Source organism: Streptomyces regalis, from assembly GCF_001509475.1.
In the GTDB taxonomy this organism is placed as follows: domain Bacteria; phylum Actinomycetota; class Actinomycetes; order Streptomycetales; family Streptomycetaceae; genus Streptomyces; species Streptomyces regalis.
On sequence record NZ_LLZG01000220.1, the window covers coordinates 1 to 56,626 of the forward strand.

Below are 56,626 nucleotides of genomic sequence, written 5' to 3' on the forward strand. Positions count from 1 at the left end.
GCCCGAAGGCGAGCCGCTCCCCCGCAGCCCCCCGCAGCCGACACCGCCGCCCGTCATCCACCGGCTCAGGCACCCCCAACCACCCCGGCAACCGAGCCGCGACAAACTCCGCAGGCGCATCGAACGTCACCGAGAACTCGTACGTCTCCTGCCGCCGCCACATCGACTGCCGCAGATACTCCGCCGCACTCCCCGTCGGCAACTCCCGCGGAGCGAACCGCGCCCCCGTCGCGAACGGCTCGCTCACCCGGTCCACCCGGAACGTCCGCCAGTCGTCCCGATCGAGGTCGTAGGCGACGAGGTACCAGCGCCGCCCCGTGGACACCAGCCGATACGGCTCGGTCAAGCGACGCGACTGCGTGCCGTCCCCGGCCCGGTACGCGAACCGCAACCGCTCCCGCCCCGCCACAGTCGACGCCATCACGGTCAGCGTCTCGGGCGCGATACTCGCCCCGTCCCCACTGATCAGCGGCGTGGTCGCGGCCTGAAGCGTCGTCACCCGGTGCCGCAACCGCGCCGGCAGCACCTGCTCCAGCTTTGCCAGCGCCCGCACGGACGCCTCCTCCACCCCCTCGACCGCATGCCCGGCCCCGGCCCGCAGCCCGACCGCGATGGCGACGGCCTCCTCGTCGTCCAGGACGAGCGGCGGCATCGCCTTGCCCGCCACGAGCCGATAACCACCGTCGGCCCCCTTGGTCGCCTGCACGGGATACCCCAGTTCCCGCAGCCGGTCGATGTCCCGCCGCACCGTACGCCGGGACACCCCGAGCCGGTCGGCGAGCTCACCGCCGGGCCATTCGCGGGGCGTCTGCAGAAGGGACAGGAGCGTCAGAAGCCGTGCCGGAGTGTCCGTCGTCATGAATCCGAGGATGCCGCAGAACTAGGACGCGATCTGACCTAATGCGGGCATAGCTTCACACCATGACCTCAAGGACCTCAGCCGGGACAGAGACAGAGCCCGGGCTCCACCCCGCGATCCGCCACAACGCACCGCCCACGCAGCCCGCCGCAGGCGACCGCCGCCGCTGGTTCGCCCTCGCGATCGTGATGACCGCGGCCTTCATGGACCTCGTCGACGTCACGATCGTCAATATCGCGATCCCGTCGATCCAGCGGGAGGCCGGCGCGACGTTCAGCCAGATCCAGTGGATCACCGCCGGTTACGCCCTCGCGTTCGCCGCAGGCCTGATCACCGGCGGCCGTCTCGGCGACATCCACGGCCGCAAGCGGCTGTTCCTCATCGGCATCGGCGGCTTCACCCTCGCCTCGGCCCTGTGCGGCTTCGCCGCGAACCCGGAGATGCTGGTCGCCTCCCGCATCCTGCAGGGCGCGATGGCGTCGCTGATGGTCCCGCAGGTCCTGTCGATCGTGCACGCCACCTTCCCGGCGCACGAACGCGGCAAGGTCTTCGGCCTGTTCGGCGCGGTCGTCGGCCTCGGTGCGGTCATGGGCCCGCTCCTCGGCGCACTGCTGACGGAGTGGAACCTCTTCGGCCTCGAATGGCGCCCGATCTTCCTCATCAACCTCCCGGTCGGCATCGCGGGCCTGATCCTCGGCAGCCGCTTCATCACCGAGTCCAAGGCGCCGAAGGCATTGAAGCTCGACCTCGTCGGCGTCGCCCTGGTCACCCTCGGCCTGCTGATGCTGCTCTACCCGCTGACCCGGGGCCGCGAGCTCGGCTGGCCGCTGTGGGGGTACGTGTCGATGGCGGGCGCGTTCGTCGTGCTCGCGGCGCTGGTGGCGTACGAGAGGCGGAAGGCGGCCCGCGACGGCTCCCCGCTGATCGAACTCTCCCTGTTCAAGGTGAAGAGCTTCGCGGCCGGCATCGCCGTACAGACCGTCTTCGGCGTCGCGCTCGGCATCTTCTTCCTGGTCTGGACGCTGTACATGCAGTTCGGCCTCGGCTGGACCCCGCTGAAGGCCGGCCTGACCGGCATCCCGTTCTCGATCGCTGTCTCGACGGCGGCCGGTATGTCCGTCCAGAAGCTGGTCCCGCGCTTCGGCCGCAAGGTGCTCCAGGCGGGCGCGCTGGTGATGGCGATCGGCGTGCTGCTCTACATCTGGGAGTCCAGCCGCTACGGCCTGTCCATCGCCCCCTGGCAGATGGCCCTGCCCCTGGTCGTCATGGGCGTCGGCATGGGCCTGATCGTGGCGCCCCTGACGGACGCGATCCTCTCCGACGTGCCGCGCGAGCACGCGGGCTCGGCGTCCGGTCTGATCAACACCGTTCAGCAGATGGGCAACGCGCTCGGCCTCGGCCTGGTCTCGGTGGTCTTCTTCGGCGTCGTCGACGACCGGCTGACCGCGGCCACGGAGCGCACGGCGGCCGGCATGGCCTTCGCGGACGGCTTCCAGAACGCGCTCGGGTGGGTGGCCGCGGTGATGGCCGTCATCTTCCTCCTGATGTTCGCCCTGCCGAAGCGCCCGGCACAGCACGTCGAGGTAGCGGCCGAGGAGCCGTCGCCGGCGAGCGAGAAGGAGCCCGCGCTGGTGGGCTGAGCGGGGCCAGAGCGGGGGAGGGGCCCGGCACTTCGGTGCCGGGCCCCTCGTCGTTTCCGTATCGCCCCGGCTCGGATCCGTGTCGCCCCAGCTCGGAAGCCCGTTCATGCCCGATTGGGCCCGAACCTGTTTACTTTCCGGAAATCCGGGCGTAGCCTCCCGTCGAAACCACAAGTTCGGGCACAGTTCGGAGGCGAACGGACATGTACGCACCGGAGCGGCAGCAGGAGATCCTCCGGCTCGCCCGTGACGGCGGCCGAGTGGACGTCCTGTCGCTGGCCGAGGAGTTCCAGGTGACGGCGGAGACGATCCGCCGGGATCTGAAGGCCCTCGACCGCGCCGGGCTCCTGCGCCGGGTGCACGGCGGTGCGATCCCGGCCGGGCGTCTGGACTTCGAGCCGGACCTCGCCGAGCGCGAGTCGACGGCGGCCGACGAGAAGGACCGCGTCGCCAAGGCGGCCCTCGCCGAGCTGCCCACCGAGGGCACGGTGATCCTCGACGCCGGTACGACGGTGGCCCGCCTCGCGGCCGCGCTGCCGCTGGAGGCGTCCCTCACCGTCGTCACGCACAGCCTGCCCATCGCGGCCCGCCTCGCGGACCACCCAGGCATCCAGCTCCACCTGGTCGGGGGACGCGTACGGCACCGTACGCGCGCGGCCGTGGACGCCTGGGCGCTGCGGGCGTACGGCGAGATCCGGGCGGACGTGCTGTTCGTCGCGGCCAACGGCTTCTCCGCCGAGCACGGTCTGACCACCCCCGACCTCGCCGAGGCCGCGGTCAAGCGTGCCGCCGTCGCCGCCGCCCGCCGCGTCGTCCTCCTCGCCGACTCCTCCAAGCACGGCCAGGAGCACTTCGCCCGGTTCGGTGACCTGAGCGACGTGGACCTGCTGATCACCGACAGCGGGCTGAGCCCCGAAGACGCCACCGCGATCGAGCGCGGCGGCACGGAAGTAGTGCGCGCATGATCCTCACCGTCACCCCGAACCCGTCTCTGGACCGCACCTACGAGGTCCCGTCCCTCGACCGTGGCGAGGTCATACGCGCCACCGGCGAGCGCATGGACCCGGGCGGCAAGGGCGTGAACGTCTCGCGCGCCGTCGCGGCCGCCGGGCAGCGCACGGTCGCGGTACTGCCCCTGGGTGGTGCGCCCGGCGCGCTTGTCGCCGACCTGCTCGACGCGCAGGGCATCGAGGTGGCGCCGGTCCCGGTCGCCGGGGCCACCCGCTCGAACATCGCGCTCGCGGAGTCGGACGGGGTACTGACGAAGATCAACGCGCCCGGTCCCGAGCTGTCCGCGGCCGAGCAGGAGCTGCTCCTGGAGACGGTCCGCGAGCAGTCCCGCGACGCCGACTGGATCGCCTGCTGCGGAAGCCTGCCCCGAGGGCTCGCGCCGTCCTGGTACGCCGATGTGGTCGCCCGGGCGCACGCGGGCGGCGCGCGGATCGCGCTGGACACCTCCGGGCGCGCCCTCCTCGAAGCGCTGCGCGCGCGGCCCGACGTGGTGAAGCCGAACGCCGAGGAGCTCGCGGAGGCCGTCGGGCGCCCCCTGTCGACCGTGGGTGACGCGGTGAAGGCGGCCGAGGAGTTGCGCGAGATGGGCGCGCGCGCCGTGCTCGCGAGCCTGGGCGCCGACGGGCAGCTGCTGGTGGACGACGCGGGCGCCTGGTTCGCCAGTGCGCGCGTGGACGTCGTACGCAGCAATGTCGGCGCCGGTGACTCCTCCCTCGCCGGGTTCCTGATCGCCGGCGGCAGCGGCCCGGCGGCCCTCGCCTCGGCGGTCGCCCATGGCGCGGCGGCCGTGCAGCTCCCCGGCAGCGTGATGCCGGCTCCGGGTGACCTGGACATGGCGGCGGTGACGGTCACGGCCGAGGTGCCGCTGGATCGCGTACTGAAGGAGCCGGTGTCATGACGAATGTCGTGTTTGTCACAGTTCTTGCCGATCCGGTCCGCAACCGGCGAAGCTCGGCGTTACTCACGCCCGCCGACGGCCGGCAGAGCCTCCTGAGCCGCTCTGCCGCCCGGGGGAGGCGGGTTTTCCCCGATCCCGCCTCCCTCACCTCCGCCACCCCCCACCGCAGTCACACCACCCCCCACGGCACCCCCGTCCCCTTCACCGCCCACCAGACTCCCCGGGCGATACGCGAGCGAAGGAGCCCGCGATGAGCGACATGATCACCGCGGACCTGGTCGATCTCGACCTGTCCGCCGACACCAAGGAAGCGGCGGCGCGTGCCCTCGCCGAGCGCATGGTGGCCCTGGGCCGGGTGACCGACCTCGACGGCTTCCTCGCCGACGTGGCCGCGCGCGAAGCACAGATGCCCACCGGCCTCGACGGCGGCATCGGCATCCCGCACTGCCGCAGCGAACACGTCACCGAGCCGACGCTCGCCTTCGGGCGCAGCGCCGCCGGTATCGACTTCGGCGCGGCGGACGGTCCTGCCGACCTGATCTTCCTGATCGCCGCCCCCGCCGGTGCGGACGACGCCCACCTGACGATCCTGTCGTCGCTGGCCCGCCAGCTGATGAACGCCGAGTTCACGGACGCGCTGCGGTCGGCGGGCGACGCGGTGTCGGCGGCGGCGCTGATCCGCGGCGAGGAGCCCCCGGCGGCCGATGCCGCCGCTTCGGAAGAGCCCGCAGACTCCGTGGCGTCGTCGGTGGCGGCCTCCGCCGACGCCGCCACGGGCACCACCTCCGACGCCCCCGCCCAGGCGTCCGGCGAGCGTCCCTTCCGTATCGTCGCCGTCACCTCCTGCCCGACCGGCATCGCCCACACGTACATGGCGGCCGAGTCCCTGGAGAACGCGGGCCGTGAGGCGGGCGTCGAGCTCGTCGTCGAGACGCAGGGCTCGGCCGGCTTCAGCCGCCTCGACCCGGCCGTCATCGCGGCGGCGGACGGCGTGATCTTCGCCCACGACGTGTCCGTACGGGAGAAGGACCGCTTCGCCGGCAAGCCCACCGTCGACGTCGGCGTGAAGGCGGGCATCAACCGCCCGGCCGAACTCATCGCCGAGGTGCGTGAGAAGGCGGCCCGCGGTGAGGTCACCGCGGCCGCCAGGCCCGGCGGTGGCACCCCCGTCGAGCGCGCCGGCGAGCCCGGCGAGGGCTACGGCACGAAGCTGCGCAAGTGGCTGATGTCCGGCGTGAGTTACATGGTCCCGTTCGTCGCGGCGGGCGGTCTGCTGATCGCGCTCGGGTTCGCGATCGGCGGCTGGGAGATCAACAAGGCCAAGCCGGTCACCGAGCACTTCGACTGGCTGCAGGTCGACAGCTGGGCGGCGCTGCTGTTCCAGATCGGCGTCGTCGCCTTCGGCTTCCTGATCCCCGTCCTCGCCGGCTACATCGCGTACGGCATGGCGGACCGGCCCGGTCTCGTGCCCGGCTTCGTCGGCGGCATGATCGCCGCCAACATCAACGCGGGCTTCCTCGGCGGTCTGGCCGCCGGTCTGATCGCCGGTGCGGTCGTCCTCGGCATCCAGCGCATCAAGATTCCGCCGGTGTTGCGCGGCATCATGCCGGTGGTCGTGATCCCGCTGTTCTCCTCGATCGCCGTCGGCTTCCTGATGCTCGTCGTCATCGGCAAGCCCATCGCCGAGGCGCAGAAGGGCATGACCGACTGGCTCAGCGGCCTCTCCGGTACCAACGCGGTCCTGCTCGGCATCCTGCTCGGCCTGATGATGTGCTTCGACCTGGGCGGACCGGTCAACAAGGTCGCGTACGCCTTCGCCACCGGCGGTATCGCCGTGCAGGCCCCCAGCGACTCCGCAATGAAGATCATGGCCGCCGTCATGGCCGCGGGTATGGTCCCGCCGCTGGGCATGGCCCTGGCCACCGTGGTCCGCAAGAAGCTGTTCACCACGGCCGAGCGCGAGAACGGCAAGGCGGCCTGGGTGCTGGGCGCCTCCTTCATCTCCGAGGGCGCGATCCCGTTCGCCGCGGCCGACCCGCTGCGCGTGATCCCCGCCTCCATGGCGGGCGGCGCGGTCACCGGCGCGCTGACCATGGCCTTCGGCTCGACCCTGCGCGCCCCGCACGGCGGCATCTGGGTCACCTTCCTGATCGGCAAGCCGTTCCTCTACCTGCTGGCCATCGCGGTCGGTACGGCGGTCACGGCCGGCCTGGTCATCCTCCTGAAGGGCATGCGCAAGACGGCCCCGGAGGGCACCTCGGCCGCCGGTTCCCCGGTGGCCGCTACCGCGGAGGCGAAGCAGCCGGTGGCGGCGTAAGCCCTCCGCCGGGCAAGCCACCCGCTTGTCCCTTTGGGGCGCTGTGAGTTGTTCACGGCACCTGCGAGATACGTCACGGTCCGGGCCCATAGGCCCGGACCGTGGTGTCTACTGGGGCGCATGCCTGAGCACGTCTCGTTCCTCCAGCTGCTGGGGCCGGTCGTCCTCGCCCTGGCGGCCGTGCTCTGGGTGATGGGCCTGGCCCGCGTCCTGCGCCGGGCCCGCCTCGAATCGTCGCCGCGGCGCACGGGCCCGGCTCTCTCCGCGCTCCCGCACCAGCGGCAGACCGCCCCCGAGCTGGAGGCGGTGGAACTGACCCCGGCGGAACGGGACGCGTTCGCGGGCCTCGTACGACAGCTCGGCGACGGCCGCTGAAAAAGAGGGGCGTTACGAAACCTGCGCCGCCCGTCGCTCCATCGCATCGCGTGCCGCGTCCTCGCTGACGTACACCTCGCACATGTGCCGCCCGTCCGGCGTCGCCGTGTGCTCGACCTCCCAGAGGGAGACCTCCTTGCCGTCGTGCAGCAGGAAGGCGTGCTCGTAGAGCGAGAAGCACAAGCCGGCGCGCCCCATGCGGCTCGGGCGTCCGAACGCCTGCGTGATCTGGTGCGCGAACGCCGTGGTCAGCAGCGCGGCCGTCTCCGCGTCCGGCCGGTCGGCGTTCTCCGCCCGGCGCAGCAGCCGGCGCGCGTGGTCGGCCGAGTCGTCCGGCACATACGCGTGCCGAGGCGCGGGTATCGGCGACAGCTGCACCGTCACCGGCAGCTCGAAGTCCGGCGCGTCCGGCGGCAGTGGCAGCCGCGCGGTCGCGGCGCGCAGCTCCTCCTCGTCGACATACACCTCGTGCTGGGGCGCCCGGTCGCGCGCCGTGTTGTGGACGAGCTCCCACAGGGTGAGCGCCGAGCCGTCGGCGAGCAGCCAGGTATGTCGGTACGTCTCGCGATGCAGCCCCGCGCTGTGGTGCGCGGAGTGCAGTGAGCTGTCATGAGCCAGCGCACAGTCGAGCCGCCGTATCGTCTCGTCGGGCAGCTCGAAGGAGTTCAGGGCGCGGCCGAGGAGTCGCGCGAGGTGCTCCTCCGGAGACTCCGGCGACTCGGGTGGTTCGTACGCTGCCGTCTCGTACGGAACGCTCAAGGTTTCTCCCGGCGTTGCTGCATGTCACCTTGTGGGTGCATACCGTAGCCCCTCGGGCGGACATCATGTCCGGGAACCGAGAAAACGTACGTCCGGTAAAACGCGCGGGCCGCGCGAGAAGTTCCCGCACGGCCCGACGAACCGTCAAGAATCCCTGTTGGGACGGTACTTCAGTGAGTTCCGTGGGTCACGCGGCGCTGCCCGCGACCCACTCGCTCCACGTCATGTTCCAGCCGTTGAGTCCGTTGTCCGGCGTCACGTTCTTGTCGGGGGAGTTCTTGACGATCACCACGTCGCCGAGGATCGAGTTGTCGTAGAACCACTTGGCAGGGGTGTCTCCCTGTCCGCCCTGGACGTCCCGCAGGCCGACGCAGCCGTGGCTGGTGCCCTGGCTGCCGAAGGGCGGGTTGCCCTTGTTGTACCAGTAGTTGCCGTGCAGGAAGGTTCCCGACTGCGTCAGCCGCATCGCGTTCGGCACGTCCTTGATGTCGTACGCGTCGGCGAGATTGACCGTGCGGCTGTCCATGCGCAGCTTCTTGTACTTCTCGGAGATCACCATCTGCCCGTTGTAGGTGGAGAACTCCGCGCTGCCCGCCGAGATCGGAACGGACTTGAGGGTCTTGCCGTCGCGCACGACCGTCATGGTCTGCGTGTTCACGTCGACGGTGGACACCTGCGAGCGGCCGATGGTGAAGGTGACCGTCTTCTTCTGCACCCCGTGGACGCCGTTCGCGCCCTCGACGCCGTCCAGGTCGATCTTCATCGTGACCTTGGAGCCGGCCTTCCAGTACTCCTCGGGCCGGAAGTCGAGCCGCTGCGCCCCGAACCAGTGCCCGACCACCTTCTGCCCGCTGCTGGAGGTGACCTTGATGTGCGACTGCACGGCCTTCTGGTCGCTGATCGCCTTGTCGAAGTTGAACGACACCGGCATGCCGACACCGACCGTGGTGCCGTCGTCCGGCGTGTACGTCCCGATGAAGCTGTTGGCCGAAGTGACCGTGGTGAAGTCGGAATCGGCGGTGGCGGTGCGCCCGTCGGCGTCCTTCGCGGTGGCCGAGATCTGGTACTTCGTGCCCCGCTCCAGCTGCTCCTTCGGCTGCCAGCTGCCTCCGTCGGCGGACAGGGAACCCGGCACGGCCTGCCCGCTCCCCGCCACCGTCATCTTCACGTCGGTCAGCTTGCCGTCGCTGACCTTCACGCCGGTCGTGTTGATCGACGCGCCTGTCGAGCCGTCCTTCGCCGAGATCAGGATCTTCGCGGCGGACGCTTTGGAGGAGTCACCGCCCTTGCCGTCGTTGTCGGCGTTGGCGCTCCCACCACAGGCGGTGAGGGTCAGGGCGCCGATCATCAGGGCGGCACAGGCCCCCAGTGCGCGCCGCGCTGCTATGTCCGGCGTTGTCACGAGCTGCTCCAGTTCTTACGATCTGCGGGATCCGTTCCGTTCCACGGTGGAAGAGGTCACCGTCACCGGACCGGGTTCCCGCCGTTCGCGGTGAATGCCATCACGTGACACAACCGCGACAATCGACCGCGCGGAGCAGGCGCCACCCCCTCAGTGTTGCCCCTGTCGTCAGCGCTTCCCGTACAACTCCCCGTACGACGGCCACACTCCACCCGGTCCGTCCACCGACTCGGCCGCGCGCACGGCACGCACGATCGCCCGCGTCACCGTGTCCGCGCCCGCCGCGAGAAGCTCGTTCAGCGCGAGCGGGTGCCCGGTGTCGAGCGGGCGGTCCCCGGTGGCCAGCGCGAACACGGTGTCCCCGTCGTTGAGCAGATGCACCGGCCGCACGGCACGCGCAATGCCGTCATGCGCCGTGCCGGCCAGCTTCTGCGCCTGCGCCTTCGACAGGTCCGCGTCCGTGGCGACCACCGCGAGCGTGGTGTTCAGCGGGGGCGGTGCGCTCTTCGCCGCGATCTCCGCGAGGCGCACCCGCGCGGCCTCATGGACCTGCTCCTGCGGATAGTCCACACGCCCCTGGAACAACTCCCCGTACAGCACCCCCGTCTCCGGATCCACCGCCGCCCCCACCGCGTTGGCCACCACCAGCGCCGCCACCGTGATCCCCGAGCCGAGAACGACGCTCGCCGTGCCGACCCCGCCCTTCACCGCCCCGACCGTCGCCCCCGTACCGGCGCCCACGCACCCCTGCCGCACGGGTGACCCCGCCTCGCTCGCCGCGGCCGCCTCGACCGCCGCCCGCCCGGTGGCCGCGTCCGGCCTCGCCCGGAAGTCGCCGCCCCGGCCCAGATCGAAGACGCAGGCCGCGGGCACCACCGGCACGACATGCGCCGGATCCACCCCGACGCGCACCCCGCGCCCCCGCTCCTCCAGCCAGGCCATCACCCCGGACGCCGCGTCGAGCCCGTACGCACTGCCGCCGGTCAGCACGATCGCCTCGACCTTCTGCACGAGGTTGCGCGGATCGAGGGCGTCGGTCTCCTTGGTGCCGGGACCGCCGCCGCGTACGTCCACCGCTGCGACGGCCCCGCCCTCGGGTGCGAGGACGACCGTGGTGCCGGTGAGCCAACCGTCGCCGGTGCGCGTCGCGTGCCCCACGCGCAGCCCGGCGACATCTGTCAGAGCGTCAACTGTCATGGGGCCAGTCTCGTCCAGCCACCGGCGCGGCCCCGCGATGTCCGGCCATGTGGGGCTGTCCGGCCATGTGGGGCTGGTCAGGCGACCGGCGCCCGCGCCGCCGTCCCGGCCGCCCGGGCCGTCCTGCGTGCCGTCAGCGTCTCCCCGGTCGCCACCGCCCCCGCCGACACGAGGCCGGCCGCGAGCACCGCCCAGTCGCCCAGGAACGTGCAGCAGATCACCAGCAGGGCCGTGGTCGGCAGCACCAGCTGTTGGGTGATGCCGAACTTGAAGTGGCGCGAGTGCAGCGCCCAGACGGTGAGCAGATAGAGCGCCGTCGGCAGGGTCACCGCCGCCGACGCGGCCAGCGTCGAGATGTGCGCCTTGCCGACGACCTGCTCGACCGCCACCTCCAGGCCCGCACCGATCGCGGCCGCCGAGGCGAAAACGAGGTAGTGGCCGTAACCCCACAGGAAGGCCTGCTTGTTGGAGCGCAGATGACCGTGGATCGGCACCGCGAAGTAGATCCACCACGCGGCGAAGATGATCAACAGCCCGCCCGCGGCGATCGGCAGCAGGTCGCCCAGCGCGTCGTTCTCGTCGATGCCGGTCTTCACGCCGACCGTGGCCGCGGCGATGGTCTCGCCGAGGACGATGATCGTGAACAGCCCGTACCGCTCGGCGATATGGCGCGGATGCCAGGACGTGGGGTGGGCCTTCTCGGCGTACGGCGGCACACACATCTCGAGGATCGCCATCACCAGGAACACCCAGGGCCTGGCGTCCTCGGGCAGGAGCACCAGTCCCAGCCAGCCGATCTGGCACAGCAGCACGCCGACGGCGTACCGCAGGGCCATCGTCCGCTCCGGGCCCTCGCTCGACCTGGCCGCCCGCAGCCACTGCGTCACGAGGGCGAGGCGCATGATCACATAGCCCAGCAGCCCCGCCAGGAACTCGTGGTCCTCGAACGCCCGGGAGACCCCGGCCGCCAGGACCAGCACACCGGCGATCTGGATCAGGGTGACGACCCGGTAGAGCACGTCGTCGTTGTCGTAGGCCGAGGCGAACCAGGTGAAGTTCATCCAGGCCCACCAGATGGCGAAGAACACCATCGCGTAGTTGAGGATCCCCTCGCCCGGGTGCCCCTCGGCGACGGCGTGCACCAGCTGCATGCCCGCCTGCGCGATGGCCACGACGAAGCACAGGTCGAAGAAGAGTTCCAGCGGGGTGGCGGCCCGGTGCGCCTCACCACGGCCACGGGCCGCCAGTCTGCGCAGCGGTCGGCGGGTTCCCGGTGTGCCGGGGGAGTCCGGCGCGGGAGTCGAACTGGACGTCATGAGGTCAAGCACAGCAGATGGGGCGGGGAATTTCTTGCGAAGGGATCAACGGCGCGCAAGCGCCGGGTCCGTCGTCGGGACGGCTGTCGCCGTGGAGGTCCGCCGTGCGGGCCGTACCCTGGACGCATGAGTACCGCCCCCGCCCCCGAGCCGCGCGAGCCGAAGCCCGCGCTGATCTTCGACGACCCGCTGGACCAGCAGTCCTCGGACGACACGGACCGCGGGTGGGGCGAGCGGCCGGGCACCGACGGCGACAGCGCGGCCGACCTGAAGCGCTTCCTCGACGAGAAGCCGCCCCACCACCTCTGAGCCGTTACCGCTCGTCGTGCCCCGAACCGCGCTGCGCCACCAGGGCGTCGCGGATCTCCTTGAGCACCTCCAGCTCGGTCACCTCGATGACCTCGTGGGCGCCCTCCTTCCCCTTCCTGCGGGCCTCCACCCGGGCCAGGTACTTCGCCATCGGCAGGACCATCAGGAAGTAGACGACGGCCGCGGTGATCACAAAGCTGAGGGTCGCGCCGAGGACCGAGCCCCACAGGATCGTGATGCCCTGCTCGCCCTTGCACGACGAGCTCAGGCACGAGCTGTAATGGTCGAGGTTCTTGGTGCCGATCGCGCCGACCAGCGGGTTGATGATCCCCTTCACCACCGCGTTGACGATGTTGGTGAACGCGGCACCGATGACCACCGCGACCGCCAGATCGACGACATTCCCGCGCATGAGGAAGGCCTTGAAACCCTCCCAGATGCTCGGTTCCTTCTTCTCGCTCACTTCGGAGCCTCTCCTCGCGCGCACAGGTTGCGGAACAAACAGCTCCGCAACCTACGTCAGGGCTAGGCCATCCTGTCCAATTGCACCACCGGAACGAGGGGCTTGACAGGGCGTTGAGCACCATGTGCAGGACATGCGCGACCCGGCTCAGCACAGCGTCACCGCCAGCCGTGCCGTAGCGCTCGCCCCCGCCAGGCGCGCGGCGGTGGCACGCGGCACCGCCAGCACGACCAGTGCCCCGCTCTCGGCCGTGGCGGCCATGGGCTCCAGCGGCTCCGGCACCTCCGTCACCCGCGCCCCGCGCGCGACCACCTGGGCGTCGCCGCCCGTCGCGGTGTCCTGCGCGGCGATCACGTCGACCCGGTCGCCGGGCCGCAGCAACCGCACGGTGGCTCCGTCGGCGATCCGCACGGGCGCGGCCACCGCCTCGACAGCACGGTGTTTCCGTACGGGCTCCACCACCGGATGCCCCCGCGTCCGGTCGGCATCGCGGGGGCCCGCCGCCACCAGCGCGGCCGCGGTGACGGCCAGCCCGACCGCCACGGCCCGCCTGCCATGCCGTACGAGCCGGCGCAGCTGATACCGCCCGCCGCGCACCCGTACGGGAGCGAAGTGCGGCACCTCACACGTGGCGGGAGCGTCCGTGCCCAGCGGGCGCGGAGCAACCGAGAAGGAAGGGGAGGAAGAGGAAGACGGAGCAAAGGGCATGGGGGCCACCACCTACGACGACGGATCGGCTTGCCACGCCACGATGAGCCATCACGCCGCCGCCCGCTGAGGCCGGTGGACTACCGACGGGTTGTGGACAACTCCCTCACCCGAACGGGACGTTCCGCCCTCGCCCCCCACGCTCCCGCTACGGCAGCTCGAACCCCGGATCCATCCCGCCCAGCGCGCCCGTGCACAGACAGGCCCGCTCCTCGTTCGCCGGCAGCGCGGCCACCGCGTCGAAGAGCACGCCCCGCAGCCGGTCCACGTTCGCCGCGAACACCTGCAGGACTTCGTCGTGCGAGACGCCCTCGCCGGTCTCGGCACCCGCGTCGAGGTCGGTGACCAGCGTCAACGAGGTGTAGCAGAGCTCGAGTTCACGGGCGAGCGCCGCCTCGGGGTGGCCGGTCATGCCCACCACCGACCAGCCCTGGGCCCGGTGCCACAACGATTCGGCACGGGTCGAGAAGCGCGGCCCCTCTATGACCACCAGCGTGCCGCCGTCCACCGGCTCCCAGTCCTGTCCGCGCGCCGTCTTCAGCGCGACCGTGCGCCCCGTGGGGCAGTAGGGGTCGGCCAGGGAGACGTGCACCACGTTCGGCACGGTGCCGTCGGGCAGCGGCAGCCCGTCGAAGTACGTGCCCACCCGGGACTTCGTACGGTCGACCAGCTGGTCCGGCACGAGCAGGGTGCCCGGCCCGTACTCGGGGCGCAGGCCGCCCACCGCGCACGGGGCGAGGATCTGGCGCACGCCGAGCGAGCGCAGCGCCCAGAGGTTGGCGCGGTAGTTGATCCGGTGCGGCGGCAGATGGTGGCCGCGGCCGTGCCGGGGCAGGAAGGCGACCCGGCGGCCGGCGATCTCGCCGAGGAAGAGGGAGTCGCTGGGCGGCCCGTACGGGGTGTCCACCTGTATCTCGGTCACGTCGTCGAGGAACGAGTAGAAGCCGGAGCCGCCGATCACACCGAGTTCTGCGTTCGCCTTGTTCGCCATGCCCGCACCCTAACCGGACCCGCAGAAGCCGAGGACCCCGCCGCCGGAAGGCGACAGGGTCCCGTAAGAAGTGCGTGTTACGCGGCGGAGCTGCTGGAGGAGGTGCCCGCGCTCGACGACTTCGAGTCCGAGGACGACGAAGAAGTCGTCGAGGAGGACGAAGAGGAAGAGGACGAGTCGGACGAGGAGGACGTCGACGACTTCGAGGACGCCGGCGAGCTGCTCGACGAGGAGCCGCGGCTGTCGTTGCGGTAGAAGCCGGAGCCCTTGAAGACGATGCCGACCGCGGAGAACACCTTCTTGAGGCGGCCCTGGCAGCTGGGGCACTCGGTCAGGGCGTCGTCGGTGAACTTCTGCACCGCCTCGAGGCCCTCGCCGCACTCGGTGCACTGGTACTGGTAGGTCGGCACTGTCTTCCTCCTGGCACTCTCACTCGATGAGTGCTAACGACGGTCAATAGTGACGTATTCCAGCCGCTCAGTCCACTGCTACCGGGACTCGGTGACCGACGCCACGTGCGACGGTACGGCCGCGGGGCCGCGCCGCCAGCCGCGAGCGCAGCGCCACCAGGGTCCCCAGGGCGAGCATCGTCCCGCCCATTGGCACCAGGAACCCGGCGCCGCCCCAGAAGCGGTCCTCCAGCTGTCCGGCGACCGTGACGGCGGCGGCCTGGCCGAGCGCCACCGCGCCGGTGAGCCACGTGAACGCCTCGGTGCGGGCACCGGCCGGAACCAGGTCCTCGACCAGCGTGTACCCGGTGATCAGCGCGGGCGCGATGCACATGCCGACGAGCAGGCCGAGGCCGGCCAGGACGAGCACCGAGTGGGCGGCCCACAGACCGGACGCCGCCAGCGCGAGGGCGGCGTATCCGACGACGAGGCGGCGCTGCGGGGCCACCTTCCACGCGATGGCGCCGCACGCGATGCCGGAGAGCATGTTGCCCGCGGCGAAGGTGCCGTACAGGACGCCGTTCAGGCCGGGCTCGCCGATCGACTCGGTGAAGGCGGCCAGCGAGACCTGCATGCCGCCGAAGACGGAACCGATACCGAGGAAGGTCACGATCAGTACGCGCACGCCGGGGACGCGCAGCGCGGAAGCGTGCTCCACGCGCGCGTGCCCGTCGACGGTGACCGAGGGCTGGGTGCTCCTCTGCGCGGCGAACAGCAGGCCGCCCAGCAGGGTGAGCGCGGCCTCCGTGACCAGACCCGCGGCCGGGTCGACGGCCGTGCACAGGGCGGTGGCCAGCAGCGGGCCGACGACGAAGGTCAGCTCGTCCGTGACCGACTCGAAGGCCGCCGCGGTCGTCATCAGGGGCGAGCCCTGGAGCTTCACGCCCCAGCGGGCCCGCACCATGGGCCCGACCTGCGGCACCGAGGCGCCGGTCGGCACGGCCGCCGCGAACAGTGCCCACAGGGGGGCGTGGTTCAGGGCGAGTGCCGTCAGGGTCAGACCCGACAGCGTGTGCACCAGCACGCCGGGGATCAGTACGGGGCGCTGCCCGTAGCGGTCGGCGAGGCGGCCGCTGTAGGGCGCGAACAGCGCCATGGAGACGCCGGTGACGGCCGCGGCGGCGCCCGCCGCACCGTAGGAGCCGGTGGTGTGCTGCACGAGCAGCACGATGGAGATGGTCAGCATCGCGAACGGCTGGCGTGCCGCGAAGCCGGGGAGCAGGAACGTCCAGGCGCCGCGGGTGCGCAGCAGCTGTCCGTATCCCGGGCGGGAGGAGGTGACCGTGGATGCCACGGCCCGTGCCTTTCTGCCACCTGGTAGCGCGCCTGTGCGGGGGCGCCGAGAGCTGTCCTCTTGCGCGGACTGCGGTAGATGCCGAGGTCCACTCTCAGGGACGTCTCGGCCGCCATACGGTCGCGCCAGCTCTGCGTCAGGCAGAGTTGGTGTGATCTGGGTGACGCCTGCATCGTACAGGGAAAGACGGCCCCTTCCCCTGTGAAACTGGGCACCACCGGGCTGCTGGCCTGCGATTCCCGGCAGTGTGAACGGTGCGAAACGCGCCCTTAATGACTCGCCCCGTTCGTCCCCAGCCATCCGGCCAGCTTGCCCCCGGCTCCCACGGCCCGTAGTCGCTTCTCCGCGGCGTCCCGTACCGGATCCGTGGCGACGACGAGCAGCTCGTCGCCGAGCCGCAGCACCGTCGTCGGCAGCGGAACGAACGATTTTCCGTCGCGGACGACGAGGGTGACGGCGGCCCCGGCGGGCAGCCGCAGCTCGTTGACCTCGACGCCGTGCATCTTCGAGCCCTCGGGGATCGCGACGGACAGCAGGTGTCCGCGCAGCCGCTCCAGCGGCGCCGACTCGATGCCGAGGTCGGCGGCCTCGGGGCCCTGGCCGAGGTGCAGCTTGCGGGCGAGCCAGGGCAGCGTCGGACCCTGCACCAGGGTGTAGACGACGACCAGGATGAAGACGATGTTGAAGATGCGGCGGCTGTCCTCGACGCCGCCCACCATGGGGATCGTCGCCAGGATGATGGGCACGGCGCCGCGCAGCCCGGCCCAGGACATCAGCGCCTGCTCCCGCCAGGGGACCCGGAACGGCGTCAGACACGCGATGACGCTCAGCGGGCGGGCCACCATCGTCAGCACCAGCCCGATGACCAGCGCGGGCAGGATGTCGTCGCCCAGCTCGTGCGGGGTGACCAGCAGACCGAGCAGGACGAACATGCCGATCTGGGCGATCCAGCCGAGCCCGTCGGCGAACCCGCGCGTGGCCGGCCAGTGCGGCAGCCGCGCGTTGCCCATCACCATCGCGGCCAGGTACACCGCCAGGAAGCCGCTGCCGTGCGCCGAGGCGCCCGCCGCGTACGCGGTGACGGCGATGGCCATGACGGCGATCGGATAGAGACCGGAGGCGGGGAGCGCCACGTGCCTGAGGCCCCAGGCGCCGAGCCAGCCCACCGCGATGCCGATGGCCGCGCCGATGGCCAGCTCCAGTGCTATCTCGCCCAGCAGCACGTACCAGTGCTCGATCGGGCCGTGCTCGGAGAAGGCGACCACCAGGATGACCACGGGGGCGTCGTTGAAGCCGGACTCGGCCTCCAAGGTGCCCGTCACGCGCGAGGGCAGGGGGATCTTCCGCAGGACGGAGAAGACCGCGGCGGCGTCGGTCGAGGAGACGATCGCCCCGATGATGAGCGACTGCCGCCACTCCAGCCCGACCAGGTAGTGCGCGGCCGCCGCCGTGCCCCCGACGCTCACCGAGACCCCGACCAGTGCCAGCGCGGAGGCGGCCGGAAGGGCCGGCCTGATCTCCTTCCACTTCGTGCCGAGACCACCTTCGGCCAGGATCACGACCAGCGCCGCGTACCCGATGACCTGGGTCAGCTCGGCATCGTCGAAGCGGATGCCACCGATTCCGTCCTGGCCCATGAGCACGCCGATGCCCAGGTACACGAGCAGGCTGGGGAGCCCGCTGCGCGAGGAGATCCGGACCGCTGCGACGGCAACGAGCAGGACGAGCGAGCAGACGAGCAGGAGCTGGTTGAGGTCGTGGACAGTCAGCGGCCGTTCCCTTTCCCTGGCCCGCGCACACGCGCGCGTGGGCTCACGTACATAGGACACGAAGTGGTGGTTCTCCGCACCCAAGTACTTCGTTACCTTACCTAACTCTTGACGATTTCTTGACGTTCGGCGGTGCATGACCGAACGTCCGTCCGTGCTGGTTCCCTACTCCGAGTCAAGTTGGACCGGGCCCTGCGCCTATGGTTGCTCCAGCACCAGAGGACCGCCTGCCGCTCGCGTTAGGACAGCAAGGACAGCGATGCCCCCCAACACCACCGCCTCCACGGGTCAGCAGCCCGGCAAGTCCGGCAGGAAGAAGGGGCGCAGAGCCCGCCTGATCGTTCTCGTGCTGGTGCTGGGCCTCATCGGAGGCGTCACCGGCGGGGCGTACTGGTCCATCAGTACCGTCCGAGCCTCTTTCCCGCAGACCAAGGGCTCACTCACGCTCGCAGGCCTGTCCGGGCCCGTCGACGTGAAGCGCGACTACTACGGCATCCCGCAGATCTACGCCTCCTCCGACGAGGACCTGTTCATGGCACAGGGCTACGTCCAGGCGCAGGACCGGTTCTACGAGATGGACGTGCGCCGTCACATGACGTCCGGGCGCCTGTCGGAGATGTTCGGCAAGAGCCAGGTCGACACCGACGAGTTCCTGCGCACGCTCGGCTGGGACCGGATCGCGCAGCAGGAGTACGACAAGACGCTGTCGGCCTCCACCAAGAAGTACCTCCAGGCCTACGCCAAGGGTGTCAACGCCTACCTGGACGGCAAGGACAACAAGGACATCTCCCTGGAGTACGCGGCCCTCGGGTTCACCAATGACTACAAGCCGGAGAAGTGGACCCCGGTCGACTCGGTCTCCTGGCTGAAGGCGATGGCCTGGGACCTGCGCGGCAACATGCAGGACGAGATCGACCGCGCCCTGATGACCAGCCGCCTCGGCCCCAAGGAGATCGCGGACCTCTACCCGGACTACCCGTACAGCCGGAACAAGACGATCGTCCAGGCCGGCCAGTACGACGAGGCCACCAAGACGTTCCAGCAGAACGGCGGCACGTCCTCCGCGGGCGCGGGTTCGTCCACGGGGTCCACGAGCGGCACGGCGGGCACGGGCGCCGGCTCGGGCACCGCCGGCCTGCAGAGCCAGCTGTCGGGCCTGCAGAACGTCCTGGACGACCTCCCGACGGCCGTCGGCGTGAACGGCAACGGCATCGGCTCCAACTCCTGGGTGGTCCGCGGCAAGCACACGATCACCGGCAAGCCGCTGCTGGCCAACGACCCGCACCTGTCGGCGTCGCTGCCGTCCGTCTGGTACCAGATGGGCCTGCACTGCCGCTTGGTCTCCAGCAAGTGCCAGTACGACGTCAGCGGCTACACCTTCGCGGGCATGCCCGGCGTGGTCATCGGCCACAACCAGAACATCGCCTGGGGCATGACCAACTCCGGCGTCGACGTCACCGACCTCTACCTGGAGAAGCTCTCCGGCGACGGCTACCTGTACGACGACAAGACGGTGCCCTTCATCACGCGCGAGGAGACCATCAAGGTCGCCGGCGGCACGCCCAAGAAGATCGTGGTCCGGGAGACCAAGGACGGGATGCCCCTGCTGTCCGACCGCAGCAGCGAGCTCGTGAAGGTCGGCCGGAAGGCCACCGTCGATACCGCCGCCCCCGACCGCGGCGACGGCTACGGCATCGCGCTGCGCTGGACCGCGCTGAGCCCGGGCACCACCATGGACGCCGTCTTCGCCATGGACAGGGCGGCGGACTGGAGCGACTTCCGCGCCGCGGCCGCCCTGTTCGACGTGCCCTCGCAGAACATGATCTACGCCGACACCAAGGACAACATCGGCTACACGCTGCCCGGAAAGATCCCCACGCGCGCGCAGGGCTACGACGGCTCCGTCCCGGCACCGGGCTGGGACTCCAGGTCCCGCTGGACCGGCTACATCGCCGAGGACGAGCTGCCGTACGAGTACAACCCGTCCCGCGGCTACATCGTCACCGCCAACCAGGCCGTGGTCGACAAGGCCAAGTACCCCTACACGCTCACCACGGACTGGGGTTACGGCGCCCGCAGCCAGCGCATCACCGATCTGATCCAGTCGAAGATCGACGACGGCGGCAAGATCTCCACCGACGACATGCGTCAGATGCAGCTCGACAACAGCAGCGAGATCGCCAAGCTGCTCGTGCCCAAGCTGCTGAAGATCGACATCGAGGACAAGGACGTCCGTCAGGCGCAGGAGCTCCTGGAGGGCTGGGACTATACCCAGGACGCCGACTCGGCGGCGGCCGCCTACTTCAACTCGGTCTGGCGCAACATCCTCAAGCTCGCCTTCGGCAACAAGCTGCCCAAGGAGCTGCGGGTCGAGGGCCAGTGCCTGTGGGTCGATCCCGTGAACACGACCGGCCCCGCGGACGAGACGCAGAAGGTGCGCGAGTGCGGTGAGCGCGAGGCCGACCAGGCGCAGCCGGACGGTGGCGACCGCTGGTTCGAGGCCGTGCGCACTCTCATGGAGGACCCGAAGAGCGACTGGTGGACCACACCCAAGTCGCTCACCCGGCCGGGCGCGGCGCACAACCGTGACGACCTGTTCAAGCGCGCCATGATCGACGCCCGCTGGGAGCTGACCGCCAAGCTCGGCAAGGACATCGACACCTGGAGCTGGGGCCGGCTGCACCGCCTGTTCCTGAAGAACCAGACCCTCGGCACGGAGGGTCCCAGCTTCCTGCAGTACGTCCTCAACCGCGGCCCCTGGAAGCTCAGCGGCGGCGAGGCCACGGTCAACGCCTCGGGCTGGAACGCCGCCGGCGGCTACGGCGTCGTGTGGGTGCCGTCGATGCGGATGGTGGTCAACCTCGGCGACCTCGACAAGTCGAAGTGGATCAACCTCACCGGCGCCTCCGGGCACGCCTACAGCGCCCACTACACCGACCAGACGGACAAGTGGGCCGACGGTGAACTGCTCGACTGGTCCTTCTCGGACGGCGCGGTCGACGAGGGCACCAGCGACACCCTGGTGCTCAAGCCGTGACCCGGTGACGGTCGAACGACCGAAGGGGCCCTCAACGCGCGCGTGGAGGGCCCCTTCGCATGAGGGGCGCGGTTCAGGGCTCCCGGAAGCGGCGCGTGGCCGACGGCGTCACCACCGCGTGCACCGGCCGGTCGTGCGGCTCTGCAGGGACGCGCTCGACGACCTCGGAGTCGTACAGCAGCACCACGAGCGAGGGATGGGCGCCCGCGCCTTCCAGCCGGGCGAGGACGCGGTCGTACGACCCCCCGCCGCGCCCCAGACGCATCCCGCGCGCGTCGACCGCGAGGCCCGGCAGCAGCACGACGTCGGCGTCGGTCACGGCGTCCGGGCCGAGGCGTTCGCCGGTGGGCTCGAAGAGGGCCATCTTTCCGCCGTGTTGGACGCGGGCGAGGGAGTTCTCTCCCGCGTACGCGCCCCAGTCGAGGTCGTTGTCGGGCAGCAGGGCGGGCAGCAGGACACGCACGCCCCGCGCGCGCAGTGCGTCCAGCAGCGCGAGCGTGCCGGGTTCACTCCCCACGGAGACGTACGCCGCCACCGTGCGCGCATGCGCCAGCTCGGGCAGCTCCAGCGCCCGCTCCGCCAGCGCGGCTGCCGATGCCTGCATGTCAACCGCCGTCAACCTGCTCCTCACCGCGAGGAACTCTCGCCGCAACATTCGCTTGTCAGTCTCGGCCGGACGCCCGATGTGACTCACTGGTCGTTCCCGAACCCTTCCTAATGGGCTCATATGAGAGCCAATTAACCGGAGCCTCAGATTCCCTGTTAAGGCACCGGATATGGTGGCGGGCATGACTCAGTCGCACCCTCGGATCAGCAAGGCTGTCATCCCCGCAGCAGGCCTGGGTACCCGCTTCCTGCCGGCCACCAAAGCCACTCCCAAGGAGATGCTGCCGGTCGTCGACAAGCCGGCGATCCAGTACGTGGTCGAAGAGGCCGTCTCCGCCGGTCTCGACGACGTCCTCATGATCACGGGCCGCAACAAGCGCCCCCTGGAGGACCACTTCGACCGCAACTACGAGCTGGAATCGGCCCTGCAGAAGAAGGGCGACGCCGGCCGGCTCGCGAAGGTGCAGGAGTCCAGCGACCTCGCGACCATGCACTACGTCCGCCAGGGCGATCCCAGGGGTCTCGGCCACGCCGTCCTGTGTGCCGCCCCGCACGTCGGCCACGAGCCCTTCGCCGTCCTGCTCGGCGACGACCTGATCGACCCGCGCGACCCCCTGCTCAAGCGGATGGTCGAGGTGCAGGAGCAGCACGGCGGCAGCGTCATCGCGCTCATGGAGGTCGCGCCCGAGCAGATCCACCTCTACGGGTGTGCGGCCGTCGACCCCACTCAGGACAGCGACGTGGTCAAGGTCCACGACCTGGTCGAGAAGCCCGCCGCCGCGGACGCCCCGTCGAACTACGCGATCATCGGCCGCTACGTCCTCGACCCGGCCATCTTCGACATACTGCGCAAGACCGAGCCGGGCCGCGGCGGCGAGATCCAGCTCACCGACGCTCTCCAGCAGCTCTCGCAGGACGAGAAGGTCGGCGGCCCGGTGCACGGCGTCGTCTTCAAGGGGCGCCGCTATGACACCGGTGACCGCGGTGACTATCTGCGTGCCATTGTCAGACTCGCATGCGAACGTGAAGACCTGGGCCCGGACTTCCGGACCTGGCTTCGCAGTTACGTAGCCGAGGAGATGTAGCAATTTGAGCACCGCCGCGACCCGCCCTGCCGGCCAGGACCACCTCTGGTCGGTGGACGAACACCTGGAGGACATCCTCACGACCGTCCGCCCCCTGGAACCCATCGAGCTGCAACTGCTCGACGCCCAGGGCTGTGTCCTGGTCGAGGACGTCACGGTGCCGGTCTCCCTGCCGCCGTTCGACAACAGCTCCATGGACGGGTACGCGGTGCGGGTCGCGGATGTCGTGGGCGCGAGCGAGGAGTTCCCTGCCGTCCTGGAGGTCGTCGGGGACGTCGCGGCGGGCCAGGCCGACCTGCTCCAGGTGGGCCCCGGCCAGGCCGCCCGCATCATGACCGGCGCCCCGCTGCCGCCCGGCGCCGAAACCGTCGTACCGGTGGAGTGGACCGACGGCGGCCTCGGCGAGGGCCCGGTGACCGGGATGCAGGCCCGCAGCCTGGCCCCCGAGGGTGCCCACGGCCAGGTGCACATCTACCGTCCGGCCGAGGCACGCGCGCACGTACGCGCGACGGGCAGCGACGTGAAGTCCGGCGACCGCGCCCTCGAAGCCGGCACGATCCTCGGTCCGCCGCAGATCGCGCTGCTCGCCGCGATCGGCCGCGGCACGGTACGCGTGCGCCCCCGCCCACGCGTGGTCGTCATGTCCACCGGCAGCGAACTCGTCCAGCCCGACGAGGACCTGGGCCAGGGCCAGATCTACGACTCCAACAGCTTCGCCCTCACCGCCGCGGCCCGTGACGCCGGCGCCATCGCCTACCGCGTGGGCGCCGTCGCCGACGACGCCGAGACCCTGCGCTCCACGATCGAGGACCAGCTCGTCCGCGCCGACCTCATGGTCACCACCGGCGGCGTGAGCGTCGGGGCGTACGACGTCGTCAAGGAGGCGCTGTCCCACGTCGGCGACGAGGACGAGGCCGGCAGCGGCATCGACTTCCGCAAGCTCGCCATGCAGCCCGGCAAGCCCCAGGGCTTCGGCTCCATCGGCCCCGACCACACCCCGCTGCTCGCCCTCCCGGGCAACCCGGTGTCGTCGTACGTCTCCTTCGAACTGTTCGTGCGTCCCGCGATCCGCACCCTGATGGGCCTGGAGGACGTCCACCGCCCGCGGACGACCGCGACCCTGGCGGCGGACGAGGCGCTGAGCTCGCCGAAGGGGCGCAGACAGTTCCTGCGCGGGACGTATGCCGAGGGCGCGGTGCGGCCGGTCGGCGGCGCCGGATCCCACCTGATCGCGGCCCTCGCGCACGCGGACGCGCTGATCGTGGTCCCCGAGGACGTGGAGAGCGTCGAGCCCGGCACCGAGGTCGAGGTGGTCCTGCTCGGCTGAGCGGGCCTGCTTGGCGGTACCGTGTCGCGCACAGCAGGCCCGTGCGCCGCACCGCGACGGGCCCGGACCGGGAGCGCCACACGATCATGACTGTGCCTTCCCGGGGGGAGACCCCCGGATCCCCTGCGCAGGACCCATCCACGCAGGACCACCTCACACACATCGACGACGCGGGCGCGGCCCGCATGGTCGATGTCTCCGAGAAGGACGTGACCGCGCGCACCGCTCGCGCCAGCGGACGCGTCCTCGTCGCGCCCCGCGTGGTCGAGCTGCTGCGCGGCGAGGGGGTCCCCAAGGGCGACGCCCTCGCCACCGCGCGCATCGCGGGCATCATGGGCGCCAAACGCACCCCTGACCTGATCCCGCTCTGTCACCCGTTGTCGGTGTCCGGTGTGAAACTGGATCTGTCGGTCGCGGACGACGCCGTGGAGATCGTGGCCACCGTGAAGACGACGGACCGCACGGGCGTCGAGATGGAGGCCCTCACCGCGGTCTCCGTCGCCGCGCTCACCGTGATCGACATGGTGAAGGCGGTCGACAAGGGAGCGGTCATCACGGACGTACGGGTCGAGGAGAAGACGGGCGGCAAGTCGGGCGACTGGAGCCGGGCATGACTCTGGATGTTTCGGTCGGCGGTGCGCTGGTCGCGCCGTATGCCGCCTTGGTCATCACCGCCTCCAACAGGGCCGCCGCCGGGATCTACGAGGACAAGGGCGGCCCGCTGATCGCCGAGGGCCTGAAGGGCTTCGGCTTCGCCGTCGACGGCCCGCAGGTCGTCCCCGACGGCGACCCCGTCGAGGCCGCCCTGTGCGCGGGCGTCGAAGCCGGCTACGACGCCATCGTCACCACCGGCGGCACCGGCATCTCGCCCACCGACCGCACCCCCGAGGCGACCCGCGCGGTGATCGACTACGAGGTACCGGGCATTCCCGAGGCGATCAGGGCGTTCGGACGGGAGAAGGTGCCCACGGCGGCGCTGTCCCGGGGGATCGCCGGAGTCGCCGGGAGCACCCTGATCATCAACCTGCCCGGTTCCAGCGGCGGGGTGAAGGACGGCCTGGCCGTCCTGGAGTCCCTCCTGATCCACGCCGTCGACCAGATCCGCGGCGGCGACCACCCCAGACCCAGCAGCGGGGGTGCGAGCTGAACAGCCCATCCTGGCCCGTCGTGCTGGGGGACGGCGATGTCGTCCTCCGGCCGATAAAGATGCGCGACCAACGGGCCTGGCGCGAGGTCAACCGGCGCAACCGGGACTGGCTGCGCCCCTGGGAGGCGACCATTCCGCCGCCCACGCCCAGCGGGCCGATCGCGCACCGGCCGACCTACCGGCAGATGGTCCGGCATCTGCGGTCCGAGGCGAACTCGGGCCGGATGCTGCCGTTCGTCATCGAGTACCAGGGGCGGCTGGTCGGGCAGTTGACGGTCGCCGGGATCACCTGGGGCTCGATGTGTTCGGGGCACGTCGGTTACTGGGTGGACGAGGCGGTGGCGGGGCGCGGGGTGATGCCGACCGCCGTGGCGCTCGCCGTGGACCACTGTTTCCGCACCGTCGGTCTGCACCGCATCGAGGTCTGCATTCGCCCCGAGAACCGCCCGAGCCGTCGGGTCGTGGAGAAACTCGGATTCCGCGAGGAGGGGCTGCGTCCACGGTATCTCCACATCGACGGAGCCTGGCGGGACCATCTCGTCTTCGCGCTCACGGCGGAAGAGGTGCCGGAAGGGTTGCTGAGCCGCTGGCACCGGGCAGGCTCTCAGCAGGCGCCGCACTCGAAGCCGCAGAACACCCAGGGGAATCCCGCCTAGCCGGGAAGGAGCCCGGGGAATTGAATAAGTGTTCGAAATTGATCGCCGGATGACCGGCTCAGGGCATTAAATTCGCGCCCTCGGTGGGCTGCTGATCGCATCGGTCACAAAAAAAGTTCGAAATATCAGCCAGATCGTGCGACACACCGGCTCAATTGGCAGATGGCCTCACGCAAACCCCTCTACCGTGTGAGGCGTGAGCAGCAGCGGCCTCATCTACGCAGTCATTGTCGGGGCCTGGGCCGCCTACTTGGTGCCGATGTGGCTCCGTAGGCAGGACGAGCTGAACGAGGCCCGTCCGACGGAACGCTTCAGCACAGCCATCCGGTTGCTGTCCGGACGGGCGGGGATGGAGCGCCGGTACGCCAAGGACCTGCGCGCGCGCTCCACCGACGAGGGGGAGCCCAGCGCCGATGTTCCGGGCGACGTCACCGAATCGGTGGACGTCCGGGCCTTCGCCATGCCTCCGACCCGTCCGCAGGCCCAGGCGGCGGTTCCGGCCCAGGCACCGGAGCGCCCGGAGCCGGCGCGTGAATCCCCCCGCGAAGCGGCGGCCAAGTCGGCACCGGAACGCGCGGGCGCACCCGTGCCCGAACCGGGTTCCGGTCCGGCGGACAAGGCACGCAAACGCGTGCCCGCGGCCCGGCGTCCCCCTTCGGACGAGGCGGCCGCGGCACGGGCGCGGCGCTTGAAGGCGCTGGCGCGCCGCAGGCGCACCACCGTCGTCCTCTTCCTCGCGTTCACGCTCGGTGCGATCGTCGCCGCGGTCGGCGGGCTCGCCTTCCTGTGGGCGCCGGGCGTTCCCGCCGTGATGCTCAGCGGGTACATCGCGTATCTGCGCTCCCAGGAGCGCCGTCGCTTCGCCTACCAGATGGACCGGCGCCGCGCGGAGGTCGCCGCGCAGCGGCTGCGCGAGCATGCTCGCCAGTCCCGCCGGCGCGGCACCGCCGACACCGGTGCCGGGATCGACGAGCCCGACGAGGGGGCCGAACCAGGTACGGACACCGGGATGTCCGCGCTCGCCGCGGACCGGCGTGCCCTCGTCGAGCAGACCGATCACGCCGAGTGGGTCGACCAGCAGCGCGAGCGGCAGCGGCGGCCGGGGCACGGGGACAGTTGGGAGCCGGTTCCGGTGCCGTTGCCGACGTATGTGACCGCGCCGGTCGCTCCGCGGGCCACCACCGATGTGGATCTCGGCGCGCCGGACGCGTGGAGCTCGGCACGGTCGAGTTCCGTCGGCCGGGACCGGGACGCGGGGGGCGAGGCAGGCTCCGCCGGCGCGAGGCGGGACGGCGCGGGTCGCGAGGGTGCGGGCCGCGAGGGCGCGCCTCGGGACGGTTCCGCGCGCGGCGCGGAGTCGGACGAGGCGGCTCACGGCGAGGAGAAGGCCGAGGGGGGCGGTCGTAGCGACGCCCGCCGCGCCGCTTCCGCCCGCCGGGCGCGCGAGCGGGGCCGCACGCCGCTGTTCGACCAGTACGAGGACGGCGACCGCCCGCGCGCGGCGAACGAGTAGCCACCGGCCGGGGCAGGGAACGGATTTCCAAGCAGGCCGATCGGGGTGCTAAAGTTTCACTCGTTGCAAGGGCCTGTGGCGCAGTCCGGTAGCGCACCTCGTTCGCATCGAGGGGGCCAGGGGTTCAAATCCCCTCAGGTCCACCGCAACAACTTTCCAAGGGAACTTGGGAGTTGGAAGATCCCGTCCGATCGGTTGATCGGGCGGGATCTTTGTTGTTCCCACGGTTCCCACGGTTGTCGCCAAGAGCGGCGTCTTGAGGGGGAACGTGGAGAAGGTCGACGCAGCGTTACCGGCGGGGCGTACGGCGCCGTTGCGGAGTGGGGCCTTCCGGCGGTTCCTGCTGGCCAATCTCGTCTCCGCCACCGGGTCCGCCATGGCGCCCCTCGCGCTCGCCTACTCCGTGATCGGGGAGGGCGGCGGAGCCGGGGACCTCGGACTGGTGCTGGCCACCAACACTGTGCCGACGGTCGTGTTCCTTGTCGTGGGCGGAGTGCTCGCCGACCGGCTGTCCCGGAGCCGGATGCTCTTCCTCGGCAATCTGCTGGCGGCCGCCGCCCAGGGGGCGCTCGCTGTGATCGTCGCCACGGGGCACGCGTCGACGGGCTCCATCGCGGTCTGCGGGTTCGTCTCCGGCACGGCGATGGCCTTCACCGTGCCCGCCGCTCAGGGCGCCGTGAGCCAGATCGTCCCCGTGGAGCAGTTGCAGCAGGCCAACGCCCTGCTCAGGCTGCCGGGCAACGCGGTCAAGGTGCTCGGACCGGCCGTCGGCGGAGTCGTCGTCGCGGTCAGCGGCCCGGCCTGGGCGCTGGCCTGGGACGCGCTCACCTTCGCCGTCGCCGCCGTACTGCTGCTCGGGCTGCGCCTGGACGCGCCTGTCACCGTCACCAGCGCGCTCGGCGATCTGCGGGAGGGCTGGGCCGGCTTCTGGTCGCGGACCTGGCTGTGGACGTACACGGCGTGCGGGACCGTCCTCGTCGGCGCGTGGCTGGCGGGATTCCAGCTGCTCGGGCCCGTCGTCGCGGCACAGCAGTACGCGGGGGCGCGTGACTGGGGTCTGGTGCAGGGCGCGTTCGCGGCGGGGCTGTTGGCCGGGACGGTGGTGTGTCTGCGCTGGCGGCCGTACCGGTTGCTCACGGTGGCCGTGGTGGGCGGTGTGCCGCTCGCCGCGCCTCTGCTCGTCATGGGCTGGGGACTGCCGTTGCCCTGGGTGCTGTTGGCCGCGTTGCTTGCGGGCGTCGGGCTGGACGTGGCGATCGTCGCGTGGGCGACCGCCTTCCAACAGCACGTGCCGCAGGGAGAGTTGGGGCGCCTGAGCGCGTTCAACAGTGTCGGTGAGCGGCTGGCGATTCCCCTCGGCTACCTTCTGACCGCCCTCGCGGTCGGTACCTGGGACAACCGGACGGTGCTGGTGGCGTGCGCCGCTCTGGTCGTCGCCGCGGCCGTCCTCAACCTCTGTGTGCGGGACGTGTACCGCATCAACCGGCGTGCGGGGGAGGGGGACGGCTGACGCCGGCCGTCCGCGTCACAGCGCCTTGGCGTAACAGAGACTCAGCTCGTGGAAGCGGTAGTAGCCGAACTTCTCGCACGGCTCGTACCCGCTGGAGATGTACAGCGCCACTGCCTCCGGCTGCTTGGCGCCGGTCTCCAGCACCATGCGGGTGCGGCCCGCCGCCCGCGCGTCCTCCTCCAGTGCGGCCAGGATGCGTCTCGCCAGGCCCCGCCCGCGCATCTGCTCGACGACGTACATCCGCTTGAGCTCGGCGTCCCCGTCTTGGTTGCCCTCGCCGTTCTCGTCCTGGGCGCGCCAGCCGCCGGAGGCGACGGGGGTGCCGAGCTCGTCGTAGGCGATCAGGTAGAGGCCGTTCGGCGGCTCGAAGTCCGTCGGGGCGAGGGGGGTGGCGTCGCCGTCGTCGCCGTAGCGGACGCCGTACTCGGCCTGCACCTGGTCGTTGAGCTTGACGGCGTCAGGGTGGTCGAAGGAGACGGGGCGTATATGCATGCTAGATACCGTATATCAATTCAAGATCAAGAGGTTCCAGAATCGGACAACGTCCAGTGTGCCGGTAAGGTGCCGGGGTGCTCACTGTGACCTCTGTGAATGTGAACGGGCTGCGGGCCGCCGCGAAGAAGGGCTTCGTGGAGTGGCTCGCCGGCACCGAAGCCGATGTGCTGTGCCTGCAGGAGGTGCGCGCGGAGCCGCAGCAGCTGCCCGAGCACGTCCGCACGCCCGACGGCTGGCACGTCGTGCACGCGCCCGCCGCCGCCAAGGGCCGCGCCGGTGTCTCCCTCTACACCCGCCGTGAGCCCGACCGCATCCAGGTCGGCTTCGGGTCGAGTGAGTTCGACGGCAGCGGGCGTTACGTCGAGGCCGACCTGCCCGGTGTGACGGTCGCCTCCCTCTACCTCCCCTCCGGCGAGGTCGGCACCGAGCGGCAGGACGAGAAGGTCCGCTTCATGGGCGAGTTCCTCGCCTACCTGAAGGACCTGCGCGAGCGCGCCGCCGCCGACGGCCGCGAGGTCCTCGTCTGCGGTGACTGGAACATCGCCCACCAGCAGGCCGACCTGAAAAACTGGCGCGGCAACACCAAGAACTCCGGCTTCCTGCCGGAGGAGCGGGAGTGGCTCGGCCGGGTGTTCGACCTCACCGCCGGCGGCTACGTCGACGTCGTACGGTCGCTGCATCCGGACACCGAGGGGCCGTACTCGTGGTGGTCGTACCGCGGGCGGGCCTTCGACAACGACACGGGGTGGCGCATCGACTACCACGTGGCGACGCCGGGTCTCGCCGCCAAGGCGCTCAAGGGGTACGTCGAGCGGGCGGCGACGCATGCCGAGCGGTGGTCGGACCACGCGCCGGTGACGGTCGTCTACGGGTGATGGTGACGGTCGTCCACGGGTGATTTCGCGCCTGATTTCTCGCCGTTGACCCTCGAGCGCGTACGGCCCCGGTTGTCGAACGTGTGCGCGCGGAAATGCTCACTCCCAAAGGACGGTGCTTACCGGTCGGAGGGACGACGCATGCGGGGGCAGGAGCGGGGCGGCCACAACGAGATGAGCGGTGTCGTGCACGGCCCCGGCGTGCAGGCGTCGGTGGTGCACGGAGGTGTGCACATCCGGACCGGCGACCCGTCGGCCGCGCCGCGGACTCAGCGGCCGTGGCAACTTCCACGCGCGGTCCCGCTCACCGACCGCACCCAAGAGGTGGAGCGCCTGGAAGAGCTGCGCGCCCGCGCCACGCACCGCGGGCAGCCCGCGCTGGCCACGGTGAGCGGCCTGGGCGGGGTGGGCAAGACCGCGCTGGCCCTGGCCTGGCTGCACCGGCTGCGCCCGGACTTCCCGGGCGGTCAGTTGTACGCCGACCTGGGCGCCCAGTCGCCGACCGGCCCCGCCGACCCGGCCGAGGTCCTCAGCGGCTTCCTGCGCGGGTTCGGCGTGCCGCCGCAGCAGGTGCCGTACGGCATCGCGGAACGGGCCGCGCTGTACCGCTCGCTGACCGCGGAGCGCCCGGTCGTGGTGCTGCTCGACGACGCGGTGACGGCGGCCCAGGTGCGGCCGCTGCTGCCGGGCGGGGCGAACGTCACCCTCGTCACCAGTCGTCGGCGGATGTCGGGACTGGCCCTCGAAGGCGGCCACCAGATGCATCTGGAACCGCTGGCGCCGGAGGCGGCCGTCGAACTGCTGGCGGTCACCCTCGCCGACGACCGGGTGGCCACCGAGCCGGACGACGCCCGCGCTCTCGTCGGGCTGTGCGCGGGGCTGCCGCTGGCGGTGCGGGTGGCCGGGGCCCGGCTCGCGGCCCGGCCGCAGCGGCGGATCACCACCATGGTCCGCGCGCTGGCCGCGGAGCGGGGGAGGCTGGACGCGCTGGCCATCGACGGCGACCACGGGGTGCGCGCGGCACTGGACCTGTCGTACCGGGGGCTGCCCCCGGCCGCGGCCCGGCTCTACCGGCTGCTCGGGGTGCACCCGGCGACAGAGTTCGGGACCACGGCGGCTCGGGCGCTGCTCGCCGGGACGGGGACGGGGCAGCGGCAGGGGGCGGCGGGCGAGCAGCGGGAGCCGTGGGAGGACGCGGCCGTCGACGAACTGCTGGACGTCCTTCACGACGCCAATCTGCTGATCGAGGTCGGCGAGGACCGCTACCGCTTCCACGATCTCGTACGGCTGCACGCCGCGGCCATGGCGGAGGAGGGCGAGCCCCCCGAGCAGCGCGCGGCGGCGTTCCGGCGCCTCGCCGACCACTGTCTGGCGACCGCCACCCGGGCCGAGACGGCCATCGATCCCCAACACCCGTTACGGGAGCGCTCGTTCGGGCCCGGACCGGTGGTCATCGAGGACTTCGGCGAGGGCGTGCAGGCGGCGTTGGACTGGCTGGACCGGGAGCTGCCGACGCTGCTGGCGGTGATACGCCGGGCGAGCGCGGCGGGCGCGCCCGAGGCCGGCTGGCAACTCGCCGACGCGCTGGGGCCGTTCTTCATCCGGCGCAAGCACTACGACCAATGGTGCGCCGCCCATGCCGAGGGGCTCGCCGCCGCGCGGGAGCTGTCGGACACGGCGGCCCAGTGCCGGATGCTCACCTCCGGTGGCCTGGGCGAGCTGGGGCGCGGTGACCATACGCGTGCCCTGGAGATGTTCGAGGAGGCGGCGCGGCTGTTCGCGGCCGACGGGGACGGGCTGGGCCGGGCCCGCACGCTGAACTACCGCGGGCTCGCACAGCAGCGCCTGGGCCGACTGGACGCGGCGGCCGAGCTGTTCGCCCGTGCCGCCGCGGAGCTGCCCGGCTGCGGCGATCACCGGGCCGGTGCGCTCGCCCGGCTCAACGCGGCCGACGTCGAGCTGGCCCGGGGCCGGCTGGAGCAGACGGCGGCGGGCGCCGCCGAGGCCCGCACGACGCTGCTGGCCGTGAACGACACGTACAACGCCGCACGGGCCGCGATCCTGCTCGGCCGGGTCGGCCTGCGCCGGGGACGGCCCGACGAGGCCGAGGCCTGGCTCACCGGCGCGCTGACCTCGCTGCGCGATGTCGCCGCCCACTACGAAGTGGCCCGCGCCCTGGAGTCCCTGGGCGAGGCCGCCGAGCAGCGCGGCCAACGGACACTCGCCCGGGACCGCTACCGGGAGGCGCTGGACCTCTACGTCGCGGTGAACCGCCCGGCCGCCGCGGACGAGCTGCGCGAACGGTTGCGGGGCGCGGGGCGGGACGCCGCCGCCGACTGAGCCGGACGCCTTGGGCCGTGGTGGCGGTGCCCGGCGCGGGGCGCCGTCGTTGAGTGAGTCGGGCGATTTGGGGCGTAGTGGTGGTGCCTGCCTGTGGCGGCGTCGCGCGCTTAGGCGGGCCGGGAGGTTGCTGCCTTTGCCGTGGTGGCGGAGGCGCTGCAGTTCGGTTGGCGTCCGTGGGTACCGAACGGTTGCGGCGCCCGGCGCGGGGCGCCGTCGTTGAGTGAGTCGGGCGCTTTGGGTTGTAGTGGTGGTGCTCGCTCGTGGCGGTGTCGCGCGTGCTCAGGCGGGCCGGGAGGCCGTCGCCTTCGCTGTCGTGGCGGAGGGGCTGCAGTTCGGTCGGTGTTTGTGGTGGTGCGCAAGGTCAGGGGTCCGGCAGGGCGGGGAGATGCACCCGGACCGCCGTGTTCAGGCTGTTGCTCACCACTTGGTGTCATCGCATGCCCGTCGCCGTCTCCAGCATGCGCACCGTCATGTCCTCCCACTCCGCCGGAGCCAGGCTCGCTGACAGCCACGCGTGGGCCAGTGAGGCCCAGGTGGGCCAGGGGCACAGGGACATGTGCCGGGAGTTCAGGATCAGGCGGGCCGGGGCGTGGCCGTACGGGCCGAGGCGTAGCCAGCAGCTCTCGGTCTCCTGATGTACCGCCACCACCGCCGCGCCCGGGTGGGCGGCGGCCAGGTCGTCGGCCGCGGAGGCGCCCGGGCCCGGCGCTACCAGGACGTCGGCGAGCAGCGGCCAGGGGGGTGGGGCGGGGAGTGTGACCCGCAGGTGCCGGTCCACGACCGGGGGACGGCGGCCCGGTCGCGTCGGGGTCAGGCGGACCGTGACGCGGTGCGCGGCGACGGCCGACGGCGGTGGGAAACCGTGCACCGACACGGCTGTCCTCCCCTCGGCGCCGCTGCTCATGAGCCGTCGTACCGGACCGTCACCGGCGGCACCGCCGGTTGCGGTGCGGTACGGGTCGCCGGGGGGCGGAGGTGGAGTTTGCGGTAGAGCAGGGTGCGCATGCGGCGGGCGAAGCGGCCCGGTTCCGAGCTGAGGCGGGACGAGATACGGGCGTACTGACCCGCGCGGTACGTGGCCGAGCTGCGCCGGAGCTGCCTGCGCAGGGGGGTCTTGCGGCGGATGCGGGGGGCCAGGGAGCGCAGCTCGGCCATGGGGGAGCCGGGATCCAGATCGGTGTCCGGGGAGCCGGCGGTCAGGATGCGGGCGCCGGTCATGGTCCCGTACAGCGCCACCGAACCGTGGTCGCCCACGATGTAGTCCGCGGCGACCACCGCGCCGGACCACTCCGCGTGCTGGCTGATCAGGGCGACGCCGGCGCGGCCGAGCCCGGCGAAGGCGCTGCGGATGTGCCACTCGCTGTGAGCGTTCCAGACGTGTGAGTGCAGCATCACCGCGATGCGGAATTCCTCGCGGGGCAGCTCGGCCGCCAGCCGTTCCAGCAGGTCCCACCGCCGGCCCAGGAGGGAGTCGGGGCCCCAGGTGGAGCAGACCAGCACCAGTTCCTGCCCGGAACCCGTGCCCAGCGCCTCCCGGTACAGGGCCCTGGACGGCAGGCTCGCGGCCACGCGGTCGTAGCAGGGGTCCCCGACCACCTCGGCGACGGGCAACGCCTCGGGGCACTCCCGGCCGAGACGGCCGCGGTCCTCCTCGTGCGCCAGCGCGATCGCCGCGGGGACGACCTCCCCGTCCCGGACCAGCCACTGCCGGCCCAGCCCGTACACCTCGCGCGCGGCCGCGTGCCGTCCGCGGGGGCCGTCGGAGGCGGTGGCGCGCTTGGAGACACGCTTGTTGAAAGAGGCGCCGTGCGGGAGCACGATCACCGGGACGTTCAGCTCGTGCAGTCCGCCGTAGCTCGCGGCCAGCGCGAGGTCGAACCGGGTGTGCACGGCCTGGCTCCAGGGCACCACCAGCGCCCGGATGGATTCCAGGAACGCCTCCACACCGTCGTTGAAGACGTCGCCGGCCATCGTGAAGACGGTCTGGATCCTGGGATCGCCCTCCAGTAGCCGGACGGCTTCCAGCAGCCGCTGCGCGGAGGTCACCGTGTGCACCACCGCGAGCACCCGTTTGCGGATCCGGAAGGTGGCCCAGCGCTCGACGTCCAGGCGCAGGGGCACGGCGGGACGCCGGTCGGCGTCCGGGATCAACAGGCTCATTCGAACTCCCCCGTGGAATCCATGAGGTGACGGCTTGTCGGATGCGGCCGTGAGGGGCCGCTGAGCAGGACTTGCCCGCCGAGGTGGACGGTGGCCTTGCAGAAACCTTGCAACGCGGTGCTGAGGGGGCCGCAGGGCCGCGTGTGCGCCCCTTGCGCGTCTGTGCGCCCTGCTTCGCCCCCTCCGGCCTTTCCCGCCCTGCGGCAAAAGTGAAAGTTGAACAGGTGTCCGCGCGTGTGAACCACGTGGGGGAAGTGGTGGACCTTCTTGCGCTGGGGCCCCTCGAACTGTGGCACCAGGGGCGCTCGTACCCGCTCGGATCGCTCAAAGAGCGCTGTGTGCTGGCCGTCCTGCTGTATGCCCGGGGAGAACCGGTCGCCGTGGACACGCTCGTCGAACGGGTCTGGGACGACGAGGATCCGCCGCCGACCGCCGTGGACACCCTGCGCACCTACGTCTCCCGATTACGCACCCGCCTCGACCGCGCGGCCGGCGACCTGGCCCGGATCGACCGCGTCTCGCCGCGCCGCTACCGACTGCGTCTCGAAGACCTGAACGACGTGGACTTCGTACGGTTCCAGCGGTTGCGCAGCGAGGCCCGGACGGCGGCCGCACGCGGGGAGCGGGAGTACGCGATCGGCCTGCTGCACACTGCGGAGTCGCTGTGGCGCGGGGAGCCGTTCGCGGAGTTCACCGGCGACTGGGCGGCCTCCGCGCGCGCCCGGCTGACCGAGGACCACCGTCGGGTGCAGGAAGAGCGCATCCGGCTGGAGCTGGAGCTCGGCCGGCACGCCGACCTCGTCGGCGAACTCCACGAGCTGGTGGCCCGCAACCCGCTCGCCCAGCAGGCCGTCGCCGCCCTGATGCTGGCCCTGCACCGCTGCGGCCGGGACGACGAGGCCCTCGCCCTGTACGGCAGCACCCGGCGCAGACTGAGCGACGCACTCGGCATCGACCCCGGCGTCGAGCTCCAGGACCTGCACGTCCGCATCCTCGGCCAGGACCCGGCGCTGCGGGACACGCCGGTGCAAGGGGCCGGACCCGCTGGAGCCGCCGCGGAGCCCGCCGCCGCGCCGACTTCCTTACGTCCGGCGGCACTTGACGGGGCGACCGGCAGCAGCCTGCCCCGGGACACGCGGGACTTCACCGGCCGTACGAGCGAGCTGAACGTCCTGCTCGCCGAACCCGCCCCCGACGACCGCGGTACGGCGCTGCCCCTCACCGTCGTGCACGGGATGCCCGGCGTCGGCAAATCGGCTCTGGTCGTCCATGCCGGGCACCGCCTGCGCCCGCGCTACCCGGACGGCCAGTTCTACGTCGACCTGCGGGCCTACAGCGACCAGCCGCCGTACGAACCCGTGGACGCCCTGGCGTTCCTGCTGCACACCGTCGGCGTGCCCGACCCGCTGCCCGCCACGCTGGACGAGCGGACGGCGCGCTGGCGGGAGTGGACCGCGAGCCGCCGGGTCCTTCTCGTGCTCGACAACGCGCGGGACGCCGAGCAGGTGCGGCCGCTGCTGCCCGGTTCGGGGCAGTGCCATGCGATCGTGGCCAGCCGCAACCTGCTGGCCGGACTCGACGGTGCTGCCTTCCTGCCCCTGGACGTGCTGTCGGTGTCCGAGGCGGCCTCGCTCTTCGCCCGGATCGCGGGCGCGGCCCGGGTCTCGGACACCGCCTCCCTGCGCCGCGTGGTGGAGATGTGCGGCTGCCACCCGTTGACCGTCCAGCTGCTGGCCGGCCGGTTCCGGCACCGGGACACATGGGATCTGGAGTACGTCGCCGACCGACTGACCCGGGCCGACGACCGGCTGGACGAGTTCGACGAGCGGGTCGCCGCCGCCCTGCACCTGTCCTACGCCGACCTCGATCCGATGGCCCGGCGGCTCTTCCGCCGCCTCGCCCTGCACCCCGGCCCCGACATCACGCTGGAGGCGGCGACCGCGCTGTCCGGCGACGGCGACCCGGGCGCGGTGCGCCGCGCGGCAGACGCGCTTCTGGACCGTCACCTGCTCGACGAGCCCGTCCGGGACCGCTACCGACTCCATGACCTGGCCCGCGCGTTCGCCGCCCGCCTGGGCCGCCGTGAGGATCCCGCGCCGACGCACGGTGCGGCCCTGGGGCGGCTGATGGCGTACTACCTCACGGCCGCCGACAGCGCGGACCGGCTGGCTCACCCGCGCCGGCGAAGACGGCATGCCCCGCCGCAGCCGCGCTCCGAGCACGCCCCCGACTTCACGGCCACGGGCGATGCCGCAGCGGCCGCCGACGCGGCGACGGTCTGGCTCACGGTGGAGCGCGCCAACCTGCTGGCCGTGGCCCGTACGGCGGCGGCCGAATTCCCGGACTTCGCCGCCCTGTTCCCGCATGTCCTCGCCGAGTCCCTGAAGCGCTGGGGCACCCACGACATCACCGCCGAGCTGCACGAAGCGGCGCTGACGGCACTGCGCTCGGGCACAGCCTCGGCGGGCGGCGACCGGCTCGCCCTCGCCCAGACCCTGGTGGAGCGGGCGGGCGTGCTGGCTCGGGAGAACCACACCGCGGCCCTGTCCGCCGCGACCGAGGCGCTGACCCTGTTCGAGTCGCTCGACGACGACCGGGGTCGCGCCGACGCCCTGCTCGAGATCGGCCGCGCCCACCTCGGCGCGGGGCGGGGCGAGGCGTGCCTGCGGGAACTGGAGCGGGCGCTGGATCTCTACCGCCGGGTCGACGACCGGCACGGTGTGGCGGCGACGCTGAACGTACAGGGGACGGCCCTGGTGCACCGGGCCGAATACGCGGAGGCGATGCGGAGGTTCGCGACCGCGCTCGACATCAACCGGGAACTCGGTGACGTGTCCGGGGAGGCGACCGCGTGGAACAACACGGGCGACATCCTCATGGCCACGAAGCGCTATGCGCAGGCCCGCCATCACTACGAGCAGGCGCTTGCCCTGATGCGTGACGTCGGCGGGCGCAAGGAACTCGCCATCATCCACATGAACCTGGGGGCCGTCCTGCACGCCACCGGCCAGGCGGCCCGGGCCCTCGCCTGTTTCCGCCGGGCTCTGGCCAGCCACCGGGCGAGCGGGGACGCCATCGGTGAGGTCAACACGCTCATCTGTCTGGGCGAGACGTGCGCGTCGGCGGGGCGGACGGAGGATGCCCTCGCGTATTTCGGCGGGGCGGAGAAAGTCTCCCGACGGATCGACAATTCGTACGAGAGGCAAAGGGCTCTGCTCGGAGTCGCGGACACGCAGTATCGGGTGGGGCGGTGGAACGACGCGTTGGAGACATATCGAAGCGCGCTGGAGATAGCGAGAAAATACAGCTATTCACTCTGCTCGGCACACGCTCTGGCCGGGATTTCCCGGACCTTTCTCGCGCTGCGGAACATTCCTTCCGCCCGCACCCATGCGGACCACGCGCTGGCGCTCTACCAGCGGTTAGGGGCGGTGGCCGAGGCAGCGGAACTGCATCGGCTCTTCGCCGGCGGTAGTGCCACGGGCACGTGAACCGATTCGGCTACCAAATGCACTCCGCGTGCGCTGCGGTCATGTTCATGACGAACAGGGCTGCGGTGCAGAGGAATACCGTCGACATGGAGCGGACGTTCACTTTACTCCTGGTGTGTACGTGCGTTTGCAGTAAATGCGTCAGTTCGAACCGGCGTGCGGCAATGCTAGCCCACACGAGCGAATCCTGTGGCGTCGAATCACTCGCGAGAGTGAATTTCTATGACTCGGATTTCCGCTTGGCCGTCAACTGTCCGAGTCGCCGGTCCAACGCCAGCGACAGCTCCGCCTCCACCACGCTCCGCGCCAGCGGGCGCAGCCGCTGGAGGTTCTCCTCGGGGCCGTGGCGCAGCACCAGCTCGGCGAACATCTCCGCCAGGTCGTCCACGTGTTCCCGGACCCGCTTGCCCGCCGCCAGCACCTCCGCGAGCGGGATGCCCTCGCGGACCAGGGCCGAGGAGACGTCCAGCAGGCTGCGGCTGATGTGGACGATCTCGTCGCCGTCGGTGCCGAGGTAGCCGAGGTCCAGTGCGGCGGCGAGGTTCTCCGTGGTGACCTGGCCCTCGAAGCGGGCGGCGAGTTCCTCGGGGGTGAGGCGGACCGGCTCCTCCTCGGTGGGGGCGGCGACGCCGAGGAGGTCGGCGACGTCGCGGCCGTGGTCGAGGGCCTCCGCGAGTTCCGCGATGCCGGTGAGGGTGTGGCCGCGCTCCAGGAGGGCGGCGATCGTGCGCAGACGGGCCAGGTGATGGTCGTCGTACCAGGCGATACGGCCCTCGCGGCGAGGTGGCGGTATCAGCTTGCGTTCGCGGTAGAAGCGCAGGGTGCGCACCGTGATCCCGGCCAGGCGGGCCAGCTCCTCCATGCGGTATTCACGCTTCTCGGTCACCTGGGAACCTTAAGTCGTACCGGCGGTAACTTTCGTCGATCGACCCCTACCGGTCGGTACGGACCTCCTCTACTCTCCCCATTGCGCCAGTGTTCACTGGCGAGGTTCCGGTTCCGGGTGAAGCATGGAGGCACAGGCATGGCCGAACGCGAACATGTGCGGGTCGCGGTGGTCGGGTCCGGGTTCGGCGGGCTGGGGGCCGCCGTACGGCTGCGACGCGAGGGCGTCACCGACTTCGTCGTCCTGGAGCGGGCCGACAGCGTCGGCGGCACCTGGCGGGACAACAGCTATCCGGGATGCGCCTGCGATGTGCCCTCCCATCTGTACTCCTTCTCCTTCGCGCCCCATCCCGACTGGCCGCGCACCTTCTCCGGGCAGGAGCACATCCGCGCCTACCTGGAGCACGTCACGGACGTCTTCCGGCTGCGCCCCCACATCCGCTTCGACTCGGAGGTGAAGCGGATGACCTGGAACGGCGAGCGGCTGTGCTGGGACATCGAGACCAGCAGCGGGAACCTGTCGGCCGACTTCGTCGTCTCGGCCACCGGACCGCTGTCCGACCCCAAGATCCCCGAGATCCCGGGGCTGGAGACCTTCCCCGGCAAGGTCTTCCACTCCGCCCGCTGGGACCACGACTACGACCTGCGCGGCAAGCGCGTCGCCATGGTCGGCACCGGCGCCTCTGCCATCCAGATCGTGCCGGCCGTCCAGCCCGAGGTCGAGCGGCTCACGCTCTTCCAGCGCACCCCGCCCTGGATCATGCCCCGCATGGACCGTGCCATCAGCGGCGTCGAGCGCTCCGTGCACCGGGCCCTGCCCTTCACCGCGCAGCTGCGGCGCGGACTGCTGTGGGGGATCCGGGAGCTGCAGGTGCAGGCGTTCACCAAGCACCCGAACGAGCTGGGCCTCGTCGAGCGGTTGGCCAAGCGGAACATGGGCCGGTCCATCAAGGACCCCGCCCTGCGGGCCAAGCTGACCCCCGACTACCGCATCGGCTGCAAGCGGATCCTGCTGAGCAGCGAGTACTACCCGGCGCTCGCCCGGCCCAACGTGGACGTCGTCGCCAGTGGGCTGAGCGAGGTCCGCGGCTCGACCGTGGTGGCCGCCGACGGCAGCGAGGCCGAGGTCGACGCGATCATCTTCGGCACCGGTTTCCATGTCACCGACATGCCGATCGCCGACCGGGTGGTGGGCGCGGACGGCAAGACCCTCGCCGAGGCGTGGAAGGGCGGGATGGAGGCGCTGCGCGGCGCGTCCGCCGCCGGGTTCCCGAACTGGATGACCATCATCGGGCCCAACACCGGCCTCGGGAACTCGTCCATGATCCTGATGATCGAGTCCCAGCTGAACTACATGGCCGACTTCGTGCGGCAACTCGGCGTCCTCGGCGGCCGGGTCGCCCTCGACGCCCGCCCCGGCGCCGTGGACGCGTGGAACCGGCGGGTGCAGGAGCGGATGAAGCGCACGGTGTGGAACACCGGCGGGTGCACGAGCTGGTATCTCGACGCGAGCGGTCGTAACACCACCATCTGGCCCGGTACGACAGCGGAGTTCCGGCGGGCCACCCGTCGGGTGGACCTCGCGGAGTACGCCGTCGTCCGACCCTCCGTGACAGAGCGCGAGGAGACCGGCGAGAGCGCGGAGGTGACCGCGTGAGCCGGCTGATGAACGTCGTCTCCGGGCCCTACGCCCCGCCCGCCGCCGCCCGTGAGCTGACCGCCATATCCGCCGACGGCGCCCGGCTGCACGTCGAGATACACGGCCCCGTGGACCGTGTGGACGACACTGCCGCGCCCGCCGTCGTCCTCGCGCACGGCTGGACCTGCTCGACCGCCTTCTGGGCGGCGCAGATCCGGGAGCTGGCCGCCGACCACCGGGTCATCGCCTACGACCAGCGCGGCCACGGACGCAGCCCGGCGAGCCCGGCCTGCAGCACCGACGCCCTCGCCGACGACCTCGAAGCCGTACTGAAGGCGACGCTCGCACCCGATGAGAAGGCGGTGATCGTCGGGCACTCCATGGGCGGCATGACGGTGATGGCCGCTGCCGCGCGCCCGGAGTTCCGGGAGCATGCCGCTGCCGTCCTGCTGTGCAGCACCGGCTCCTCGCGGCTGGTCGCCGAGTCCACGGTCGTACCCCTGCGTCCTGGGCGGCTGCGGACCTGGCTGACCAAGCACATACTCGGCTCGCGGGCGCCGCTCGGGCCGGTCACGCCGATCGCCAGGGCGATCCTCAAGTACGGGACGATGGGCCCCGGTTCGGCCCCGCACATGGTCGAGGCGTGCGCGCGGATCGTCCACGCGTGCCCGCGCAAGGTGCGCCACGCCTGGTCGAACGTGCTCGATCTGCTCGATCTCGACCACGGCGTACGGGAGTTGGCGGTGCCGACCGCGGTGGTCGTCGGTACGGCCGACCGCCTGACCCCGCCGGTGCACGCGCGCTCGCTGGCCGCCGCGCTGCCGCACTGCCTCGGCGTCACCGAACTGCCCGGCCTCGGGCACATGACGCCCATCGAGGCGCCCGAGCTGGTGACCGGGAAGATACGGGAACTCGTCACGACGTACACGCACCCGCAGTCCAAGACGTACACCCAGGTGAAGGAGGGCGCATGAGCAGGGTGAGCCTCGAAGGCCAGGTCGCCGTCGTCACCGGGGCGGCGCGGGGCGTCGGTGAGCTGCTCGCCCGCAAGCTCTCCGCGCGCGGTGCGAAGGTGGCACTCGTCGGGCTGGAGCCGGACGCCCTCAAGCAGGTCTCCGAACGGCTGCACAGCGACAGCGACCACTGGTACGCCGACGTCACGGATCACGAGGCGATGGCCCGGGTGGCGCGGGAGGTCAAGGAGCGGTTCGGGAAGGTCGACATCGTCGTCGCCAATGCCGGTGTCGCGACCGGCGGGCCGTTCGCCGACTCCGATCCGGAGGCGTGGCGGCGGGTCATCGAGGTCAATCTGATCGGGTCGGCGGTGACGGCGCGGGCGTTTTTGCCGGTGCTGATGGAGAGCCGGGGGTATCTGCTCCAGATCGCCTCGCTCGCGGCGATCACTCCGGCGCCGATGATGACCGCGTACTGTGCGTCCAAGTCCGGTGTGGAGGCGTACGCGCACAGTCTGCGGGCCGAAGTCGGCTACCAGGGCGTCCGGGTGGGGGTCGGGTATCTGTCCTGGACCGACACCGATATGGTGCGCGGGGCCGATCAGGACGACGTCATGCGGGAGTTGCGGAAACGGCTGCCCTGGCCGTCCAACAAGACCTATCCGCTGGGGCCGGCGGTCGACCGGATCGTGGCCGGCATCGAGCGGCGGTCGAGCCATGTGTACGGGCAGTGGTGGCTGCGCGGGATGCAGGGCGTGCGCGGGTATCTGCCGGGGATCATCGGGACCGTGGGGCAACGGGAGATGCAGCGGTTCGCCGGGCGGCTGGCGGGGATGCGGACGGGGCTGGTCGGGGCGGGGGGCGCCGCCGATGAGCAGGAGAGGACTACACGGCGTAACTGATCGACATGCGGGGGGTTATCGCCCGTGTGAATCTGGTCGAGGCCCCACCGAGGGGCCAATCCCCCCACTCACTACGGGAGTGAACCCACATGGGCATGAAGGACCAGTTCCAGGACAAGTCGGAACAGATGAAGCAGAAGGCCCAGCAGGCCAAGGAGCAGGCGCAGCAGCGTGGGCGCCAGCGGCCGCAGCGGGACGAGGAGAGCGAGCGGTCGCTTCGTGAGGAGCGGGAGCGGCTTGACCAGGACTACGACGCGTAGCCGCTGCGCTTGGCTTTAGCCGTTGACGCGGGGTGCCCCCTTCCTCTTGGTGGGTGCCCCGCGTTTGCGTTGCCGTTGGGGGGTTTGTTGTCGGGTGCGGGTCGGTGGGGGCTTGTCGCGCAGTTCCCCGCGCCCCTTGGGGCGTTGTCGTCGCGCCCGCGCGGCGGAGCCGCAAATTGATGCAGCCCCGCGCCCCTGGGTGGGCTGTCCTGCCGCGTCTCAAGAGCCAAGAGCAACTGCCTTGCCTTAAGAGCGTGGAGGGAGGTTTGGTCTTGAGCGGTTTGGGACGTGGGCGTAGTCGGGGGGTGTTGCCGGGGGGTTTGTCTCCAGTAGTTTCAGGGCTAGTTCCACTGCGTCGGTCAGTTGGGCGTGGCGGCCCTCGGCCCAGTCCAGGGGGGTGCGGAGGACCTCGACGTCTGGGGTTACGCCCTTGTTTTCGATGGACCAGCCGTAGGCGTCGAACCAGGCCGCGTTCATCGGGACCGTGATCACCGTGCCGTCGCCGAGGCGGTGGCGGCCGGTCATGCCGACGACTCCGCCCCAGGTGCGTTGGCCGACGACCGGGCCCAGCTTGAGGAGCTTGAAGGCGGCCGTGATCATGTCGCCGTCCGAGGAGGTGGCCTCGTCCGCGAGGGCGACGACCGGGCCGCGCGGGGCGTTGGACGCGTACGACACGGGCTGGGCGTTGCGGGTGAGGTCCCAGCCGAGGATCGTGCGGGTCAGCTTCTCCACGACCAGTTCGCTGATGTGGCCGCCCGCGTTGCCGCGTACGTCGACGATCAGTGCGGGGCGTGACATCTCCATCCGCAGGTCCCGGTTGAACTGGGCCCAGCCCGAGCCGCCCATGTCCGGGATGTGCAGGTAGCCGCAGCGGCCGCCGCTCAACTCCCGTACGACGTCGCGGCGTTTGGCGACCCAGTCCTGGTAGCGGAGCGGGCGCTCGTCGATCAGGGGGACCACTGCCACCCGCCGTGCCCGGCCTGCCTCGCCCTCGGCCGGGGTGAACGTCAGCTCCACCGTCGTGCCGCCGGAGCCGGCCAGGAGGGGGTACGGGCCTGCGGTCGGGTCCACGGGCCTGCCGTCGACGTGGGTGAGCACCGCGCCTTCCCGGATGCCGGTGCCCGCCAGCGGGGAGCGGGCCTTGGAGTCGGACGATTCGCCGGGAAGGATGCGCTTGACCATCCAGCCCTCGTCCCTGCGGACGAAGTTGGCGCCCAGCAGGCCCTGCCAGCGCTGGTAGTGCGCCGGGCCCTCGTTGCGGCGGGCGGCGGCGACGTACGCGTGTGAGGTGCCCAGTTCGCCCAGTACCTCGCGGAGCAGGTCCGCGAACTCGTCGGGGGAGGCGACGCGTTCGACCAGGGGGCGGTACTGGTCGAGGACCGCGTCCCAGTCGATGCCGCACATCTGCGGCTCCCAGAAGTACGCCCTGATCAGCCGGCCCGCCTCCGCGTACGACTGCCTCCACTCCGCCGTCGGGTCCACCTCGTGCAGGATGCGGCGCAGATCGATCCACACCGTCGTGTCGCTGTCGCCGGACTCGGAGGCCGGGACCGCCCGCAACTCGCCCTCGTCGACCAGGACCAGGCGGGACCCGTCGCCGCTCACCGCGAACCAGTCCAGGTGGTCGACGAGTTCGGACTTCTTCGCCTTGCTGATGTTGAAGTGTTCGAGGGTCGGCCGCCCCGTCATGTCGTCCGGGTTGGCGAAGGTCTCGCCCAGCGCGCCCGAGATCGGCCAGCGCAGCCAGACCAGTCCACCGCCCGCGACCGGGTGCAGCGCGGAGTACTTGGAGGCGGTGACCGGGAAGGGGGTGACCCTGCTCTCCAGGCCCTCCACCTCGACGGTCGTCGTACCGGCGTCCCCGCCCTCCTCTTCCTCCACCGGGTCCAGCCCGCCGGCGGCCGGCCGGCCCTCGGGGTTCAGGGCGAAGGGCGAGGGGGTCGCGGAGGACAGGGGGACCAGGTAGGGGCGGCAGCCGAGTGGGAAGGAGAGGTCGCCGGTGTGGACGTCGTAGACCGGGTCGAAGCCTCGCCAGGAGAGGAAGGCCAAGTAGCGGCCGTCCCGGGTGAACACCGGGTTCTCGTCCTCGAAGCGGCCGTTGGTGACGTCGACGATCAGGCTGTCCTTGATGCGGGCCAGCTTGATCTGGCGAAGGGAGCGGCCGATCCCCGGATGCGACCACGTCAGCCACGTCCCGTCCGGGGAGAAGGCCAGGTCCCTTACCGGGCCGTTGATCGACCGGATCAGCTCCGTGACCTCGCCGCCCGAGTCCTCGGTTGCGTCGATGAGCAGGAGCCGGCCGTCGTGCGAGGCGATCGCGAGCCGCTCGCCCTTCGGGTCGGCGACCATCTCCAGGACCCGGCCCAGCTCGCCCGAGGCCAGTCGGCGCGGCTCGCGGTCGCCCGTCGCCCGCGGCAGATAGGCGATCTCGATGGCGTCCTCGCCCTCCGCGTCCGTCACATACGCGACCTGGCCGACCGAGCCGAGCATCTCGGGCAGCCGGACCCGTACGCCGGGCGTGTCGGTCATCGTGCGGGCCGGGCCGTCCCGGTGGGTCGCCCAGTAAAGGCTGCCCCGTACGACGACGGCGCTCGCGCGACCCGTCTCGTCGACGGAGATGCCGTCGATGTGCTGGGCGGCGGGCACCTGGTACGTACGGCGTCCCGCGCGCGGCCCGCTCAGCCGTACGTCGAGCCGGCGGGGCTCGGAGTGGGCGGCGAGGTCGTCCACGATCCACAGGTCGCCCGCGCACTGGTACACCACCCGGGTGCCGTCACTGGAGGCGTGCCGGGCGTAGAAGGCGTCGTGGTCGGTGTGGCGGCGCAGGTCGGAGCCGTCGTGGGCGCAGGAGTAGAGGTTGCCGACGCCCTCGTGGTCGGAGAGGAAGGCGATACGGCCGCCGACGAACATGGGGGAGTGGAGGTGGCCGCCGATGTCCGGGAGCAGGCGTTCGCCGTGCAGCCAGAGGCGGCCCATCGCCCCGCCCCGGTAGCGCTTCCAGGCGGCCGGTTCGTGGGGTGGGGTGCCGGTCAGGAGCAGGGTTTTTCGCTCGCCGTCGAGGTCGGCGACCTGGATGTCGGAGCACGGGCCCCAGGGGAGCTTGCGGCCGGGGTCGCCGCCGAGGCTGACCTTGTAGGCCCAGGTGAAGTGGGAGAAGGGCTCGCCGTGGGAGGCGACGGCGAGGATGATGCCGTCGGGTGTCCAGCCGCACACCTGGGTGTCCGCCGACCCCCAGTGGGTGAGCTGGCTGCCGGGTCCGCCGTCCACCGGGACCAGGTGGATCTCGGGGACCAGACTGCGCCAGCTCGTGTACGCGATGTGCCGGCCGTCGGGGGAGAAGCGGGGGTGGCCGGTCTTGGTGCGGTCCACGGTGAGGCGCCAGGCGCGGCCCGGACCGTCGAGGGGGGCCAGCCACAGGTCGTCCTCGGCCACGAAGCACAGCAGATCGCCGCTCAGATGCGGTAGGCGCAGGTAGCTCACCTCCCCATGCTTTTCCTGTGGACGAACCGGGGCAACTCGTGGCACAAGGTCTGGCGTGACCCAGAACACGAACGAAACCGTTTCGTTTCGCTGAGGAATGGGGTACCTTTCTTGGTGTACGAAACCGTATCGTTCGGAGTGGGAAGGTGAGTACGGTGACCGAGGCCGCAACCGCGCGTCGCAGCCGCATCAGCCCCGAGCGTGAGGCCGAGTTGTACGAGGCCGTGCTCGACCTGCTCCGGGAGGTCGGCTACGACGCCCTCACCATGGACGCCGTGGCGGCCCGCACCCGGTCCAGCAAGGCGACGCTCTACCGCCAGTGGGGCGGCAAGGCCGAGCTGGTGGTGAAGGCCATCCGGCACAACAAGCCCGGCAAGGACATCGGCGAGGTCGACACCGGGTCGCTCCGCGGCGACTTCCACGCGCTCATGGCGCATGTGGACGACGCCGAGATGGAGCAGAACAGCGCGCTGATGCGCGGGCTGGCCATGGCGATGCACGCGAACCCGGACCTGCACCGGGAGTTCCGGAGCCAGATCGTCGAACCGGAGATCGTGCAATTCCGCCGTGTGCTGGAGCGCGCCGTCGACCGGGGTGAGGTCCGTGCGGACTGCCCGGCGCTGGACTTCGTGGTGCACATGATGTTCGGCGCGTTCGTGACCTGCACGATCCTCGACGAGAGGCCGCCGACGCGGGCCTTCCTCACCTCGTACATCGACGCCGTGGTCCTCCCCGCCCTCGGCGTGCCCGTCAACTGACAAGTCCTCTCACCGACAAGTCCCCTCAGCTGGCGAGTCCCCTCGGCTGACGGGTTCCCCGAGCAAGCCCTCCACCTGACGTAACCGCTCACGTCGTCGGGCTGATCACCCCTGCCCAAGTACCGACCCCACGACCTGACCGGGAGACGCCTCCGTGGCCACGTTCCTGTACAAACTCGGCCGACTCGCCTTCAGGCGACGGCACTTCGTCGTCCTCATATGGGTCGCGCTGCTCACCCTCGCGGGCGTCGGCGCGGCCAGCGCACCCAGCGCCGGATCCAGCTCCTTCTCCATCCCCGGCACCGAGGCGCAGAAGGCCTTCGACCTGCTGGAACAGCGCTTCCCGGGCAGCAGCGCGGACGGAGCGACCGCCCGTGTCGTCTTCAAGGCGCCGAGCGGCGAGAAGATGACCGATGCCGACAACAAGGCGACCGTCGAGGAGACCGTCAGGGAGCTGTCCAACGGCTCCGAGGTCGTCTCCGTCGCCGACCCGTACACGGCGAACGCCGTCAGCCGGGACGGCACGGTCGCGTACGCCTCGGTGTCCTACAAGGTCGCCGGCCCGGAGCTTCAGGACAGCACCCGGGACGCCCTGGACGAGGCCGCGCAGGACGCGCGGGACGCGGGGCTGACCGTCGAAGTCGGCGGTGACGCGCTCCAGACGGTCGCGGAGGCCGGGGCCGGCGAGATCGTCGGCATCGCCATCGCCGCGATCGTCCTCGTCATCACCCTGGGCTCGCTGGTCGCGGCCGGGCTGCCGCTGCTGACGGCGATGATCGGCGTGGGTATCGGCGTCTCCGTCATCACCGCCCTCGCCAGCACTCTGGAGCTGGGCTCGACCACGTCCACCCTGGCGGTGATGATCGGCCTCGCGGTCGGCATCGACTACGCCCTGTTCATCGTCTCCCGCTACCGGGGTGAGTTGGCCGAGGGCCGTGATCGCGAGGAGGCGGTCGGACGGGCCACCGGCACGGCGGGCTCCGCGGTGGTCTTCGCCGGCCTGACGGTCGTGATCGCCCTGGCCGGCCTCTCGGTCGTCAACGTCCCGATGCTGACCAAGATGGGCCTCGCGGCGGCGGGCACGGTCGTCATCGCCGTCCTGATCGCCCTGACCATGATCCCGGCGCTGCTCGGCTACGCGGGCCGGAAGGTCCAGCCGACGGGTGAGAAGAGCAAGCTGTTCGGCCGCCGGAAGGCATCGAAGAGCCCGGAGGCAGCGGCCAAGCCCAACATGGGCACCCGCTGGGCGAGTTTCGTCGTCCGCCGTCCCGTCGCCGTCCTGCTCCTCGGCGTGGTCGGCCTGGGCGCCCTCGCGGCCCCGGTCACCTCGATGGAACTGGGTCTGCCCGACGACGGCACACAGCCGACGTCCACCACGCAGCGCCGCGCCTACGACATCCTCTCGGAGGGCTTCGGCCCCGGTTTCAACGGCCCGTTGATGATCGTGGGCGACGCCAGGGCGAGCGACGACCCGCAGGCTGCCGCCACGACGGTGGCCGACAAGATCAAGGGCCTGGACGACGTCGCGGCGGTGACCCCGGCGCAACTCAACAAGGCCGGGGACACCTTCATCATCACCGTCATCCCGGACTCCAAGCCCGCCTCGACACAGACCGAGGACCTGGTCCACGTCATCCGTGACACCGGTGCCGACATCAAGGCCGACACGGACGCGGAGGTGCTCGTCACCGGCCAGACGGCCATGAACATCGACTTCTCGCAGCGGATGAACGACGCGCTGATCCCCTACCTGGGTCTCGTCGTCGGCCTCGCCTTCCTCCTGCTGATCCTGGTCTTCCGCTCGATCCTGGTCCCCCTCAAGGCGGCCCTCGGCTTCCTGCTGAGCGTGCTCGCCGCGCTGGGCGCCGTCGTCGCGGTCTTCCAGTGGGGCTGGCTGTCCGGCCTGCTGGGCGTCGAGGAGACCGGCCCGATCATGTCGATGATGCCGATCTTCATGATCGGCGTGGTCTTCGGCCTGGCCATGGACTACGAGGTGTTCCTCGTGACGCGGATGCGCGAGGCGTACGTCCACGGCGAGAAGCCCAGTCAGGCCGTGGTGACCGGCTTCAGGCACGGCGCCCGGGTGGTCACGGCCGCGGCGATCATCATGATGGCGGTCTTCGCGGGCTTCATCACCTCCAGCGAGTCCATGGTCAAGATGATCGGCTTCGGCCTGGCGATCGCGGTCTTCTTCGACGCCTTCGTCGTGCGGATGGCCATCGTCCCGGCGGTCCTGGCCCTGCTCGGCAAGAAGGCCTGGTGGCTCCCGAAGTGGCTGGACCGCGCCCTGCCGAACGTGGACGTGGAGGGCGAGGGGCTGCGCACGGAGACCGAATCCGAGAAGGATGGGGATCCGGACGGGGACCGCGCCCTGGTGCGCGTCTGACCGGCCACCGCTGAAGGACGACCATCGAAGCAGACCGGCCGGTGAGGGCTCCGTGGGGACGGGGCGCCCTCACCGGCTTCTTCATACGGGCGGGGCGAAGACACTTCGCTCGGTGACGTCCGTGAGGACGCGAGCGGCGGCACGGAAGTCGTTGTCGTCGTGCAGTACGACCAGGCCGTGATGGGCAGCGGTGGCACAGACCAGCCAGTCCACGGCGGAGAGGCTCTGGTGCTGCCCGCGCTGGGCGAGCCTGTGCTGCCCGGCCTCGATCCAGCGCCACGCGCCCTTGGGGACGGAGGCATCGGGATACAGCTCGGCGAACATCTCGGCCATGTCGTCGTACTCGTCGAGGTTGCGGGCCGACTGAAGGAATTCGGTGCGCTGGGCCGCACATGACCCGATAGCCCCGTCGTCCAGCTCGTGCGACCAGAGGTCGTTGAGCTTTCGGTCGCGTTGAAGCCGCCACACGGCGGTCGAGTCGGCGAGATAGCGGATCACGGTCAGGCGATGTCCTTCTGCGTGTGCCCTGGGTCGACGGACCCCTTCTCCGCCGCGTGGCGCCGCCAGAAGGCGTCCTCATCCCACTGCTGGGCTCGCTCCAGGTGACGCAATCGGGCCTCGGTGCGTCGCCGACGCTCGGCGTACTCCCGCAGCGCCAGGTTGACCATTTCCTTCTTGGTCTTGGCGCCGGACAGCCTCATCGCCTCGGTGAGGGCTTCGTCGTCGATGTCGATCTGAGTTGCGGACATGGCACCTCCGTGAGATGTGCTTCATACAAAGGTAGCCCATGACTCATACATCGAGCTCAGCCCAGACCGTCTTGCGCGGGTACGGCCCCGGCGCCGCGTCCCACCGGTCGGCGAGCGCGTCCACGAGCAGCAGACCCCGGCCGGACGGAACGAGGCAGGGCAGACGGTCGGCACGGGTGTCCGTGACCTCGATGCGGAGGGTGTCGGCGACGACGTAGAGGGTCAGGCGGAAGTCGCGTCCCGCTACGCGGCCGTGGGTGGCGGCGTTGTTGGCCAGTTCGGCGACGATGTGCTCCGCCGGGTCCAACGCGGTCCCCCAGCTGCGGAGTTGCTCCCTGGCGAGGAGCCGGGCGAGGCGGGCGCCGCGGGGCGTGGGGGACAGCAGGACGCTGAAGTTGCGGATGGGGTGGGTGAGTTCGTTTTCAGGGGCAGACATCTCGCGGTTCATGTCACTCAGGGTGGCGTGATCGGTTTCCCTGGGTGAGTGATCGCAGCCGTGCGTAGCGGGACTGTCCCAGCTTTGTCTCGTGCTGTCTCGGCTGTCTCAGGGGTTGTACGGGTACGAGTGCGCGTCGGAGGTGGGTGACTGTGAACGACCAGGTGGACGAGGCCGGTTGGGGTGTCGAGCCGGGGGACGAGATCGAGCCGGTGGTGCAGGCGGTGGGGCACCTGCTCAAGGTCTGCCGGGAGGCTGCGGGGATGCGGGCGGCCGAGTTCGGTGAGGTCATGGGCTACGGCGAGGACATGATCCGCAAGATGGAGCGGGGGCAGCGGATTCCCCGTCCGGAGTTCCTGGACAGGGCCGACGATGTCCTGAGGGCACAGGGGCATCTCAAGGCGTTCAAGCGGGAGATGGAGCAGGCTCGGTATCCGAAGAAGGTACGGAGGCTGAAGGAGATGGAGGAGCGAGCGGTCGAGCTGCTGCTCTACAGCAACCACAACATCCACGGCTTGTTGCAGACGCCGGAGTACGCCCAGGCGCTGTTCGAGATGATGCAACCGCCGTACTCGCAGGACGAAGTGGAGCGGGGGCTTGCCGGGCGCATGGCACGCAAGTCGATCTTCAACCGAGAGTCCGCCCCGACGCTCAGTTTTGTCCAGGAACAGGTGACGCTCGAACGCCCTCTCGGTGGGAAAATGGTGCTGCGCCGACAACTCGAACACCTGCTGTAGGTCTCACAGTTGCGGAACGTCACGCTTCAGGTCATGCCGACTGACCGGGAGGAAAACGCCGGAGAGCAGGGTCGGATCCAGTTGCTGAAGTTCGCCGACGTCACGGCGATCGGACGTTCCGATGGCGCGTTCAACGGGCGCCCGGTATCGAACCCCAGGGAACTTCGGATCCTTGAGCTGCGCTATGGCATGATCCGGGCGCAGGCTCTCACGCCGAGGGAGTCGCAGGCCTTCATCGAGCAAGTGCTGGGGAGACTATGAGCACCTCTGAACTCCACTGGTTCAAGAGCAGCTACAGCGACAGCAGCGACATCAACGACTGCGTCGAGGTCGCCACCACCCCCGCCACCATCCACATCCGCGACTCCAAGACCCCCGAGGCCCCCCACCTCACCGTCGCCCCGGGCACCTGGAATTCATTCGTGGGGCACGTATCCGCCAGCTAGCCTGCGGAGCATGAACCGTTTCGACGAGGCCCTTCGCGAACTCGGCCTGACCGACCTCCACTCCCGGATCCGCCGCTTCCCGGACGCGACCCGTACCGCCGCCGAGGCCGCCGCAGCCATCGGGTGTGAGCTCAGTCAGATCTGCAAGTCGCTGATCTTCGCCGCCGACGGGGTGCCGGTGCTGGTCCTGATGGACGGGGCCTCGCGGGTCGACGTGGAGCTCGTCCGGAAGGAACTCGGCGCCGAGAAGGTCACGCGGGCCAAGGCCGACGTCGTACGGGAGACCACCGGCTACGCCATCGGGGGCGTACCGCCCTTCGGGCACCGTACGAAGACGCGGGTGCTCGCCGACCGTTCGCTGCTCGACCACGACGTCGTGTGGGCCGCCGCCGGGAACCCGCACGCGGTCTTCCCCATGGCACCCAAGGACCTCATCGCCCACGCCGGCGCCACCCTGGTGGACGTGCGCGAGCAGACGCAGACGCAGACTTCGTGACCCCGCTGGTCACCGCCGCCGTCCTGCTGGCGGCCGTCACGCACGCCGGCTGGAACGCCATCGCCCACCGGATCACCGACAAGCTGGCCGGGTTCACGCTCATCAATGGCGGCGGGGTGCTGATCGGGCTGGCGCTCATGCCCTTCGGCAAGTTCCCGGCGGCGGGGGCCTGGCCGTATCTTTTCGCCTCCGCCCTCGTCCACATCGTCTACTTCGCGCTGCTCATGAAGTCCTTCCGGCTCGGCGACTTCGGGCAGGCCTACCCCATCGCACGCGGCACCGCGCCGCTCGTCGTCGCCGTACTAGCCGCCCTCGTCGCGCACGAGGTGCCGGACGGGTGGGCGGCCGCCGGGATCGCCTGTTCCTGCGCGGGACTCGCCGGCGTCGCCCTGTGGGGGCTGCGCGGGCGCCGGCCCGACTGGGCGGCGATCGGGGCGGCGTTGGCGACCGGGCTGAGCATCGCGGCGTACACCGTCCTCGACGGGCTCGGCGTACGGGCCTCCGGCTCGTCCATCGGCTATATCGCCTGGCTGATGGCGGTCGAGGGCCTCGCCATCCCGGCGTACGCCGTCTGGCGCCGGCGCGGGGAGACGGTCGCCGTGCTGCGGCCGTTCGCGGGGCTGGGGCTGCTGGGCGCCGCGCTGTCCGTCGCAGCGTACGCGCTGGTCCTGTGGGCGCAGACGAAGGCGGAGCTGGCGCCGATCGCGGCCCTGCGGGAGTCCTCGATCATCGTGGGGGCGGCCATCGGGGCCGTGTTCTTCAAGGAGCGGTTCGGGGCCGCTCGGATCGCGGGGGCCGCGTTGCTGGTGGTGGGCATCGGGATGATGCTGCACGCGAGTTAGCCGCCGGGCGGTTCTCGGACCAGGACAGGCGGTCAGCCGTTCGCTGACCGCCTGTGACCCTGTTACGGCAGAAGGGCTCGCCTAGAAGGCGCTGTTGCTGCAGCCCATCTTCGAGCCGAGGCTGGTGGCCTGGCTGCCCTCGTTGCCCTCGCCGTTGAGCGCGCCGCCCAGCGCGCCGTTGAGCACCCCGACCACACCGAGGATGTCGATGTTCAGGTCGTGGGACTTGCACGAGGTGCTCTGCTGGATTTTGAAGTCGTTGCCGCCGCGGCCCCGGCCGTCGGCGTGGGCGGTACCGGTGGCCAGGACGCCGACGCTGCTGAGAGCGGCGACCAGGACGGCGGCCTTGCGAAGCTTGTGCATGTCATCTCCGGTGGAGTGAGGTGGATGCGCTACGTGAGGATTGACTCCCTGTCAAAAGGAGCTACTCCTTACGATTAAGGGAGATTAAGTAAGAAAGGCCCCAAATCATCCCCTGGCACGCCGAGTTTCGCGATCTTGCACTAGAAGTGCTGTGCGCTAGGTGAGTGACGGCTTGCCCACCCGGAACGCGAACTGGCCGCAGTACGTCAGCTTGCGCAGGTTCACCAGGGCCGTCCTGCGGTGGCCGTTCTCCGCCGCCCACCGGTCGATCTCGGTGTTGAGCGGGGACTGTTCGTCCCAGTAACGGCTGTACTCCGGCGGCCGGCCGAGGTAGCTGCGCATGATCAGCGCCACTCCGTCGAGCGAGGGCCGGATCTCCTCCAGCGCCAGCCCCGCCTCCTCGACCAGGACCCGGAAGCCGTACGGCGTGTAGTTCCACAGGCTGAAGGAGTGGTACGGCTCGAATTGGGATGTTGATCCGATGAAATGCCCACCCGGCTCCAGCACTCGGGCGATCTCCGCCAGCAGTTCGCGCGGGCGGGCGACGTGTTCGAAGACCTGGTGGGAGTAGATCAGCGGCAGCGAATGCGAGCCGAGGGGGAGGTGGACGCCGTCGTAGTGCACCACCGGGTCACCGCCGGGGGTGCGCTGGCCGGCCTCCGGTGAGTCCCGGATGTCGACCCCGACCCACCGCACCTGCGGGGCGTGCTTACGGAAGAGCGCGGCCGACGTGCCGCGGCCGCACCCCAGATCGACGACCAGGCCGGGTGCGCCGGGTGCGCCCATCACCTCGTCGACGTAGTAGCGCGAGGTGACCTGACGGGCGTGGTCGTCGGGGATGCAGTCCCGCATGAGGTCCCAGAGGGTCGCCATGCTTCGATGCTACGGACACTCGCTGTTACGTGCGATTCACGCCCCGTGAAGCCGTGACTCCCGACAGATCGTGCGAGGTCACGCTGTTGCGGTCGGTGACCGAGCGGCCGAGGGCGTGGTGCGGCCACAGCCCCGCGGCGACTCGTCGGCTGCGCTCGCTCCACTGCCGGGCCGCCGGGTCGCCGGCCTTGTAGTGGTTGAGGGCGTAGCCGCCGGAGTGGATGCGCAGCAGGGTGAAACCGCCGGGGTACTCCTTGGCGGCGGCGACCTCCTGCTGGGTGACGTGCGGGGCCCGCGTCAGCACGGTGCGCTTGTTGCGGTGCGTGTGGCCCGCGTGGTGCAGGAAGACGCCGGGCGCGGACGCGTAGGCGTCGAGGATGCTGCGGGCCTGGCGGCGGTCCAGGCATTGGCCGCGGGTCACCGGGAAGACGGAGTCCCGCACGGTCAGCGGATGGTGCCCGAACACCAGCGTCGGCTGGTCCGGCGCATCCCTCAACCGCGCCCGGAACCATGCCAGTTGATCGGGCCCGAGCCCGCCCGCGTCGGCGCCGTTGCCGGTCTTGACGTAGGTGTCGAGGCCGATGATGCGCAGCCCGCCGAGATCACGGGCGAAGTAGCCGGGCCCGTCGCCGCCCGGGAAGGAGTTGTGGAAGGCGTCGTCCCCTGCGCCGTCGTTCCGGAAGCGGTCGTGGTTGCCGCGTACGACGAAGTAGTCCCGCCCGTGCGTGCCGAAGCCGTCCAGGATCCGCCGGGCCTCACGGAGGTCGTGAGCGGCTCCGCCGGCCGAGATGTCGCCCCCGGCCAGCAGCAGGTCCGCCCCGCGCCGCCGCGCCTCCTCGACCAGGGCGCGGCTCATGATCTCCGGATACGGCGCCCGCCCCGGCTGCTGGACCACCCCGCGCAGCAGGGGCAGGCCGCCGACCAGGCCCGCGGTGGTCTCGCCGAGGTGCAGGTCGTTGCAGAGCGCGACCGACAGCAGGAGCCGGCCGGGCGGGGGCTGCGGGGTGGTGAAGGAGTACGGCCCGCCACCCGGACCGAACCCGAACGTCGACGTGCCCACCGCGTTGCCGCGCACCAGGTGCAGCGGGGTGGGTGTGGCGGCCACGCCCCGTGAGCGGGCCTGGTAGTAGTACGTCTGCCCCGGCTCCAGGTCCGTGAGTTCGACCTGGTGATGGGCGGTCGGCCGGCCCTCGGACGAGGTGCGGTTGAGCCGGGAGGGGTGGGTGCCGTAGACGACCTCGCCCTCGGTGATCGCGGGGAGGGGGTGGCCCAGGCCGTCGTCGGTGCCGGGGATGCCGGTGTACCAGGTGATGACGGCGGTGTCCTCGGTGAGGGTGACCAGTTCCAGATTGACGGCCGTCAGGTCATCGGGGTGGTGGGAGCGCGCCCGCTGCATGGCGGCCGAGGCCGTGCGCAGCAGGGCAGGGGCGAGGCGCGCGCCGGAGCGCAGCACCTCGCAGGGGCCGGGGAAGGCCGACAGTGCTGCGAGAGCGGGGAGGTGGGCGGAGAAGCAGCAGCGCATGTCCTCGATGTGGCCCGGAGCGGTTAACGGGGGAGGTGGCGTTGGCGGCTGGGCCAGGTCCGGCGCGCGACATCTCCGTGGAACGGGACATCTCCATGGAAGCAGGGCGGAGCCGGTCACCGAAGGGAGTGTGCCGAGTCTCACTGATCCCGAGCGATCCCGAGTGATCCCGAGTTGCCGTCTTTGCTCCCGCACTACGATCGGGCGTGCGAGAACTTCACCGAGGGGGCGGGGCGTGACTGCGCTGAGTGAGGGGTCGGACGCGGGAGTCGGCGACAGGGCGCCGCTGGACGCGGACCGGATCAAGCATCTGGAGTTCATCCAGGCGACGATCACGCGCTTGGGCACCAACTCGTTTCTCGTCAAGGGCTGGGCGCTGACCCTGGCCGCGGGCCTGCTGGCTCTCCGCCAGCCGCCTCAGCTGGCAGCTCGCGGCCGTCGGCGTGGTGCCGCTGCTCTGCTTCTGGTACCTGGACTGCTTCTTCCTGCGCCAGGAGAGGGCCTTTCGACGGCTGTACGACGCGGCGCGGGTCCCCGACAGCACGGTCGAGGTGCTGTCCATGAACGTGGCGCCGTATCTGGCGCGGATGCCCTGGCCGGAGGTCTGGCTCACGCCGACGTCACTGCTGTTCTACTCGCCGTTGCTGTTGGCCGACCTTGCGCTGGTCGTCATCGCCCTGTGAGCTCAGCGCGCCGGACCGGCGAGCGCCGCGGTGAGGCGGGCGCCGAGGGCGTCCGTTGCCGCGTCGTCCTCGTCCCGGAAACCCTCGCCCTTCGGCGGCCAGATGGGCCCCATCGCATCGCCCGGCCGGCGCGGCACGAGGTGCACATGGGTGTGGAAGACGGACTGCGTGGCCACCGCGCCCGCGGAGTTGATGATGTTCATGCCGTCGGGTC

Annotated in this window: 51 protein-coding genes, 1 tRNA gene and 1 pseudogene (1 of these 53 cut by a window edge); 29 read left to right on the forward strand and 24 right to left on the reverse strand. The window is 70.9% G+C overall.

What is annotated here, in order from left to right; all coding sequences use genetic code 11:
• A partial coding sequence (locus ADL12_RS22650) for a helix-turn-helix transcriptional regulator (RefSeq protein WP_062704527.1) occupies positions 1-859 on the reverse strand: 859 nt, incomplete at its 3' end.
• 188 nt (positions 860-1,047) lie between these two features.
• Between ADL12_RS22650 and ADL12_RS22655 the strand changes: the two genes are divergently transcribed.
• The 5 genes from ADL12_RS22655 (at position 1,048) to ADL12_RS22675 (ending at position 7,100) form a co-directional block, all read left to right on the forward strand.
• Complete coding sequence (locus tag ADL12_RS22655; protein WP_244188015.1) at positions 1,048-2,499, forward strand: MFS transporter; 1,452 nt, start codon at positions 1,048-1,050, stop codon at positions 2,497-2,499.
• A 203-nt stretch (positions 2,500-2,702) separates the two neighbouring features.
• The gene (locus ADL12_RS22660; protein ID WP_062704529.1) at positions 2,703-3,464 is read left to right on the forward strand and encodes a DeoR/GlpR family DNA-binding transcription regulator; all 762 of its coding nucleotides are present in this window, start codon (positions 2,703-2,705) and stop codon (positions 3,462-3,464) included.
• Positions 3,461-4,408 (forward strand): 1-phosphofructokinase, encoded by a 948-nt coding sequence (pfkB, locus tag ADL12_RS22665; RefSeq protein ID WP_062704531.1) that lies wholly within the window; start codon positions 3,461-3,463, stop codon positions 4,406-4,408. The genes ADL12_RS22660 and pfkB overlap by 4 nt, the downstream gene beginning before the upstream one ends.
• A 250-nt stretch (positions 4,409-4,658) precedes the next feature.
• Positions 4,659-6,725 (forward strand): PTS fructose transporter subunit IIABC, encoded by a 2,067-nt coding sequence (locus ADL12_RS22670; protein ID WP_062704533.1) that lies wholly within the window; start codon positions 4,659-4,661, stop codon positions 6,723-6,725.
• Positions 6,726-6,845: 120 nt separating this feature from the next.
• A complete protein-coding gene (locus ADL12_RS22675) occupies positions 6,846-7,100 on the forward strand; it encodes a hypothetical protein (protein WP_062704535.1) in 255 nt (84 codons plus the stop codon).
• A gap of 12 nt (positions 7,101-7,112) precedes the next feature.
• On the opposite strand, the gene ADL12_RS22680 is transcribed toward ADL12_RS22675, so the two are convergent.
• The 4 genes from ADL12_RS22680 to ADL12_RS22695 form a co-directional block, all read right to left on the reverse strand.
• A complete protein-coding gene (locus tag ADL12_RS22680) occupies positions 7,113-7,859 on the reverse strand; it encodes a DUF6227 family protein (protein ID WP_062704537.1) in 747 nt (248 codons plus the stop codon).
• A gap of 187 nt (positions 7,860-8,046) precedes the next feature.
• Positions 8,047-9,261 carry a L,D-transpeptidase gene (locus ADL12_RS22685; protein WP_079052211.1) on the reverse strand — a complete coding sequence of 405 codons (1,215 nt, stop codon included), beginning with the start codon at positions 9,259-9,261 and terminating at the stop codon, positions 8,047-8,049.
• A 168-nt stretch (positions 9,262-9,429) separates the two neighbouring features.
• Entirely contained in the window at positions 9,430-10,458 is a 1,029-nt protein-coding gene (locus ADL12_RS22690; protein ID WP_062704541.1) for a P1 family peptidase, read from the reverse strand.
• Positions 10,459-10,535: 77 nt separating this feature from the next.
• Entirely contained in the window at positions 10,536-11,774 is a 1,239-nt protein-coding gene (locus tag ADL12_RS22695) for a low temperature requirement protein A (RefSeq protein WP_062704543.1), read from the reverse strand.
• A 126-nt stretch (positions 11,775-11,900) separates the two neighbouring features.
• Between ADL12_RS22695 and ADL12_RS22700 the strand changes: the two genes are divergently transcribed.
• The gene (locus ADL12_RS22700) at positions 11,901-12,083 is read left to right on the forward strand and encodes a hypothetical protein (RefSeq protein ID WP_062704545.1); all 183 of its coding nucleotides are present in this window, start codon (positions 11,901-11,903) and stop codon (positions 12,081-12,083) included.
• 4 nt (positions 12,084-12,087) lie between these two features.
• On the opposite strand, the gene mscL is transcribed toward ADL12_RS22700, so the two are convergent.
• The 6 genes from mscL to ADL12_RS22730 all read right to left on the reverse strand — a co-directional run bounded on the left by mscL (position 12,088) and on the right by ADL12_RS22730 (position 17,817).
• On the reverse strand, positions 12,088-12,546 hold the full coding sequence (gene mscL, locus ADL12_RS22705) for a large conductance mechanosensitive channel protein MscL (protein WP_062704547.1): 459 nt from the start codon (positions 12,544-12,546) through the stop codon (positions 12,088-12,090).
• 147 nt (positions 12,547-12,693) lie between these two features.
• Positions 12,694-13,254, reverse strand: a complete 561-nt coding sequence (locus tag ADL12_RS22710; RefSeq protein WP_062704549.1) for a hypothetical protein — start codon at positions 13,252-13,254, stop codon at positions 12,694-12,696.
• Positions 13,255-13,402: 148 nt separating this feature from the next.
• Positions 13,403-14,245 carry an S-methyl-5'-thioadenosine phosphorylase gene (locus ADL12_RS22715; protein WP_062704551.1) on the reverse strand — a complete coding sequence of 281 codons (843 nt, stop codon included), beginning with the start codon at positions 14,243-14,245 and terminating at the stop codon, positions 13,403-13,405.
• Positions 14,246-14,322: 77 nt separating this feature from the next.
• Positions 14,323-14,655 (reverse strand): FmdB family zinc ribbon protein, encoded by a 333-nt coding sequence (locus tag ADL12_RS22720; protein ID WP_079052212.1) that lies wholly within the window; start codon positions 14,653-14,655, stop codon positions 14,323-14,325.
• Between the two features lie 67 nt (positions 14,656-14,722).
• Entirely contained in the window at positions 14,723-15,988 is a 1,266-nt protein-coding gene (locus ADL12_RS22725; protein WP_062704558.1) for an MFS transporter, read from the reverse strand.
• A 269-nt stretch (positions 15,989-16,257) separates the two neighbouring features.
• Positions 16,258-17,817, reverse strand: coding sequence for a potassium/proton antiporter (locus ADL12_RS22730; protein WP_062704642.1), 1,560 nt, complete (start codon positions 17,815-17,817; stop codon positions 16,258-16,260).
• A gap of 199 nt (positions 17,818-18,016) precedes the next feature.
• Here ADL12_RS22730 and ADL12_RS22735 point away from each other — a divergent pair, with 199 nt between their 5' ends.
• Positions 18,017-20,794 carry a penicillin acylase family protein gene (locus ADL12_RS22735; RefSeq protein WP_062704560.1) on the forward strand — a complete coding sequence of 926 codons (2,778 nt, stop codon included), beginning with the start codon at positions 18,017-18,019 and terminating at the stop codon, positions 20,792-20,794.
• 73 nt (positions 20,795-20,867) lie between these two features.
• On the opposite strand, the gene ADL12_RS22740 is transcribed toward ADL12_RS22735, so the two are convergent.
• Positions 20,868-21,449 (reverse strand): 5-formyltetrahydrofolate cyclo-ligase, encoded by a 582-nt coding sequence (locus ADL12_RS22740; protein WP_063806710.1) that lies wholly within the window; start codon positions 21,447-21,449, stop codon positions 20,868-20,870.
• 133 nt (positions 21,450-21,582) lie between these two features.
• On the opposite strand from ADL12_RS22740, the gene galU reads away from it, so the two are divergent.
• The 8 genes from galU (at position 21,583) to ADL12_RS22780 (ending at position 28,638) form a co-directional block, all read left to right on the forward strand.
• Complete coding sequence (gene galU / locus ADL12_RS22745; protein ID WP_062704644.1) at positions 21,583-22,485, forward strand: UTP--glucose-1-phosphate uridylyltransferase GalU; 903 nt, start codon at positions 21,583-21,585, stop codon at positions 22,483-22,485.
• 4 nt (positions 22,486-22,489) lie between these two features.
• Entirely contained in the window at positions 22,490-23,812 is a 1,323-nt protein-coding gene (gene glp, locus ADL12_RS22750) for a molybdotransferase-like divisome protein Glp (protein WP_062704564.1), read from the forward strand.
• A gap of 86 nt (positions 23,813-23,898) precedes the next feature.
• Positions 23,899-24,426 (forward strand): cyclic pyranopterin monophosphate synthase MoaC, encoded by a 528-nt coding sequence (moaC, locus tag ADL12_RS22755; RefSeq protein ID WP_062704646.1) that lies wholly within the window; start codon positions 23,899-23,901, stop codon positions 24,424-24,426.
• Positions 24,423-24,959, forward strand: a complete 537-nt coding sequence (locus tag ADL12_RS22760; RefSeq protein ID WP_062704566.1) for a MogA/MoaB family molybdenum cofactor biosynthesis protein — start codon at positions 24,423-24,425, stop codon at positions 24,957-24,959. The genes moaC and ADL12_RS22760 overlap by 4 nt, the downstream gene beginning before the upstream one ends.
• 20 nt (positions 24,960-24,979) lie before the next feature.
• A complete protein-coding gene (locus ADL12_RS22765) occupies positions 24,980-25,615 on the forward strand; it encodes a GNAT family N-acetyltransferase (protein ID WP_079052213.1) in 636 nt (211 codons plus the stop codon).
• 196 nt (positions 25,616-25,811) lie between these two features.
• Positions 25,812-27,128 carry a divisome protein SepX/GlpR gene (sepX, locus tag ADL12_RS22770; protein ID WP_062704568.1) on the forward strand — a complete coding sequence of 439 codons (1,317 nt, stop codon included), beginning with the start codon at positions 25,812-25,814 and terminating at the stop codon, positions 27,126-27,128.
• A 69-nt stretch (positions 27,129-27,197) separates the two neighbouring features.
• A tRNA-Ala gene (locus tag ADL12_RS22775) sits at positions 27,198-27,271 on the forward strand.
• A 125-nt stretch (positions 27,272-27,396) separates the two neighbouring features.
• A complete protein-coding gene (locus ADL12_RS22780) occupies positions 27,397-28,638 on the forward strand; it encodes an MFS transporter (RefSeq protein ID WP_244188012.1) in 1,242 nt (413 codons plus the stop codon).
• 15 nt (positions 28,639-28,653) lie between these two features.
• Here the strand turns inward: ADL12_RS22780 and ADL12_RS22785 are convergent, their stop codons facing one another.
• Positions 28,654-29,130 carry a GNAT family N-acetyltransferase gene (locus tag ADL12_RS22785; RefSeq protein WP_062704570.1) on the reverse strand — a complete coding sequence of 159 codons (477 nt, stop codon included), beginning with the start codon at positions 29,128-29,130 and terminating at the stop codon, positions 28,654-28,656.
• 77 nt (positions 29,131-29,207) lie between these two features.
• Between ADL12_RS22785 and ADL12_RS22790 the strand changes: the two genes are divergently transcribed.
• Together ADL12_RS22790 and ADL12_RS22795 are read left to right on the forward strand one after the other, a co-directional pair.
• Positions 29,208-30,008 carry an exodeoxyribonuclease III gene (locus ADL12_RS22790; protein WP_062704571.1) on the forward strand — a complete coding sequence of 267 codons (801 nt, stop codon included), beginning with the start codon at positions 29,208-29,210 and terminating at the stop codon, positions 30,006-30,008.
• 141 nt (positions 30,009-30,149) lie between these two features.
• On the forward strand, positions 30,150-32,348 hold the full coding sequence (locus tag ADL12_RS22795; protein WP_062704573.1) for an ATP-binding protein: 2,199 nt from the start codon (positions 30,150-30,152) through the stop codon (positions 32,346-32,348).
• 433 nt (positions 32,349-32,781) lie between these two features.
• Here ADL12_RS22795 and ADL12_RS22800 read toward each other — a convergent pair whose 3' ends face one another.
• Both ADL12_RS22800 and ADL12_RS22805 read right to left on the reverse strand, forming a co-directional pair.
• Complete coding sequence (locus ADL12_RS22800) at positions 32,782-33,225, reverse strand: hypothetical protein (RefSeq protein WP_062704575.1); 444 nt, start codon at positions 33,223-33,225, stop codon at positions 32,782-32,784.
• Between the two features lie 26 nt (positions 33,226-33,251).
• Positions 33,252-34,511, reverse strand: coding sequence for a hypothetical protein (locus ADL12_RS22805; protein WP_062704577.1), 1,260 nt, complete (start codon positions 34,509-34,511; stop codon positions 33,252-33,254).
• Between the two features lie 224 nt (positions 34,512-34,735).
• On the opposite strand from ADL12_RS22805, the gene ADL12_RS22810 reads away from it, so the two are divergent.
• On the forward strand, positions 34,736-38,002 hold the full coding sequence (locus tag ADL12_RS22810; protein ID WP_244188013.1) for an AfsR/SARP family transcriptional regulator: 3,267 nt from the start codon (positions 34,736-34,738) through the stop codon (positions 38,000-38,002).
• Positions 38,003-38,222: 220 nt separating this feature from the next.
• Here ADL12_RS22810 and ADL12_RS22815 read toward each other — a convergent pair whose 3' ends face one another.
• Complete coding sequence (locus ADL12_RS22815; protein ID WP_107119993.1) at positions 38,223-38,888, reverse strand: MerR family transcriptional regulator; 666 nt, start codon at positions 38,886-38,888, stop codon at positions 38,223-38,225.
• Positions 38,889-39,026: 138 nt separating this feature from the next.
• Between ADL12_RS22815 and ADL12_RS22820 the strand changes: the two genes are divergently transcribed.
• From ADL12_RS22820 to ADL12_RS55040, 4 genes are all read left to right on the forward strand, one after another.
• Positions 39,027-40,544 carry a flavin-containing monooxygenase gene (locus ADL12_RS22820; protein ID WP_062704578.1) on the forward strand — a complete coding sequence of 506 codons (1,518 nt, stop codon included), beginning with the start codon at positions 39,027-39,029 and terminating at the stop codon, positions 40,542-40,544.
• On the forward strand, positions 40,541-41,500 hold the full coding sequence (locus tag ADL12_RS22825) for an alpha/beta fold hydrolase (protein WP_062704580.1): 960 nt from the start codon (positions 40,541-40,543) through the stop codon (positions 41,498-41,500). Before ADL12_RS22820 ends, ADL12_RS22825 begins: the two co-directional genes overlap by 4 nt.
• Positions 41,497-42,381, forward strand: a complete 885-nt coding sequence (locus ADL12_RS22830; RefSeq protein ID WP_062704582.1) for an SDR family oxidoreductase — start codon at positions 41,497-41,499, stop codon at positions 42,379-42,381. Before ADL12_RS22825 ends, ADL12_RS22830 begins: the two co-directional genes overlap by 4 nt.
• An 89-nt stretch (positions 42,382-42,470) precedes the next feature.
• Positions 42,471-42,641 (forward strand): hypothetical protein, encoded by a 171-nt coding sequence (locus ADL12_RS55040; protein WP_167364425.1) that lies wholly within the window; start codon positions 42,471-42,473, stop codon positions 42,639-42,641.
• Between the two features lie 246 nt (positions 42,642-42,887).
• Here ADL12_RS55040 and ADL12_RS22835 read toward each other — a convergent pair whose 3' ends face one another.
• The gene (locus ADL12_RS22835; RefSeq protein ID WP_062704584.1) at positions 42,888-46,121 is read right to left on the reverse strand and encodes a S41 family peptidase; all 3,234 of its coding nucleotides are present in this window, start codon (positions 46,119-46,121) and stop codon (positions 42,888-42,890) included.
• Between the two features lie 155 nt (positions 46,122-46,276).
• Between ADL12_RS22835 and ADL12_RS22840 the strand changes: the two genes are divergently transcribed.
• Positions 46,277-46,879 (forward strand): TetR/AcrR family transcriptional regulator, encoded by a 603-nt coding sequence (locus tag ADL12_RS22840; RefSeq protein WP_062704586.1) that lies wholly within the window; start codon positions 46,277-46,279, stop codon positions 46,877-46,879.
• 154 nt (positions 46,880-47,033) lie between these two features.
• Complete coding sequence (locus ADL12_RS22845) at positions 47,034-49,265, forward strand: MMPL family transporter (RefSeq protein ID WP_062704588.1); 2,232 nt, start codon at positions 47,034-47,036, stop codon at positions 49,263-49,265.
• An 81-nt stretch (positions 49,266-49,346) separates the two neighbouring features.
• Here the strand turns inward: ADL12_RS22845 and ADL12_RS22850 are convergent, their stop codons facing one another.
• From ADL12_RS22850 to ADL12_RS22860, 3 genes are read right to left on the reverse strand one after another with little or no spacing between them, the layout of a single operon-like run.
• Positions 49,347-49,763, reverse strand: coding sequence for a PIN domain-containing protein (locus ADL12_RS22850; protein WP_062704590.1), 417 nt, complete (start codon positions 49,761-49,763; stop codon positions 49,347-49,349).
• 2 nt (positions 49,764-49,765) lie between these two features.
• Positions 49,766-50,014, reverse strand: coding sequence for a type II toxin-antitoxin system VapB family antitoxin (locus ADL12_RS22855; RefSeq protein WP_062704592.1), 249 nt, complete (start codon positions 50,012-50,014; stop codon positions 49,766-49,768).
• Positions 50,015-50,057: 43 nt separating this feature from the next.
• A complete protein-coding gene (locus ADL12_RS22860) occupies positions 50,058-50,450 on the reverse strand; it encodes an ATP-binding protein (protein WP_425265137.1) in 393 nt (130 codons plus the stop codon).
• A gap of 152 nt (positions 50,451-50,602) precedes the next feature.
• Here ADL12_RS22860 and ADL12_RS22865 point away from each other — a divergent pair.
• The 4 genes and pseudogenes from ADL12_RS22865 (at position 50,603) to ADL12_RS22880 (ending at position 52,971) form a co-directional block, all read left to right on the forward strand.
• Positions 50,603-51,448: pseudogene (locus ADL12_RS22865) on the forward strand (helix-turn-helix domain-containing protein).
• On the forward strand, positions 51,445-51,633 hold the full coding sequence (locus ADL12_RS22870; RefSeq protein ID WP_062704596.1) for a DUF397 domain-containing protein: 189 nt from the start codon (positions 51,445-51,447) through the stop codon (positions 51,631-51,633). Before ADL12_RS22865 ends, ADL12_RS22870 begins: the two are co-directional and overlap by 4 nt.
• Positions 51,634-51,643: 10 nt before the next feature.
• Positions 51,644-52,129 (forward strand): YbaK/EbsC family protein, encoded by a 486-nt coding sequence (locus ADL12_RS22875; RefSeq protein WP_062704598.1) that lies wholly within the window; start codon positions 51,644-51,646, stop codon positions 52,127-52,129.
• Positions 52,126-52,971, forward strand: a complete 846-nt coding sequence (locus tag ADL12_RS22880) for an EamA family transporter (protein ID WP_062704600.1) — start codon at positions 52,126-52,128, stop codon at positions 52,969-52,971. The genes ADL12_RS22875 and ADL12_RS22880 overlap by 4 nt, the downstream gene beginning before the upstream one ends.
• An 81-nt stretch (positions 52,972-53,052) precedes the next feature.
• Here ADL12_RS22880 and ADL12_RS22885 read toward each other — a convergent pair whose 3' ends face one another.
• From ADL12_RS22885 to ADL12_RS22895, 3 genes are all read right to left on the reverse strand, one after another.
• Entirely contained in the window at positions 53,053-53,334 is a 282-nt protein-coding gene (locus ADL12_RS22885) for a hypothetical protein (RefSeq protein WP_062704602.1), read from the reverse strand.
• A 156-nt stretch (positions 53,335-53,490) separates the two neighbouring features.
• Entirely contained in the window at positions 53,491-54,207 is a 717-nt protein-coding gene (locus ADL12_RS22890; RefSeq protein ID WP_062704604.1) for a class I SAM-dependent methyltransferase, read from the reverse strand.
• 25 nt (positions 54,208-54,232) lie between these two features.
• On the reverse strand, positions 54,233-55,729 hold the full coding sequence (locus tag ADL12_RS22895; RefSeq protein ID WP_062704606.1) for a purple acid phosphatase family protein: 1,497 nt from the start codon (positions 55,727-55,729) through the stop codon (positions 54,233-54,235).
• Between the two features lie 446 nt (positions 55,730-56,175).
• On the opposite strand from ADL12_RS22895, the gene ADL12_RS56660 reads away from it, so the two are divergent.
• On the forward strand, positions 56,176-56,412 hold the full coding sequence (locus ADL12_RS56660; protein ID WP_244188014.1) for a hypothetical protein: 237 nt from the start codon (positions 56,176-56,178) through the stop codon (positions 56,410-56,412).
• A gap of 2 nt (positions 56,413-56,414) precedes the next feature.
• Here ADL12_RS56660 and ADL12_RS22905 read toward each other — a convergent pair whose 3' ends face one another.
• Positions 56,415-56,626: the end of an HIT family protein gene (locus ADL12_RS22905; protein ID WP_079052215.1), read on the reverse strand. The gene runs 241 nt beyond the window's last position; only the last 212 of its 453 coding nucleotides appear in the window; the start codon falls outside the window, past its right edge; it ends in the stop codon at positions 56,415-56,417.

What these genes read in the sequence shown, in the direction of transcription:
- ADL12_RS22710 (WP_062704549.1), bottom strand. Translation starts at nt 13,254, where the DNA reads ATGCCCTTTGCTCCGTCTTCCTCTTCCTCCCCTTCCTTCTCGGTTGCT.
- ADL12_RS22675 (WP_062704535.1), top strand. Translation starts at nt 6,846, where the DNA reads ATGCCTGAGCACGTCTCGTTCCTCCAGCTGCTGGGGCCGGTCGTCCTC.
- ADL12_RS22890 (WP_062704604.1), bottom strand. Translation starts at nt 54,207, where the DNA reads ATGGCGACCCTCTGGGACCTCATGCGGGACTGCATCCCCGACGACCAC.
- ADL12_RS22875 (WP_062704598.1), top strand. Translation starts at nt 51,644, where the DNA reads ATGAACCGTTTCGACGAGGCCCTTCGCGAACTCGGCCTGACCGACCTC.
- ADL12_RS22885 (WP_062704602.1), bottom strand. Translation starts at nt 53,334, where the DNA reads ATGCACAAGCTTCGCAAGGCCGCCGTCCTGGTCGCCGCTCTCAGCAGC.
- ADL12_RS22860 (WP_425265137.1), bottom strand. Translation starts at nt 50,450, where the DNA reads ATGTCTGCCCCTGAAAACGAACTCACCCACCCCATCCGCAACTTCAGC.
- ADL12_RS22655 (WP_244188015.1), top strand. Translation starts at nt 1,048, where the DNA reads ATGACCGCGGCCTTCATGGACCTCGTCGACGTCACGATCGTCAATATC.
- ADL12_RS22895 (WP_062704606.1), bottom strand. Translation starts at nt 55,729, where the DNA reads ATGCGCTGCTGCTTCTCCGCCCACCTCCCCGCTCTCGCAGCACTGTCG.
- ADL12_RS22700 (WP_062704545.1), top strand. Translation starts at nt 11,901, where the DNA reads ATGAGTACCGCCCCCGCCCCCGAGCCGCGCGAGCCGAAGCCCGCGCTG.
- ADL12_RS22735 (WP_062704560.1), top strand. Translation starts at nt 18,017, where the DNA reads ATGCCCCCCAACACCACCGCCTCCACGGGTCAGCAGCCCGGCAAGTCC.
- ADL12_RS22740 (WP_063806710.1), bottom strand. Translation starts at nt 21,449, where the DNA reads ATGTTGCGGCGAGAGTTCCTCGCGGTGAGGAGCAGGTTGACGGCGGTT.
- ADL12_RS22870 (WP_062704596.1), top strand. Translation starts at nt 51,445, where the DNA reads ATGAGCACCTCTGAACTCCACTGGTTCAAGAGCAGCTACAGCGACAGC.
- pfkB (WP_062704531.1), top strand. Translation starts at nt 3,461, where the DNA reads ATGATCCTCACCGTCACCCCGAACCCGTCTCTGGACCGCACCTACGAG.
- ADL12_RS22670 (WP_062704533.1), top strand. Translation starts at nt 4,659, where the DNA reads ATGAGCGACATGATCACCGCGGACCTGGTCGATCTCGACCTGTCCGCC.
- galU (WP_062704644.1), top strand. Translation starts at nt 21,583, where the DNA reads ATGACTCAGTCGCACCCTCGGATCAGCAAGGCTGTCATCCCCGCAGCA.
- ADL12_RS22785 (WP_062704570.1), bottom strand. Translation starts at nt 29,130, where the DNA reads ATGCATATACGCCCCGTCTCCTTCGACCACCCTGACGCCGTCAAGCTC.
- ADL12_RS22690 (WP_062704541.1), bottom strand. Translation starts at nt 10,458, where the DNA reads ATGACAGTTGACGCTCTGACAGATGTCGCCGGGCTGCGCGTGGGGCAC.
- ADL12_RS55040 (WP_167364425.1), top strand. Translation starts at nt 42,471, where the DNA reads ATGGGCATGAAGGACCAGTTCCAGGACAAGTCGGAACAGATGAAGCAG.
- moaC (WP_062704646.1), top strand. Translation starts at nt 23,899, where the DNA reads ATGACTGTGCCTTCCCGGGGGGAGACCCCCGGATCCCCTGCGCAGGAC.
- ADL12_RS22760 (WP_062704566.1), top strand. Translation starts at nt 24,423, where the DNA reads ATGACTCTGGATGTTTCGGTCGGCGGTGCGCTGGTCGCGCCGTATGCC.
- ADL12_RS22715 (WP_062704551.1), bottom strand. Translation starts at nt 14,245, where the DNA reads ATGGCGAACAAGGCGAACGCAGAACTCGGTGTGATCGGCGGCTCCGGC.
- ADL12_RS22830 (WP_062704582.1), top strand. Translation starts at nt 41,497, where the DNA reads ATGAGCAGGGTGAGCCTCGAAGGCCAGGTCGCCGTCGTCACCGGGGCG.
- ADL12_RS22660 (WP_062704529.1), top strand. Translation starts at nt 2,703, where the DNA reads ATGTACGCACCGGAGCGGCAGCAGGAGATCCTCCGGCTCGCCCGTGAC.
- ADL12_RS22855 (WP_062704592.1), bottom strand. Translation starts at nt 50,014, where the DNA reads ATGTCCGCAACTCAGATCGACATCGACGACGAAGCCCTCACCGAGGCG.
- ADL12_RS22695 (WP_062704543.1), bottom strand. Translation starts at nt 11,774, where the DNA reads ATGACGTCCAGTTCGACTCCCGCGCCGGACTCCCCCGGCACACCGGGA.
- ADL12_RS22820 (WP_062704578.1), top strand. Translation starts at nt 39,027, where the DNA reads ATGGCCGAACGCGAACATGTGCGGGTCGCGGTGGTCGGGTCCGGGTTC.
- ADL12_RS22795 (WP_062704573.1), top strand. Translation starts at nt 30,150, where the DNA reads ATGCGGGGGCAGGAGCGGGGCGGCCACAACGAGATGAGCGGTGTCGTG.
- ADL12_RS22805 (WP_062704577.1), bottom strand. Translation starts at nt 34,511, where the DNA reads ATGAGCCTGTTGATCCCGGACGCCGACCGGCGTCCCGCCGTGCCCCTG.